The following is a 57,671-nucleotide window of genomic DNA, read 5'->3' as shown; positions in this document are numbered from 1 at the left end:
AGGCTGGAGTTCATTTGTTGCTCAATACCATGGCTGTTGATGTCACCATGGATGAGAACAAAGTGAAAAGCGTCACCTATTATGACCGAAAAGGGCAACATCAAATGGATGCCAAAGTCGTGATTGACACCTCAGGTGATGGCGACATTGCTTATAAAGCAGGAATTCCTTTTGAAATGGGTGACGAAAAAGGCGATATGATGGGTGCAACGCTCACCTTCCTCATGCAAAATGTAGATGTTGATCAAGCGTTTGATGGAGTGGAAGACCCATTCAGAAGAGAGTTAGTCAAAAAAGGGATTGAAGAAAAAAGGCTTAATGAGGACATGTACAACATCTATATGATGCCTGGTTTCCGTCCGGGGACAGTTTATTTTAATAGTGTTCACATCAAAGGAATCGATGGAACCAATCCGGATGAAGTACAAAAAGGGACCATTGAGGCGAGAAAGCAAGCGTATGAATTGATCAAGTTTGTGAAAGAAGAAGTTCCTGGCTTTGAAAAAGCGGAATTGGAGCAAATGGCGCCAACACTAGGGATCCGTGAAACACGGAGACTAGAAGGAATGTATACCTTGACAAAGGATGACATCTTAAGCGGTGCGAAATTTGAAGATGGAATCGCTTGTTGTGATTGTACGATTGATGATGTGGTTCGTGGTGAAGGAAAAGATAGTAAAGTGACCCACGTTTCCCTTATCGATAGAGGGGTTTACTACCACGTTCCTTATCGTTCTCTCTGTCCGCAGGAAGTAGAGAATGTCTTGTTTGCAGGTAGGTGCTTCTCTGCTGATACACAAGCTTTTGCTTCCGCACGTGGGATTTCAACCAGCATCATCATGGGACAAGCATGTGGTACCGCGGCTTATTTGGCCATTAAAGGCAACACCACAGTACAAGAGATTGATTTTAAAGAACTGACAAGTGATTTGACCGCTCAGGGAGTGAATGGCATTGGAGATCATGCTCTCTAATGCGTAAGGATGACTCTTTTTGGCTGGAGTCCCTGGCGAATCTGGATTCCAGCCACCTTGTAAAGGGTGGAACGAAACTCATGGAGGTGTTTTTTACTTGCTAGAATTCAATCAGGTAACGAAGGTGTACGGCGGGAACAAAAAAGCTGTCGATGGATTATCTTTAAAGATTGATAAAGGCGAGTTTGTTGTTTTTATTGGACCAAGTGGTTGTGGTAAAACCACTACGATGAAGATGGTGAATCGCTTAATCGAAACAAGTGAAGGCCGTATTACGATTGAAGGCGAAGATATCGTTCAGAAAGACATAGTCGAACTAAGGCGCTCGATCGGTTATGTGATTCAGCAAATCGGCTTGTTCCCACATATGACGATCTATGAGAATATTACGCTTGTACCGAAACTATTGAAATGGCCAGAAGAGAAGCGTAAAGAGAGAGCACAAGAATTGCTTGAGCTGGTTGAGATGGATGCCAGCTACATGGAGAAATACCCCCACGAATTAAGTGGTGGTCAGCAACAACGCATCGGGGTTTTACGGGCATTGGCGGCCAATCCTCCACTAATCTTGATGGATGAGCCTTTTGGCGCTTTGGATCCGATTACTAGGGATTCACTACAACAAGAGTTTAAGGCGCTACAAAAATCGCTCGGTAAGACCATAGTCTTTGTTACGCATGATATGGATGAAGCCATTAAGCTAGCAGATCGAATTGTTATCATGCGAGAGGGCCAAATTGTTCAAGTCGGAACGCCGAGTGAAATCTTAAGAAACCCAGCAGATGAATTTGTAAAAGAATTTGTCGGCAAAGAGCGGTTAATCGAAAGCGATCCGAGTGATCAGACGGTTGAACAGATCATGAGTACCGATGCGGTTACCGTTGCGGAAAACCAGCTACTGGCAGATGCAATCAAAGTAGTGAAGGAGCATCGTGTGGATACCGCGCTCGTCGTAGGCGCCGATCGCAAGCTCAAAGGATTTATTGATATTGATACCATTAATAAACATCATAAAGAGAATCCTGAAGTCGGCAATGTAGTAAAAGAGATTCCTTATGTAGCAGAAGAAGGGACTCCAATTGCAGAGGTTATTCGTAAATTGATCATTAGTGAAGTGAAGTATGTACCGGTTATTGATAAGGAGGAACACCTCTTAGGGATCATCACGGGTGCAAGCCTGGCTGATGTTGTTTATGAAAAGATTTGGGGAGAAGAGAATGGCCCTCAAGGCACTCTGAATGAAAAGGAGAAGATGGCCTAAATTACGCATTAGAGAGGAGGCAGATCATTGATCGAATTTATTCATGCCAATGGGAGCGAGTTGCTCCTCAAAACATGGGAACACTTTTATATTTCCTTATTGGCGATGCTCAGCGGGGTCATTGTGGCTGTGCCACTCGGCGTCGCTTTAACCCGCACACCCAAAATAGCTGGCTTTGTGATTGGGATTGCGGGTGTAGTCCAGACATTTCCCAGCCTTGCGATCCTTGCGTTCTTCATTCCGATTTTAGGAGTAGGTCAGGTGCCTGCTATTACCGCTTTGTTCTTTTACTCAGTGCTACCGATTTTAAGAAATACCTATACAGGAGTGAAAGATGTGAACAAGGACTTGCTGGAGGCAGGAAGAGGAATGGGCATGAGCAGTTGGGAGCGAATCATCGGTGTGGAAATCCCACTGGCAATGCCGATTATCATGGCAGGGATTCGTGTAGCAACCGTATACCTCATTGGTTGGGCAACACTTGCTTCCTTTATTGGTGCGGGTGGACTGGGAGATTACATTTTTCTCGGGTTAAACTTGTATCGCCCTGACTATATCATTGCGGGTGCGGTTCCAGTGACGATCCTCGCTTTAATCACCGATTTCTTGTTAGGGAAGCTAGAGTTTCGATTGATTCCAAAAGGCATCCGTCGTTCACAAAAAGCGACATCGTAAGGGGGGATAAAACGGTGCTAAAAAAGAGTATAACCAGTATCATTGCTTGTTTGATCGTCGTAACCATGCTGAGTGGCTGTTCGCTACCAGGACTTAGTGGACCAGCAGATAAAACCATCAAGGTAGGGACCTTTGACTTTGCGGAAGCCTCCATTATGGGGAGAATGGTAAAGCAGATGATCGAACATCATTCCGATCTGAGTGTGGAGATGGTGGATGGGCTAGGTTCCTCTATTGTCCAGCATAAAGCGATGGAGGGCGGAGATATTGATATTTCGGCTACTCGCTATACAGGCTCCGAGTTAGCGGGCACCCTCGGGATGGACTTAGTCAAAGATCCGGAGGAAGCGATGAACATTGTGCAGACGGAATTTGACAAGCAGTTTGACCAAGTATGGTTCGATTCCTTTGGTTTTGCCAATTCCTATGCATTTACTGTTACAGAGGAATTAGCAGAAAAAGAAAACCTAAAAACCGTATCCGATTTGGAGCCACTCGCTTCTTCCTTGAAGCTCGGAGTGGACAGTGACTGGATCAAACGGCCCGGTGTCGGTTATGAAGCATTTAAAGAAACCTATGGCTTTGAATATGAAAAGGCCTATCCGATGCAAATTGGTTTGGTCTATGAAGCGGTAGACAACGGCAAAATGGATGTTGTTCTCGCTTATACAACGGATGGCCGTCTAGAAGCGTTTGGTCTGACAGCATTAGAAGATGATAAACAACTGTTCCCACCCTACGATGCGTCTCCGGTCGTGCGGGGAGAGACATTAGAGGAACATCCAGAGATTCGTGATATCCTGGAGAAAATGAGTGGGCAGATCAGTACAGAAGAGATGCGGAAAATGAACTACGAGTCAGATGTGAAGATGAAAGAACCGGCTGTTGTAGCTAAAGAGTTCTTAGAGGAGAACAATTACTTCGAAGATCAGTAAATAGGAGGTGGTATTATTTTGGAGACAATCGAACAATTCGTTCACTATTACTCGCTTAACTGGGAATATGTTTTGGAGCAGTTTTTCCGTCACTTTCTCATGTCTTTCTATGGAGTTCTCTTTGCTGCATTGGTGGCAATTCCAATAGGAATCTACATTGCCAGGCATCGTAAATTGAGTCCATGGGTCTTCTCCCTTACCAACGTGATTCAGACCATTCCTGCGCTAGCGATGCTCGCGGTTCTGATGCTCGTGATGGGATTAGGCGCAAATACGGTTGTGTTCGCTTTATTTCTCTATTCCTTGCTACCCATCCTAAGAAATACCTACGCCGGTATTACCAATGTGGATCGTGCACTTATCGAGTCCGGCAGAGGAATGGGCATGACCAAAAATCAATTACTGCGGATGGTCGAATTGCCCCTAGCCATGTCTGTAATTCTAGCAGGTTTGCGGACGGCAGTTGTGATTGCGATTGGTATTACGACCATGGGTACCTTTATTGGTGCAGGTGGTCTGGGTGATGTTATCGTTAGAGGAACCAATGCTGCGAGCGGCATGCCCATTATTCTGGCGGGAGCGATACCGACAGCTATCATGGCGATTGGTGCCGATGTGATCCTGGGTGCGTTAGAGAAGTGGCTATCACCAAATAAAAGCCATTCTGACAATCAAGTGAAAACAACAGCTTAACTTTGGTTACAGTCGGAAAGAGGCAATGGGCATTGGGTCCGTTGTCTCTTTTTTGTTTTCATCCGACTCTTATAGAGGCATATGAGCCATTCTTAAAAGATCTACCATCTGAAACTGTCCATCTTTTGCTAAGGGAGGTACCCAATCGGGTTGTCTCTGTAAATAGGATAACGGATCTTCTTGTAGCAGTCCGATCAGTACCTCTGCTACGATGCGTCCTCCTACAGGGCCCAATATTCTTCCTTTTCGCAAAACGTGTGCTTCTCGTAAGATATAAAACCATAAGGGTGTACAACCGGCAAACCCTATCCGTGAGAGATCAGCTAAGTGATGTTTGGATAGAGGGCGAACAGACATCGCTTTGGCAACATTTTCGCCCGAAGGGGAGCCGAATACAAGACCTCGTAACAGGTTTCGCTGAGCAAGGGACTGGAAGGAGGGTAAGGGCAATTGGAAGAGGGGATGGGGGAGGGTTGTGTCGATTTTTTTTGCTGTTTGAGGAGGCGTGTCCATGAGCTTGAAAAGATGCCTCCACTCTACATAGCGCCGCGGGGCTCTTTTGCCACCAGATAAGTCAGGGGGATCAGGGTCATGAGGCGAAATATCTGGATCGAAAAGTGGAGCGGTAAATTCATCATTGACGGTGTAGCTGGAACGAAGTTGACTATGCCCAAAGCGATAAGCTGCTACGGAGAATTCTATGGGGATATAGGGTTTGTTCTGAGGCAAATAAAACTGACGACCATATTGAAGAATATCATCTACGATGCGTTTTCCAACAATGAGAGGCAAGAATTCGTGTAAGACGATCCATTGATAATGCCAACGCACCAGACGCTGTGCTTTGGAGAAGATTTGATGTGAGTCTGTCCCACCCTCTTCTATACGATCCACCATGGCATTATGGAACTTGAGGAAAGCCAGGTGAAGTTGAGAGATAATCAAATTCTCATCATTGCGTGGATCGCCAATCAAAGCTACATTTTTACTATTTCTGGGTAAATCACTCAATGGCCGTAAATCAGGTTGCAGGGACTCGATAAGAAATTTGCGATTATGCGTTGCAGGGTCATAAAGATGCGGAGAGATATGAGGTCCACCAGCATAAAGACTATCCAAATCCAAGGCGGGGGTACGGAAGTTGCGGATTTTTGGGAGAGAAACCGGTTGAGTGAGTGTAGATAGAGGGTCAAAGGTGATATCGTGATCAATAAATTGTCCCAGAAAAGTGATTCCAGCAGGAGTTTCTGGGTTATCTAGATCATATTCAGAGCGGTCCATCATTCCGCCTTTTTTTCCGATTGCGAGTAGTTTCTCGCGAACGATCGTTGTATCTTTTGCAAAAGGAGGGAGTTGGCAAAATATGCGACCAAAATCCCTTCTATTCATTCTTGAACAGGGAGGTTGATTGAACAGTGTAGATTCCTCCTTTCATATTTAATACTATTTTCTATATTCTATATATAAATGTTGCATATTGTTCTAGGGTAATGGTGGAAAGAAAGAGAGCCAGTCATATTTGATGAAAATCACTCGTACTAAGATCTCGAGATTGGCCGGCTGGGGAGGGGATTGGTTGTTAGTAGAGAGTGAATGAAGAATAAGGGTGAGGGATGAAAGAATCTTTGAGGTGAAGAAGTATGAGAACCACGTGATGTCATCGAAACTGATTTTACAAGGTATGTTCTTGTGGCTCTCTTTTCTATATGCCGCGGATAGTTGAGGTGGTCGAAGAATTACTTCTCCTGTTCACCTTCGGTATAGATTTGAAAAGTGACGCCAAACTTGTCCTTGACGAGGCCATAAGCTGGGCTAAAGCTAGTTTCCTGTAGAGGCATTTCTACACTACCTTCTTCTTGCAAGGTGGCGAAAATACGCTTAGATCTCTCTAAATCATCGGTTGAAATACAGATGGATACTTGGTTCCCTGATTGAAGGGGCTGACCAGGGAAGGTATCGGAAAACATGAGAGTGGCATCACCGATAGAGATCATAGCATGTGCGATAAGATCTTTGGTTTCCTCTGAAGTCGGACAGTTGGGGTCCTCTGGCATTTCTCCAAATGTGATGGAAGAGACAGTATCGGCATCGAAGGTCTTTTCATAAAACGAAATCGCTTCTTTTGCATTGCCGTCCATCGTGAGATAGGGAATCAAAGAAAAAGACATGGTGAACCCACCTTTTCGCTTGAATTGTCTGTCTCTATGAGTATATCACATTTGATTTAGAGTGAAAATTGCGATTCTGTTAGGTTGATGTGGACGTTGTGCAATTCTATAGACTAGCATGCAAGCTCTTAAAAAAATCTTGGGTATCATTCAAAAAAAGACCAATCTATTAAATATATGAATAGGACAGCAGAGGATTTTTGATGTCAAAAGGTTGTTTTCCTTATCGATTGAGAGTGATTTCTCATAGAATGGAATATCTAAGGTGGATGGAGGGTGTGTTGGGAATGAGCATGGACAGGAGAAGGGTAAGTGGAAGAGGGCGTTCTACTCCGCTTCCTATAGCAAAAAAAGAGGGGGAAGGATTCAATATTCGCTTAGAAGGAAAAGAAATACAGTTGAGATTTCATCCCCAAGGTGTTTGCTATAAATGGAGTCAGACGGAGTCACTGATGCTTTGTTTTAAAAACGGAAATACCGAGATCAATCCCGAATGGGTGGGGAGTATAGCAGGTTTGGCTTCGTATTCTCAAGCTTACCAATCTGTGGTTTACACAGAGGTGTGGCCGGGAATTGATGTTTTATTTTCGTCATCAGAGGGATATTTCAAATACGATATGCTCCTCAGACCTGGAGCGCAAGTAGAGGACATCCGATTATGCTATGAAGGGGCAAAGGGTATTAGATTAGGTGAAGAAGGCGATCTGCACGTTTACACCTCAAATGGTTTTTTGAGTGAAAAGAAGCCTATGAGCATGCAGGTCTTGAAAGATGAGCAGGTGGAGATTCCTACACGATTCATCTTGTATGAGGATCAGACGATTGGTTTCTCCTTAGAAGCGTCGCATGACCCTTCGCTTCCCTTAACGATCGATCCACTTCTTCTTTTCTCCACTTATTTAGGGGGGAGAGGAGATGATATGGGTCAAGCTGTCGCCGTCAGTACTGCGAACGAGGCCTACGTGACAGGAATTACCTTTTCGGATAATTTTCCTGTTACATCGGGCGTTTTTCAAAGTATGAAGAGAGGGATTAATAATGTCTTTGTGACGCGGTTTAATGCAACGGGGACTTCGCTGATTTACTCCACTTACTTGGGAGGAAGCATGGGGGACTTTGGCTGTGGAGTGGATGTTGATCAAGAAGGCAATGCGTATGTATCAGGGACAACCATATCTCAGGACTTTCCTGTCACGTCGGGAGCTGCGCAGACGGTGTTCTCAGGAACGGAAAGTGATATTTTTATAACCAAAATCGATGCGTCAGGCTCTTCATTAATTTACTCTACTTTGCTTGGTGGAAGACAAAATGATGAAGGAAATGCCTTAGCCATTGACAGCGAGGGGAGTGCTTATGTTACAGGGAGTACGTGTTCAAGAGGATTTCCAGTAACATCAAATGCTTTTCAACGCACCCTCATGGGAGAGCCTTCTGCCTTTGTAACAAAGGTGAGTCCAGATGGGTCGTCATTCGCCTATTCGACTTTCCTAGGAGGCGATCTGGAGGATGGAGGATTTGGGATAGCGGTGGACTCTGATGGCTGTGCTTTTGTAACCGGGTCGACCTTTTCCTTCAACTTTCCTGTCACCAGTGGAGCCTTTCAAACGCAGCTAGCCGGGCTTTCAGATGCGTTTTTGTCGAAATTTAATGCGGAAGGCTCTACCCTTATTTTTTCAACCTATCTCGGCGGTCGTGGTGGTGATGTGGCAAGGGGGGTTACGCTTGATCAAGATGATGACGCCTATATTGTAGGGAATACCGAATCAACGAATTTTCCTGTGACTGCTGGAGCCTTTCAGACGCAAGCACCGGGAGGGGCTCCGTTTGTTACCAAGATGAATGAAACAGGAACTGCACTCGTCTACTCCACCTTTCTGGGAAGTGGGCTGAGTTTCGGAATTGCGGTTGATCCATTTGGGAATGCGTGGGTGACAGGCGAAACAAGCTCCTTGCAATTTCCTGTAACCCCTAATGCGTTTTCCCCTCGATTTAATGGAGGATCAAGTGATGCCTTTCTTTCGCAATTAAGTTTAACGGGTGCCAATCTCCTCTTTTCTTCCTACCTAGGAGGCTCAGATCGAGATAGTGGTTGTGGTGTAGCGGTAGATCAAATGGGTAGTGCTTATGTTGCGGGGGAAACGGAATCCATTGATTTTCCAACAACCCCTGGCGCTTTTCAACGAGCTCTTGCGGGTGGATGTGATGTTTTCACGAGTAAAGTGGGTCAAGTTGGACAAAGAGGTGCGACTGGCCCAACCGGTGCAACGGGAGCCAGAGGTCCTCGTGGACCTCGTGGAGCTAGAGGTCCCCAAGGTGGCGGTGAGCTAAGAGGGAGTTAGAGCTTCTTATTTTGAGTAGACGAAAGAATCGGCTACGCCAGTTTGCTAGGGAGGGCTATCCGATGAGCGATTATTGGTACTCAAGGCGTTTCTTTATTCAGGATCGCGAGAATTTGGTGGTCTTCCCACTTCCCATTGATCTTCACATTTTCTTTTGCGATTCCTTCCTTATGAAAACCAGCTTTTTCTAACAGGCGTATAGAAGCCGGATTACGAGGCATAACTCCTGCTTCAACGCGATGCAACTCCAGATTATGAAAAGCATAGGAGACGGCTAACCGGACGGCTTCGGTCATGTATCCTTTTCCATTATGAGACTTGTCCAGAAAATACCCAATCCAGCAACTTTGCAGAGGGCCCCTTACGACTTCGGATAGAGTTACCGTTCCGATTAAAGTAGGGGTGTTTCTCATGTAGATACCCAATAAATAGTAGTGATCTTTTTGATTTTGTGAGATTCTTTGCTGTTGACCGAGAAGTGTAAAGAACTCCGTTGTCCGTAGGGGGGCATAGGTTTGAAAAAAGGTGCGGTTATGTTGCTCTAATTGCAGTAAGTCCACAGCATCGGCTTCTGTTAGCAGTTGGATGCTAATATGGTTTCCATGTAGGGTCATTATTCTCTCCTTCTATGTTTTGAATTACATATATAGAGCGATTATACCTCGATAGAGAGAAGAGTAGAAATATTTTCTGGGCACATGCCCTGAAGGAATAGGAAAGCAAGATCCATGATTGTCGATGTGTTTGTTATATGGTAGTTTTAGTAGATCGAAGAAGAAAGGGTTGAGGGCGGTGCCATTGGATAAACAGGGGACGCTATATACAGCGTTAGCATATACACTTTGGGGGCTCTTGCCTGCCTATTGGAAGTGGATCGACCATGTCTCCTCGATGGAGATTCTTGCTCATCGTTTTGTGTGGTCATTTGTATTTGTGCTGATCTTAATTGGAGTGACGAGTGGGAAGACGCAACTTTATCAAGTAGTGAAGCAGGTGATGAAAGAGCCACGAACCCTGTTTTATCTCTTCCTTGCCTCTGTATTTATTGGTGTGAACTGGTTTGTTTTTATTTGGGCAGTAACCCATGAAGCCATCTTGGAGACGAGTTTAGGGTATTATATGAATCCACTGATGAGCGTCCTTCTTGGCTTTCTCTTCTTTAAGGAGAGAATGACGATATTACAAACTGTGGCTACCGTGATTGCAGGGGTGGCTGTTCTCTATTCCACCTTTCAACATGGAGAAGTACCGTGGATAGCCCTGCTACTGGCTTTATCATTTGCTTTATATGGGCTAGCGAAAAAATTGCTCCAAGTGAGGCCCCTTCATGGGCTTATGCTTGAGACTTTATTCCTCTTACCGTTAGCCATTGCTTATCTCTTCTATCTTGCCTTTGTTGATCGTATCCAGTTTATAGATGGAAATGGGATGACCACCGTCCTATTGATTGGAGCGGGTGTGGTCACAGCGGTGCCTTTGCTGTTGTTTGCCAAAGGTGCACAGCGTATTCCGATGTATATGATAGGATTTCTGCAATATATTGCTCCATCACTCGCCTTTGTGCTAGGTGTGTTCGTCTACCATGAGCCTTTCACATCGATCCAGGTGGTCACCTTTAGTCTGATCTGGATGGCGGTTGCTCTCTTTACATTTAGTTATACGAAATGGGCGAGGAATAGGCGATGGCGGCAGATGCCGGTGAAATAATTTACGATGAAATAAATGATAGATGCAAAGTGTTTCGCCCGGTCTAATAGACAGGTATTCCTAACCTATTAGACCGGGTATTGCTTTTTTACGGGGTATTCGAAGCAGAGTGCTAACTAGCGTGAAGGGTTTCTTCGGTTGCAGACTTGCGCTGTGCCTGGTGGCCTAATAGAAAGAAGAGAATCCCCGATAAGGAGATCAGACCAATGCACCAAAAGAGAAAGCTCCCGCCGAGAAAGTGGAGCAGTGATCCACCTAGGGTAGGCCCCATGAAAAAACCGATGGAGCGAAAGGAACTGGCACCGAAGTAAGCACCGCGCAAATGGGAAGGTGCCAGCTGATCAATGAATGCACTGCTGGTAGGGAAAAGTAGAATTTCCCCCAGTGTAATCCAGAACATTCCCAGCCAAAAAAATGCCCAATGTCCGCCGATGGCAAAACAGCTAAAACCGACTGCAAAGAGAATGAGGCCGATATTCATATTGCGTAAAAGAGGTCTTTTTTCTGCCCAGCGCGTAACGGGGAGTTGTAAGCTGACGACCAGAAGTGCGTTACTTGTTAAGAGCACCGGATAGAGCCACTTTTCCGTGGGTAATAACTCACTCAGGTATAAAGGTAAGTTGGACTCGATTTGCGAATAGCCGATGTTGACAAGGATCATTCCTAGCAGGAAGTATAACAGAGCCTGATCGCGCCGTACGACGGCAAATGAGGAGCGCAAGGTGATCGGTTGCAGTGCTTCTTGCTCATCTACTTGGTAGCGGTTCATCATGATGAGCAAGACAAGGAGGTAGATGAGGTAGATCAGACCTGTTAGGAGAAAAGCGATCCCTCCAGATGTGAGGGCAAGATAAGCCCCAAGAATCGGTCCAGTGGATGCCCCCACATTGATAGCGAAGTAGCGATAACCAAATACGCGTACGCGTTTTTCTTTCGGAGTGATGTCGGCCATCAATGCTTGACTGGTTGGTTCAAAGAAAGAACGGCATAAACCGTTGAGTGCATTTAATAGGATAAATACGTAAATGTGTTGCGCGAGCGCAAATCCGATAAATACACCAGTCCACACCAAAAGAGTAGAAAGCATCACTTTTTTTCTGCCCCATCGGTCGGAGAGATGTCCTCCTAGAAAGCCCCCAAATGCACCTGTGAGCGGGCCAACTCCGATGGCGATTCCAATCCAAAGAGGAGAGAGGTTTGTCTGCTGTTGTAAATAGAGAGCTAAGAAGGGCAGGCTCATGAAGGCCGCAGCGCGGGCAAATGCCGTTCCTAGTAACAGCACCCACACGAGGGGATGATACTGCGAGATAGTCTGTTGGATTCTATTCATCTGGTTATCTCCTCTACTTTAAGCGAACGGGGGAACACAGGGTAATTATTTGCTTTTACATGTTTTTATACCAATATATCAAAAATGATTACTTCTCTTGATAGATATACTAACTATACGCGTTCATAACTATAATATCTTACATTAATTACATAAACGATGGCAAGAAGTAGTATTGTTCAATCATCCTTTAGTAGGAGTTTGCGAAAAAAGACCGATCAGTGAATCTTCACTGATCGGTCTTTTTACTATTTCACTCCAGTCCATGCCTATTACTTTAGCGGTTGCATCCCCTCTTTAATCCAATCTTCTCGCGTAGGACCATAGATACTAGGAACGTGTAACCCCGCTTGTCGCATAAGAACAGTCATCTGCCCGCGATGGTGAATTTCATGCTGAATGGTAATGCGAAGGGTAAGACCATTGGGCCATTCCTCACCATATAGGTTCACCATAGTGAATAAGTCCTTGTCAGACCATTGTGTTTGAACCGCTTCCAGCATCGCTTTGGATGTGCGTGTATAGGCTTCTTGTATTTGTTTCGCTGAAGATGGAGCTTCATCATAGGAACCAGGGGCTGGGAAGGTAAGTCCGGTTTTAGATAGCATCTCATAAAGCGTCGTTGGAAGATGCCAAGCTAGAAAGCCCAATGTTCGATGCTGAGGAGTGATTTCTTGTGCGAGTGAATCGTCTGTTAGTGCCTGGAGTACTTTCTCTGTGTTCTGCGATTCCTTCTGCCATTCCTTTGCAAAATCTTCGATTCTGGTAAACATCATACCGCCTCCATGTAAGTGAGATGAAAAAGGATGCTTTCTTCTATGACTATAAAGCAGTATTACTGACAACATAGTGTCAGTAATACTTGGATTGTTTGAATATGTGTTTTGGGGGCTATGAAAAACCTCTTTACTCAACATGTGCCGATTGAGAATGTTTCATACCCTAGAGGACCGCGTGGTGTAGGGGGAGGAGAGTGTAGCGGATAGAAAAAGCGTGGTATAGCAGGGTGTAGATGGGAAGAAAGAATGGAGCAACCGTCGAAGGTGGTTGCTCCATTCCAATATGGTTACTTCTCTTTTCTTTAAAAGCGGATTTAATTTATTGGTGAAGTGGGTATTCATATAGATTTATCCGCCGATTTCCCCGCCACTTCCTCCACGTGGCCCTCGAGCTCCACGTGGTCCACGGGGACCTTGCGCACCGGTAGGACCCGTAGGTCCTTGAGCCGTGAGTGACCCCAGTTTAAAGACATAAACTTGTTCGTTAAGAAGGTTGATGGGACCAAACTGTTTTTGAAAGGCGTTGAAACTTAAAGGGAAGTTGGCGGAAAACGTACGCCCTGTAATGTAAGCATTTTGTTGCGAATCCAAGGCGACTGCTCTTCCGTCGTCCGAACTATTCCCTCCTAGATACGATGAGAATACGAGACCACGTCCGGAATAGCTGACTTGTGTGATAAAGGCATCTGAGATGCCCCCCCCGGCGGGATTGCCTAATCGGGCTTGGAAAGCATCGGATGTAACCGGAAAATTGCTGGAGGGAGTGCAACCGGTCACCCAGGCGGAACCAAATTTGTCGACCGCAATTCCGAAACCCTCCGTCCCTGCTCCACTTAGAAAGGTGGAGTAGTTAAGACTGCTTCCCTCGGCATTCAGGTTGGTGATAAAGGCGGAGAGGTTTTGACCACCTATCATCGTTTGAAAGGCTCCGGAGGAAATTGGAAAGTCAGAGGATCTTGTAAATCCTGTTACATAAGCGTTGTTATTTCCATCAAGGGCAATGGCATTACTAGCATCATCGCTATTTCCGCCAAGGAAGGTAGAGTAAACAAGTGAAGTGCCGGTGGTGTTGAATTTGGTAATGAACGCGTCACTGAGTAGAATTACTGGACTCGTGGGGAGTATGGTTTGAAACGCGCCGGGTGTCGTAGGGAAATTGGTTGAAAAGGTTGTTCCTGTTACATAAGATTGGTTGCTTTCATCCAAGGCAATCCCATTTGCACAATCTGCCTGTACCCCACCTAAGTACGATGAGTAGATGAGCGCCGTTCCGGTCGCATTGAGTTTGGTCACAAACCCATCCGTAAGCCCGCCACCATATTGCGTCTGAAAAGCTCCTGATGTAACTGGAAAATCAGAGGAACAGGTGAATCCAGATATATACGCATTTTCACTCGAATCCAATACAATACCCGTACCTTGTGTTTCTAACCCTCCTGAACCACCTAAGTAGGTGGAGTAGAGAAGGGAGCTTCCTGTGGCATTTAATTTGGTTACAAATGCATTGCCATCTCCTCTGATCACGGGTTGAAAGGCTCCGGAAGTAACGGGATAGGTATCGGATGTGGTCGTTCCCGTAATATAGGCATTTTGCTCCGTGTCTAAGGTTATGGCGTTCCCTAAATCGACACCGTCGCCGACGATTAATGTCGAATAGATTAGTGCGCTACCCGAAGGGTTGAATTTGGTTACAAAGACACTTTCATTAAAATTAATCGTCTGAAAGGCACCGGTCGTCACAGGGAAATTGGTTGATCTGGTAAGTCCAGTCACATAGGAATTTCCAGCAGAATCTACAGCAATCCCGCATGGAATATCCCTACTAAATCCCCCGAGAAAAGTAGAGAAGAAGACAATGGGGTCGATGACCAGAAGCTTTTCCGGATCATACTCTTCCTCTATTTCGAACCCGATCGTGTGGTCGGGATAAAGGCGAAAGGAAGTAGGGATCTCTATTCGCTCCTGTTGCTTCCACTGAAAGCTGATCGGCTTTTTCTCGTATAGCACTCCAGATGATGTATGGAGAAGTAAACCTCCATTTTCACCAATAGTCAGTCCTTCTCCGCCTTCGTAAGTAAAGCGAATATTTTTAATTGAAGCCCCAGGATGAACCATAAGGTCATACTTTAATTGTTGTTGGTTTCCCGAGAAGACGAGGTCGATTCCTGGCCATACCTCTTGATAGACTACTTTATGATAACGGTGCTGATGCGGATTCTTTTGATCTTGAATCCAGCCTTCCTGTCCTTCTTCATCAGCGCTTAGGACCATCTTCTCACTGGTGTTTAGCAAACGGAGCAGGAGGGGTGAGACACTTTCATTTAAGGAGTCGAGCGTAAATAGGACTCCCTCTGGAAGGAAGGTAAAACGAATTCCCTGCCCCTCAGCAACATAACTTGCTTTGCTTCCCTTGCATGTCTCTACCTGTCTTCTCCTCACCTGCTCGAGAAAACATGGATTCAAATCTACTGACAAATTATCCGTTCTTCTCACTTAACAACCCCCTCAATCACAAGTATGGCAATTTGCTTTATTTTATGGTTTGTGTGATCTATGAGTTACACTTTTAGGTTTGAATGTACGATAGCCTGTGTGAGGGGGATAATGGTGAAGGAGATCGATCCCTCTATTCAATTGTATTAGGTGAGAAATGGAACATAGACTCTACGGTTAATGTCAGGTCATGTCCTCATATATCTCCGCTATTTTGAGCGCCTGGTGTCGTAGTCTCTGGGCGACCTCTTTGGGCTCCTCTACTACGACATCCGTTCCATAACTAAGAAGTTGGTTGTACAACCAGGGTTCATCGGGTTGATTTGCCGTGACAAGCAAGGTTCCGTCTTGCTCCAACTGGATCTGCTCTTCCCGATATTGATCCATCACTTTCCCCCTCGCTGCGGGCTGAAAACGAAGGATGAGGGAGATCATATGGGTGCCCTGCTTGGAAAACTGAGAATAAAGAAGGCGATCAATGGAGTGATCGCGCCGCTCGAATCGCGTATTTCTCACAGAAAAATTTCGCATTCGTGACAAGCGAAAGAGACGAAAGTCTTCTCGGAAGTGGCAATACCCATACATATACCATCTATATCCCTTGAGGATCACACTCATCGGTTCACATGAACGAGCCCATTCTTCTCCTTTCGAGTTGGTGTAGGTGAAGGTGACCAGATGAGAGTCACGAATAGCCTGGCGAATTTGAGTAAGCCGTTTTTTTGTCTCTTCATCTTCTACCCAAGGGTGGGTATCGATGATCAATTCCTGCCCATTGTTTGAGGGAGATTGCTCAGAACGAGTCATCAACGCTCCCACTTTTTCTAAAACACTGTCGATACTCTCATCTTCCAGCGATCCGTGAATCCCTCTGAGTGCAACCAGAATGGATTGCAATTCGTTTAGGGAGAGGTATTGTCGTTCCAAGCGGTAGTTTTCCATGATTTCGTACCCGCCCTCGGTGCCAGCATAGGAGATGATGGGAATGCCCGCTTCATTGATCGCTTCCATATCACGGTAAATGGTCCGTAGCGAGACCTCAAAGCGATTTGCCAGTTCCTGTGCCCCGACCCGCTTTCGGTTAAGAAGAATCATGGTGATCGCTAGTAATCTCACTAGTTTCATTGGATCTCCTCCGTGTGGGGTTCTTTTTTTCTAGTATAACGTATGTAAATGGAGAAGAAGGGATAAACAAAAGCGATTGTGAAGAAGAACAACTCTTTTACCACGGAAGAACGATCGGTGGTGGCAGGAACGAAATAACTATCTGAAGAATAAGGGAGAGAAAGTGTGATTAAGGGTCGCACAAAAGTATCTTCTTGAATGGATGTAGTTTTCAAAACTATAAGTGGGCTTTTCCAATATGGTGGAATCAAATCTGATACCTCGTCGTTTGGCATGGGTGAAGTAGAAAGCCTGAAGAGAGGTGTTTCTGTATGGCTGCGAGTAGGAGAAATCCGAAAGTAGACGGGTTTTTAAGGAAAGAGAAGAAGTGGAAGCTAGAATTTGAGAAGTTACGAGAGATCGTCCTTAACTTTGAATTGGACGAAGAATTTAAGTGGATGCACCCGTGCTATACTCTGGATAAGAAAAATATCGTATTGATGCATGGTTTTAAAGAATATTGTGCGCTCCTTTTTCACAAAGGTGCCTTACTACAGGATACGCAAGGGATTCTCGTTCAACAAACGAAGAATGTCCAAGTTGCGCGCCAGCTCCGCTTTACCAATGTGCAAGAGATTGTGAACAAAGAGAGCATGATAAAAGATTATGTTGAGGAAGCCATTCAGGTTGAAAAAAAAGGTTTTAAAGTAGAAAAAAGGTTAGAAATCGTAATTCCTGAAGAACTGACGAACAAATTTATGGAGAGTCCAGAGTTGAAGACGGCTTTTGAAGCATTGACACCAGGGAGACAAAGGGCATACAGTCTTTATTTCTCGAGTGCTAAGAGAGCAACGACGAGAGAATCAAGGGTGGAAAAATACATTCAGCACATTCTTGATGGCAAGGGATTGAATGACTAGCTTTGTTTCTTGATGTTGAAGGAAGAGGAATACGGATGAACAAACTTCACCCGTAGTAGTGAGATGAATACTTGCGAAAATTTAGGAGGGAAATAGATGATTCATAAGGTTGGCCAGATTATGTTGTATGTAAGTGATCAAGAAGAGGCAGTGAAATTTTGGACAGAAAAAGTAGGGTTTAGAGTGATTACTGAAGAAGGCGACGGCCAAGGGATGAAGTGGATTGAACTGGCGCCAACAATGGATGCCCAAACGAGTATCGTTCTTCATGATAAAGAAACGATTTCGCAATTGGAACCTGATTTGAATTTGGGGACACCATCCATCATGTTCTTCGCAGAAAACATCGAGAAGCTGTATCAGGATCTATCTGCGAAAAATGTTACAGTCGGTGACATTGTTCACCTGCCTTCAGGCAGCCTATTTAATTTTGCAGATAATGAAGACAACTACTTTGCTGTGATGGAAACGAATAGATAGACTAGATTAGGAAGCGAATTGCGTCATACTGTATTAAGTGCTATGCACACTTGTGAGCGCTAAGTATCGATAAACCGCAATAAAGGGAGAGGATAGAATGAGCCAATCTGTGTTGGATATGTACAACTATCATGTGTGGGCCAACGAAAAGATCTTTGAACGATTACATGAACTTCCCGGAGAGATCTATCAGCGAGAACTAGAATTTGGTGGATACTCTTCCGTCTCTCAAGTTTTGGATCATATTCAATCAGTGGATCGTGTTTGGTTGAATATTATGCAAGGAATAAGCATGAAGGAGGTATTGGAAGGGGCAGAGAAGCAACGTGAGCAGGAGAAAGAAACAAGCATGGAAGATATGGCTAAAAAGTTTTCTGCTCTGGCAGAAGAAATCCAAACCTTCCTGGTCAGTCAAAGCGACCTAAAAAAGCCCATAGAAATCGATAATCCTTATGCTGGTTTACTTGTTACGAATATTTCAGAAATCGTCATGCAAATGGTTACACACGGGTCGTATCATCGAGGCAATATCGCAACCATGTTACGGCAAATGGGTCAGACTTCTACTATGCAGGATTATATATTTTATCTCCATGTGAAGTGAACGGTCTACCTCCACACGCCTCGGATGAAAGTGGACTACCTGAGAGTGTCGGTTCTTTCAATGCCTGGTTGATGGGCGGCGGCATCTCCTATTGCTGCCTGATCCACGGCTCAGAGTCTCTCAAGGAGAAACCGCGCGCCCATCTTCCAACCACTCTTAGGGAGAGCTTTCACCTTTATCTTCAACATTAGTTCTTCTATATATTTACATAAATTTTTCTGAAGAGAACTTTCGCAGAAAAGAGAGGAAAAGAACGATGTCGCATCAGAAAAAATGTCCCATATGTGGTCAGGATAATGATTGTGGAATGATGAAAGGGGAGAGGTCTACCTGTTGGTGCTACGGTCTACAGTGGTCGGAAGAACTATTACGGTTGATTCCAAAAGAGCAAGTTGGACGCGCCTGTATTTGTCAGGAGTGTTGGGAGAAAGTTGCTTCCCAGATGAAATCTAGCGATATCAAAGAAAAAGATCAAAATGGATAGGGAGACAAAAGCCTAGAATCTATTAACGGTTACTATGTATCCGAGAAAGGAAAAAAGGAAGAAGAGGAAGGGTAGTGAAGAATGGGTGTTGATTCATGGTAGAAGATATTTTTATAGCAATGGTTGCCCCCTGATTATCTAAGCGACATCACTTGCGCATAGATGGTCAGGGGTTTTTGTTTAACGAAAGAGAGGAAGACTTTCAAGATTAAAACTACTTGTAAGGTGATTGACAAGAGAAAAGGAGAAGTCGTATACTACTGAAGTAATTAATACTGATAATCATTATCAATTAAATGTAGATTCCTATGACATGGGAGGCGAAAACATGGTACGCCTATATACGCAAGACTTGAGTGTTTATTATGGTGAGAAAGCGGTCCTAGAGAATCTTTCGATTGAGATACCTGATAAAAAAGTGACCACGATTATCGGTCCAAATGGTTGCGGGAAATCGACATTGCTCAAAACACTGACACGAATTATCGCCCATCAGAAGGGCACAGTTGTGTTGGATGGTAATCAAATTGCAAATGAGAAGACCAAAAAGCTAGCTAGGAAAATGGCCATCCTTCCACAGACGACGGAGAGTGCAAAAGGGCTGACGGTGAGTGAACTCGTATCCTATGGTCGTTTTCCTTATCAAAAGGGATTTGGTCATCTATCCAAAAAAGATCGGATAGTGATCGACTGGGCTCTTGAAGTGACAGGGACTTCCTCTTACTCGTATCAGTCGGTTGATTCCTTATCAGGTGGTCAACGGCAGAAGGTATGGATAGCCATGGCTTTGGCGCAAGAAACAGAAATGATTTTTCTTGATGAACCAACGACCTACCTTGATATGGCACATCAATTGGAGGTACTGGAGTTGTTGCAGAAGTTGAATCAAGCAGAAGAACGCACCATCGTTATGGTTCTGCATGATTTAAATCAAGCGGCTCGCTTTGCAGACTACTTGATAGCCATGAAGGACGGTCAAGTGATTCGATCTGGAACCAGTCAAGAAGTAATCAATCCGGATGTGTTAAAAAAAGTGTTTCATATTGATGCTGAGATTGGCCTGGACCCACGGACCAAGAAGCCGATGTGTGTTACATACAATCTACTAAAGGGAGCAGAAAATGATGCTAAAAATGAAAAAGTTTCTACCCATTCTCGTGTTCGTCGTATTGCTCGTTAGTGCATGTAGTTCTACACCAGAAAGCGAAGAGAAAAACGCTGAAAAACAAGAGACGAAGACCAGGACCTACCAATCTGAGGATGGTCCGATCGAAGTACCAGCTAATCCGCAACGTGTGGTTACGGTTAGCAGTTATGCAGGGAATGTCATGGCGCTAGATGTTAATCTGGTTGGAGTCGATTCATGGAGCAAGATGAATCCACGTTTTGCTAATCATTTAGAAAATGTAGAAGAGATTTCTGAAGAAAATCTGGAAAAAATTATTGAGCTGGAACCCGACTTAATTATTGGACTGTCAACAGCGAAGAATGTTGATAAGTTAAAAGAAATTGCTCCTACTGTCACCTATACATACGACAAGCTGGACTTTTTGGAGCAACATATTGAAATTGGTAAATTATTAAACAAAGAAGAAGAAGCCACCCAATGGGTTGAAGATTTTAAGCATCGCTCGCAAGAATTAGGCAAAGAGATTAAAGCTGAGATTGGGGAAGAGGCGACGGTCTCCGTTTTTGAAAGCTTTGAGAAGCAGCTATACGTCTTCGGAGATAATTGGGGAAGAGGAACAGAAATTTTGTATCAACAGATGGACCTGAAGATGCCGGAGGCCGTAAAAGAGGCGGCGCTGGAACCCGGTTATTATGCTCTCTCTCCAGAGGCTCTTCCTGAGTATGCGGGAGATTACATCATCCTTAGTAAGCAGGATGGTGCCGATCTGACCTTCCAAGAAACAGAAACGTACAAAAATGTTCCTGCAGTAAAAAATGATCGTGTATTCGAAGCAAATGCTCAAGAGTTCTACTTTAACGATCCGATAACATTGGACTACCAATTGGCTTTCTTTGAAGAATCATTTCTAGGTAAGGAATAGATAGAGGAGGAGAGGAGAGAGATACTTGCGGGATCATTTCTCTCCTCTTATTTTTTTGATGATGGAAGAGATGAGGAGAGTATATGGAGAAAACAAGAAAATCACTATCCCAACTCCTACTATTTTTATGCGGTCTTTGTGTTTGCGTCGTCTCATTTCTCTTCTCAATAAGGGTGGGAGTGGCAGAGACTACTTTCGTGGAGGTTTGGCATGCGATTGCTCATACATCAAACAGTGACTCGGTGTTACTTATTCGTGAATTGCGCCTGCCTCGAGAAGTAGGTGCACTTATTGTCGGGGCTGCCTTAGCGGTGTCTGGTGCAGTCATGCAAGGAATCACCCGCAATCCGTTGGCTGACCCTGGATTGCTTGGACTAACAGCTGGAGCCAATGCTGCACTCGCGTTGATCATCGCACTTGTTCCTTCCGCTCATTATACTCTCATTATGATCGCTTGCTTTATTGGTGCGGGAGTAGGGGCGTTACTGGTTTTTGGAGTGGCTTCCCTTCGTCGTGGAGGATTTTCTCCTCTCCGCTTGGTTCTGGCAGGTGCTGCGATATCGGCTTTTTTATTCGCAGTAGCAGATGGGACAGGTCTACTATTCAAAGTATCAAAAGATGTGTCGATGTGGACAGCAGGAGGACTGGTGGGGGTGACGTGGGAACAATTAAGAATGATCACCCCGTTTATCGTGGTTGGGATACTCCTCTCTTTGATCTTATCAAGGCATTTGACGATCATCAGTTTAGATGAAGATGTAGCAATCGGATTAGGACAGCGCGTGGCTTTCATTAAAGGGATGTTACTACTCGTTGTCATCCTACTGGCAGGAGCTTCAGTCGCCTTAATAGGGAACATGGTCTTCATTGGTCTTATGATTCCCCATATTGTGCGAGCGGTGGTTGGGACCGATTATCGTGTGATTTTGCCCATGTCAGCAGTGGTCGGTGCAACCTTTATGGTGTTAGCGGATACAGCTGGACGGACCATGTTTGCCCCTTTTGAAATACCGGTGGCGGCAATTGTAGCTGTCATTGGACTTCCATTCTTTCTATTCATTGTTCGGAAGGGAGGGCATGCGTTCACATGATCCATCCGGATGTTATTAGAAAGCAACGACAAGTACTTCTAGGTACCGGTGTCTTCTTATGCCTTACGATCGTATTGGGATTAGGTTTTGGATATGCTTCACTCTCTTTTGATCGTCTATTGCCGACGATACTTGGTCAAGGAACGTTTAAAGAGGAGTATGTCTTTTATTCAATCAGGTTGCCTCGGATAGTGATCACACTGTTAGCGGGAATGGCGCTAGCGGTTTCTGGAGCCATTCTCCAAGGGGTGACTCGCAATGATCTTGCTGATCCTGGGATCATCGGAATTAATGCAGGTGCTGGTGTAGCGATTACGCTATTCTTTCTCTATTTTCCTCTAGAGGGAGGAAGGTTTTCTTACCTCATTCCTGTTATTGGGTTTTTAGGGTCGCTAGTTACAGCCTCTTTGATTTATATTTTTTCGTATCAGAAGGGAAAAGGAATTCAGCCCGTGCGGCTTGTTCTAGTGGGTATCGGGTTTTCCATGGCCTTATCGGGAGCGATGATTATTCTTATTTCCTCTGCTCCGCGCATGAAGGTTGAGTTTATTGCGAAATGGTTGGCGGGGAATATCTGGGGAGCGGACTGGCCTTTTGTATGGGCACTGCTTCCTTGGCTTCTCATTTTGCTACCGTTAGTCGTTTACAAAGCATATCGTTTGGATCTCTTGTCCTTAAATGAGCCCGTTGCCATCGGGTTGGGTATCTCGCTTGAAAGGGAAAGGTTGTTTTTGCTGTTTATCGCAGTGGCACTAGCGGCATCAGCCGTGTCGGTTACGGGAGGGATTGCCTTTGTCGGGCTCATGGCTCCTCACATTGCTAAAGCCCTTGTAGGTCCACGACATCAGCTTTTTCTTCCCGTCGCTATGTTAATGGGGGGATGGCTTCTCTTATTGGCGGATACGATTGGCAGAAATTTAGTAGAGCCAGATGGGATCGCTGCCGGGATTATGATTGCTTTTATTGGAGCACCCTATTTCATTTACCTTTTGGTCAGGAAGACAGATTAGAAGATTGGTAAAAAGCATCGTACATCGCGATGCTTTTTCGTCGTGTAGTGTCTAATTTGATTCTCTATCCGGAAATAGAGAAAGGTTGAAAATTATATAGAAGCGTGATCATCCGAAGATTTGTGGAATGTCTGATCAATTTTTTCTCGATCATAGTCTAAAATCCAGTCATTGTAGTCCTGATACAGGGACTGCAAAGAATCTTTGGAAGAGGAAATGACATCGCAACCACGATCGTCATAAATGTGGAAGATGGTATGTCGTGTTCGATTAATAAAAAATACTCTTTGGAAAGTATATGGCTTAAGACTAGGAAAGTCTTTGTTACAGATCGATTGGATCAACGAAGGGTAGCGGATATCTTGTACTTTACAAGGAAGGAAATACCGATGGGTCACTACATCGTCTCCGTCGTAGTAATCAGCGAATACATAGGGAACGACCTGGTAACGCAATCGATAAAGAACCTCTTTCGAATAAATATTTTCACTGAATATCTTTAACCGCCTGCGCTTTAATATATTTTCTTCTCCTGCATGATGGGCGTGAACGAGGAGAACGAGCTCATCTTCGTTCGAGTGAAGATGTTTAAATAAGGCAATTGCCCGTTGATAAGTACCTTCTAGGTATTGGTCAATACGATCTTCATCCGGATCACCTAATTCAAAACGGATGCCAATATCCGATTGATAGAAGAGTGCGGGCCCCAGAAGAACATTTGGAAAGTGTAGTTGCAAGTAAGGTGCTATATTCATGGGAAGACTCCAATCTGTTGTGTTTCATTAATGATAGGTTTCATACTTTTCAAGAATAAGAAAAGTGAACAACAGAGGTGTCGACAGATGCTTCTGTTCTTAACCTTCTCAACATCTCTGATGGAGAAAGCACCCGTTTAATTATTGGGATAAGAAATCTCAATATTTCCGGAAGAGTCTTTATCTTTCGACATTCCTGCATCGATCAGTAAGAGCAGCGCGGTAGATAAATGAAGGACCCATCCTAGAATGGGTATCCATCCTAATATAGCAGTAACCAAGCCGAGTATACTCCCATGTACTCCTGAATTTTTTTGTATGGCTAAGATCAAGGTCACAAGATGAAGAATGAACATGATACCTAGGGGTGCATAACCGAACCCTATAACAATAAGACCACCGAAAACAGGGATAGCGAGTACGGCTTCTAATCCACCGGTAACCCACTTTAATATACGAGCCGTTGACAAGTTGACCTCCACCTTTCTATATCAGTAAGGAAACGTATATAAAAGTCGAAATATAATTAACATCTCCATATTATCTTGTAACATTATGATAATCAAGGTAGAATTTTTACATGTGGTGATGTGGATGAGGTATTACTGGTAGAAAGCAACGGTTGTCGCGCAATTGAAATAACGTTAAAATGATCACAATTGAAGAGACTAGGGAGTAATAAAGTGAGAAGGAAGGGATTCTACATATGGATCAACAACGGAAACAGCCCTCTGATGAGTGGGTGGCAGATATTGAGCAATTACTAAGAGAAATTAGTGTAGTAGTAAAAAGGAAAGGAAGGGAAATCCTTAATCACTTTCCTATTACGCCACCTCAGTTTACGGCTCTGCTATGGTTGGATGAAAAAGGAGACATGACCATTGGCGAGCTGAGTCAGAAGATGTTCTTAGCTTGTAGCACCATGACAGACCTGATTGACCGCATGGAAAAAAACGAGGTGGTCGAACGTGTGCGAGACGAGCGTGACCGGAGGGTTGTCCGCATTCATCTCTTAGAGAAAGGAGCGAAGATCATTAAAGAGGTGATGGCGGCTCGTCAAAAATATCTAGCTGAAATCCTTTCTCATCTTTCTCCTACAGAAATTGAAGATATTCAAAAAAGCTTAACCATCCTTAATGTAGAGATGAAGAAGTAATGTTAAGCAGGGAAGTGGAGAGGGAACAGTCTCCTGTGTAAGGATCATATCACATCTCCCTTCATCTGGGTATAATATACAACTATGACGAAAAAAGAACGCCTCTTTGCCCAGCACACGTTCTTTGGTACAATAGCAACAAAATTCATTTTGGGTAATACCAAAGGATTGTTGGCTTCATATGATATTGAAACGAGCGTATCTCTGAGCCAAAGACGGTAAGTACAAAGCTTACCGCAAGAAAAAGCGATCATTATAAGGTATATTTTTTATTTAATAGTGATTTTTAAGAAAAATAACAGGTGCTTCACAAAATAGTTTTATAGTTAGGGATAATCCGTCCCGTGGACACAACGAGAAATGAATAAAGGACTGGGTACGAAGTGATAATGAATCGGGAGAGTCGTCAAGCGATTGGAATTTTAGATTCCGGTGTCGGTGGATTAACTGTAGCCAAAGAAGTGATTCGCCAATTGCCACGGGAGCATATCTTGTATTTTGGTGATACCAGCCGTTGCCCCTATGGACCACGAAAGCCACGTGAAGTGGTTAAATTTACGCAGGAAATCGTTCATTTTTTATCGCAGTTTCCTTTGAAGGCATTGGTGATTGCATGTAATACGGCGACGGCGGTCGCGTTGGATTTGGTTAAGGAAGAATTAGATATTCCTGTTTTGGGTGTGGTTGACCCAGGTGCTCGGGCAGCGATTAAAATGTCTCCTTCCGGACGCATCGGGGTTATTGGAACACAAGGAACCGTCAAAAGCGCGGCTTATGAACGAGCGTTAAAAGTGATTCATCCTGGAGTAACGGTATATTCTCACGCGTGTCCGACCTTGGTGCCTCTAGTGGAAGGTGGCTTTAAGGATTCAGCAGAAGCTCGTCGCATTGTACACTCTGCTCTGACCCCTATGCATCAGCATGAACTTGATTCGTTGATCTTGGGATGTACACATTACCCTCTCTTATCTGATTATATTGGAGAAGTGATGGGAGATGATGTTACCTTAATCAGTTCTGCGGAAGAAACGGCACGCGAGCTGAGCACCGTCCTTCATCACAAAGGACTATTGGATCGTGATCCCGGAAGCTTGCACATTATTCGTCATCGGTTTTTTACGAGTGGAGATCCTCGTGTGTTTCACGAAATAGCCGAAGAGTGGCTCGATCACCCATTAGAAGTGGAGCAAGTCAATTTAGAAAAAGCATTAGTCAGAGTATCAGGCTAAAACGAAAAGCACAGATTTCACCCGCTAGTTTCGGGGAAATCTGTGCTTTTTATTTTTAAATGCGAGTGATAATTCCTTGGAGGGCTCGTATACATATAGAGAAAAGTTGTCCAAGGAGGGAAAAAGGATGGGTGTACGTGTTTATGCGATGCGAATCGTAGGAATGGTTCTGATGCTGGCGCTTATCATTAGTGGTTGTTCATTGGGAGCAAAAGATAATGGAGAAGTGAAGTCGATCGATCCTCCGCCGGGGGTTTCGGAACCACAAGAAAAAGAGGATGCTGAGGAACAGTCATCGGATCCGGAAGCGAAAGAGACGAGTGGGATTGAACTCTACTTCCTCGATGAGTATGGATATGTCGTTCCTTATGCACTGGGTGTTCCCAAAGTAGAAGGGATTGCGAAAGAAGCTCTTCAGTATATGGTGGCAGGTGGACCTGGAGAGAAAGAAGTGCCTGCCGGCTTTCGTCCGATCTTGCCTAAAGGGACGCAAGTAAAAGGATTAAACATTGATGAGCATGTGGCAACAGTGGACCTTTCGAAAGAGTTCTTAACCTATCAACCAGAGATGGAAGAGAAAATCCTGAGTGCGCTCACCTGGACGCTTACAGGGTTTGAGTCAGTCACAGAGGTGAATATTTGGGTAGAAGGGAAGCCACTGGCGGAAATGCCACAGAAAAAATCACCCGCACAAAAACTAGCGCGCTCAAGTGGCATCAACGTGGAAGTGAATAAAGGAATTGATGTGACACAAAGCATGCCAGTCACGCTTTACTTCCTTGGTCAAACGAATGAGAACCAGCTTTATTATGTTCCTGTGACGCGTATGGTGGATCGTGAAGAGAATCCGGTAGCCAAAACCTTAGAAGAATTAATTCAAGGCCCTACTTATGACTCTGCATTGACGAGTGCATTATCTACTTCGACGAAGGTGAATCAAGTGGATGTGACGGATGAATTAATCACAGCAGACTTCGGCGAAGAGTTGCTTGATTATGCTAACAGTGAATCTGCATCGAAGGAAGCCATCCAATCCATTGTTCTTTCATTAACTGAAAATGCGAGTGCGCAAAAAGTAAAGATCACCGTCAATGGTGAAACGGAAGTGAAGGCCGACAGTGAAGTGTTAGGAAAACCTGTTTCTCGCCCGAAACAAGTTAATCCGCATGCGCTTTAATCCCATAGGCCCGCTACACCCCTCCTGCCGAATCGGAAGGAGGAATTTTTTCTTTTTCGCTTCTGTGTTATGATGAGAAAATGAAAGAAAGTTGGAGGGAAGCCATGTGCGAGTAGATGGACGAGCGCAGGATGAATTGCGACCTGTAGAGATAATCAGGCATTATACCAAACATGCAGAAGGATCCGTGTACATAAAAGTTGGAGATACCCATGTCTTATGTAATGCTTCTGTGGAAGAACGTGTTCCTCCGTTTTTGCGCGGAAGTGGGAAAGGTTGGATCACAGCAGAGTATGCGATGCTACCTCGCGCGACTCAATCACGAACCATTCGTGAGGCAAGTAAAGGAAAAATTAGTGGGCGGACAATGGAAATTCAACGTTTGATTGGACGTTCCTTACGTTCGGTTGTTGATCTGAACAAGCTAGGAGAGCGTACGTTGTGGGTGGATTGTGATGTGATTCAAGCGGATGGCGGTACGCGCACAGCTTCCATTACAGGGGCATTTGTGGCGGTTGTCGATGCTCTTCATGGTTTGGTTCAGAAGAAAGTGTTATCCAATATACCGATCCGTGACTACTTAGCTGCTACGAGTGTGGGTATCTTACATCAAAAACCACTCTTGGATCTCTGTTATAAGGAAGATTCGAGTGCGCAAGTGGATATGAATCTCATTATGACTGGACAGGGGAAGTTTGTGGAGCTACAAGGAACAGGAGAAGAGTCGCCTTTTTCTCCACAAGAGTTAACGCAGTTACTGGAGTTAGGTGAGAAGGGGATTTCACAGTTAATTTCCTATCAGCGGGAAGCGTTACAAGAGGTTGGCGCTCGTATTGGAGGCGACAGAGATGGTGACCAAGCAGCATCCGAGGAAATGGAATCGCCTCATTCTCGCGACACGGAATCCCAATAAAGTTCGCGAACTGAATGCGATCATGCAACGTGAGCTAGGAATTTCGGTAGTGGGGCTGGAAGAGTTTGTAGGATTACCGGAAGTAGTAGAAGATGGTGATACTTTTCAAGCCAATGCGGAGAAAAAAGCGGAAACGATAGCAGGTATCCTGCAACAGCCGGTACTGGCGGATGATTCGGGATTGGTTGTGGATGCTTTGGAGGGTGCTCCAGGAGTTTATTCGGCTCGCTACGCCGGTGAAAATGCGAGTGATCAGGAAAACGTAGAGAAGCTTATTCAAGACTTACGCGGGGTGCCTTCAGAAAAACGCACCGCTCGTTTTGTGTGCGTCCTCTCTTTCGCTGGTCCTGGTCTAACCACGATTTCTGTAGAAGGAAGTTGCGAAGGAGCGATTACGAAGCAACCAACGGGTGAAGGTGGATTTGGTTATGACCCGGTCTTCTATCTTCCTTCTCATTTGAAAACGATGGCTGAAGTGGGCACCGAAGTGAAGAACCAAGTGAGTCATCGGGCTGTTGCTTCGCGTAAAATGGTGTCTCAATTAAGAACTTCATTTACCTTTTCATGAGGAAGTGGGGACGAGAATGCGAATTTTGGTTGTCAGTGACTCTCATGGCGACAGTGAGCGTTTAAACAACGTCATGCGGCAAGTGCCATGTGACCATGTGATTCACTGTGGGGACTTCTGTACCGATGAAGAAGCCTTACCTCAAACTTCTCTCACCGTCGTTCGTGGCAATTGTGATTGGGAAAAGCCGCCGGAGGAACGCTTGTTGGTGATGAGTAACTTTCGCATTCTGGTCACGCATGGGCATCGCTACCAGGTGAACCGCTCTCTTTTAATGCTTACTTATCACGCACAGGAAGTGGGAGCGGATATTGTCTGCTTCGGACATACCCACTTCCCGCTGTGTGAACAGACGGAGACTCTCCTGCTTCTTAACCCCGGTAGCTTAAGCAAACCGAGAGGAGTCCCTTTGCCTAGCTTTGCAGTAATAACCCTCAGGGGAGAGCGAAGTGTCAGTGTGAACTATTACGATCCACAGGGAGAACCCTTCCCCGATTGGGGAGGAAAGTTTGTACTGTAGAGGATTGTCGATCCGACTTCTAGCAGGTCGATTGTCTTTTAAGATGCGAGGAGCGAACCAAAATCTACTTATTCTACCTACTTAGTAGGAAGGGGTAGCTAGATCGTCATTTGGCCGGAAAGAGGCTAGGATAATTCCGCATATCCCTTGACAGTTCATCGAAGTTTAGCATATAATATCCTAAGTGTTTTGCCTCGTATGTCCCAGTAGCACAGGGGATAGTGCAACGGTCTTCTAAACCGTAGGTCGGGGGTTCGAATCCCTCCTGGGACGCCATGATTGTCTTTATATGGACATGAAAAGTTACAGTGACCATCCAGAGAAAGGATGGTCCCATTTATGTAAATAGAGCTTGGAGGGAACGTTTGATGAGCGCCAAATGGGAAAAAACAGAAACAAATAAAGGGATCTTAACCGTTGAGGTCGAAGCAGAAAAAGTAAACGAAGCACTGGATCAAGCATTTACGAAAGTGGTTAAAAAAGTGAATGTACCTGGTTTCCGTAAAGGAAAGGTGCCACGTCCAGTTTTTGAAAAGCGCTTTGGTGTTGAATCGCTTTATCAAGATGCTTTGGATATTATTTTGCCAACTGCCTATGGCTCCGCGATTGATGAAACAGGAATTGAGCCTGTGGATCAGCCAGAAATCGATCTCGACCAAATGGAAAAAGGCGTGCCACTGATCTTTAAAGCGACTGTGACCGTTAAGCCAGAAGTAAAATTGGGCGAATACAAAGGACTTGAGGTCGAAGAGAAAGACTTCAGCATCTCTGATGAAGATGTGGATGCCGAGTTAAAGAAAATGCAAGAACAACAAGGACAATTGGATGCCGTTGAAGAAGGAACGGTTGAAGAGGGTGACCGTGTCATTCTTGATTTCGACGGCAAAGTGGATGGAGAACAATTTGAAGGTGGTCAAGCAGAACAGTACAACCTTGAAATTGGATCGGGTCAGTTCATCCCTGGCTTTGAAGAGCAGATGATCGGCATGAAAGTAGAAGAAGAAAAAGACGTTGTGGTTACTTTCCCTGAAGAGTACCACGCTGAAAATTTAGCGGGTAAAGAAGCTACCTTCCACGTGAAGTTGCATGAAATCAAGCGCTTGACTTTGCCTGAGTTAGATGATGAGTTTGTACAAGATGTGAGCGAATTTGATACATTAGACGAACTAAAAGAAGATATCCGTAATAACCTGGTAGAGAAGGCAAAGCGTGAACAAGAAGAGTATGTGCGTAATACGCTAGTAGAAAAAGCAGCGGAAAATGCGGAAATTGAACTACCTGAAGTGATGACGGAACAACAGATCAACCAGATGGTAGAACAGTTTGACCAACAACTGCGTTACCAAGGAATTACCTTAGACCAGTATAAGCAACTGGTAGGGCAAGACGATGACGCCATTCGTGAACAGTTCCGTGAAGATGCGGAGAAGAAAGTTCGCACGGACCTCGTGCTTGAACAGATTGGTAAAGAAGAAGCAGTGGAAGTAACAGACGAAGATGTGGAAGAGGAATTGAAAGTATTGGCAAGTGACATGGATCGCGAACTCGAAGAGATTCGTCAAATCCTACAAATGCAAGGGAATATTGATGCATTTAAAGAGCAAGTTAAGACCAAGAAAACAATTGACCTACTTGTATCCAACAGTAAAAATGCGGCATAATGGAACTAAGGAATGAAATCAGGGCACGTGTATCTGCGCGTGCCTTCTTTGTCAAAGTTAGCGGGAGGTGATTCCCTTCTTCATAGGTTGCTTTGAAGGCATGTTAGAATGAAGAAATCTTCACCGATCTGTACATAATTACCTTTGCCACAAAATTATTCGCGCCAAGGTGGTTGGGCTGCGGGTATGGGATCACCTGCTTGCGGCTGATGCTCTCATTCACGATGGGGAGTAGCTTGTCATATGGGCAACGACAGGCCAACCGCTAGCGTCAAACTCTAGCGCGGCGATGCGCGCAATCCTTAAGGGTGCACCAAAAACCAAAGCGTATGGCTTGGTCGATGTAGTGATCACCCGGCCAGACCTTCATAAGGGGTGATTCGCATGTTTAAGTTTAACGAAGAAAAAGGACAGCTGAAGTGTTCTTTCTGTGGAAAATCGCAGGATCAGGTGAGAAAGTTGGTCGCAGGTCCTGGCGTTTACATTTGTGATGAATGTATTGAACTCTGCAATGAGATTGTAGAAGAGGAGCTTGGTGGCGACGAAGAGATGGATTTGCAGAATCTGCCTAAGCCCCAAGAGATTATGTCCGTTCTCAACGACTATGTCATTGGACAGGATGCAGCGAAAAAAGCTCTCGCTGTTGCTGTCTATAACCACTACAAGCGTGTTAATTCGACGGTCAAAGGGGAAGATGTGGAACTCTCTAAGAGTAACATTATCATGATCGGACCGACGGGAAGCGGGAAAACGTTGCTCGCGCAAACGATGGCACGTATTCTCAATGTACCGTTTGCGATTGCGGACGCAACCTCTCTTACTGAAGCGGGGTACGTCGGGGAAGATGTGGAGAACATCTTACTCAAGTTGATCCAAGCGGCAGATTATGATGTGGAGAAGGCCGAGCGTGGCATTATATACATCGATGAAATCGACAAAGTGGCTCGTAAATCGGAAAATCCTTCGATCACACGAGATGTTTCGGGTGAGGGAGTACAGCAAGCGCTTCTTAAAATTCTTGAAGGAAGTGTAGCAAGTGTGCCTCCGCAAGGGGGAAGAAAGCATCCGCATCAAGAGTTCATCCAAATTGATACAAGCAATATCTTGTTTGTCTGTGGCGGTGCTTTCGATGGTTTGGAGCAGATCATCAAACGCCGTATTGGCAAAAAAGTGATTGGCTTTGGTACGGATAGTGAAAGTGCAGATCTGAAGCATGGGGAATACCTGAAAATGGCCTTGCCAGAAGACTTGCTTCGTTTCGGACTTATTCCGGAATTTGTTGGTCGTCTACCCGTATTGTCTACTCTGGAGCCATTGGATGAAGAAGCACTGGTTCGCATTCTAACGGAACCGAAAAATGCCCTTTCAAAACAGTACCAGAAACTGTTTGAGATGGACGATGTGGAACTTGCTTTTGAAGATGAAGCACTAAAAGCGATTGCCAATGAGGCCATTCGCCGTAAAACAGGAGCACGTGGTCTACGGGCGATTATCGAATCGATTATGCTGGATGTCATGTACGAATTACCATCAAGAGATGATGTGACCAAGTGTATCGTGACGAAAGACACCGTTCTCAATGAAGTGGCTCCTCGTTTGAATACCACCAAGCGAAACCGTGATAAAAAAGAAGAGAGCGCATAACGAGCGCTACTATCTAACAGGATGATCCTAGCGCACTTGCTTAAATTAGCAAGTGTCTTTTTTTATTGAGTTGAGAGACGTGATGCTTCCACGTTGGCTGCTTTCCTCCGAGGCGTGAGGTAGAGGCCATGCAGGTTTTCTATGTTCACACAAGAAAGTTATGTTAAAATAGAGACGTTGACTCGCACAATCATTCCTCTGTTTTACACGAATATTTATTTAAATCTAGGAGAAAGTGGAGTGTACGAAAGATATGTTGAAGATATCTCAAGTGGATTCATCCATCTATCAAACATTTATTAGCGATCATTCTGCAAATTTCATGCAAAATCCCGTTTGGGCACAAGTGAAATCCGAATGGACCCATGATTGCATCGGGTGGAGAACAGAAGAAGACAAATTGGTTGGTGTCGCATTGATTTTATACCGGAAGATGCCCGGTTTTAAGAAACATTTAGCTTACATACCGCGTGGCCCTGTGATTGATTGGAAGTCAAGGAATTTAGAAGACTGGTTTCAACCCTTGTTTTCTTATCTAAAAGAACAAAATGTATTTACAGTAAAGATGGACCCTCCGGTGGTGCGTTCCAAGTGGCGTACCCATACGATTGAAGCTTATCTGGATCATATTAAGGAATATGGTTTAAAAGAAAAAAGACTTCGGGAGGTTTCTGTGGATGAATTGGATCCACAGTCGGAATTTATTCAACAATCACTGAAAGAGATGGGTTGGACACGGAAAAATGAAGGGGAAGGCGTCTCCACGGTCCAGCCGATCCACACCTTTCGACTTCCGCTTCAAGGACGAACGTTGGACCAAGTGTATGAAGGGTTAGACGAGAATTGGAAGCAGATGATTACGCAGGCGAAGGAAGAGGGAATCCAGATTGCTGTTGGTAAGCAAGACGACCTTCCTTCTTTTTATGGCCTTCTGAAACAACAAGCAGAGCGCGAACAAGTGGGAGTGCGGGAATACCCCTACTTCGAACGTCTGTACAAAAAACTAGCTGCTTATGATGGAGATTCTATTCGACTCTACTTAGCGAAGAATAAGAACGGAGAAATACAGGCGGCCACGCTGATGGTCATGACAGAGGAACAAGCGTGGAGCTTATATGCGGCTGATGGTGAGAGTCGATTCGCACGGTACGCCATCCATTGGCAGATGATGAAAGATGCTCATGCCCTAGGGAAGAGCACATTTGGTTTCCGCGGAGTAGATCCTTCCCTTGATCTAGAGCATCCGAAGTTTTCTCACCTCGCCTTTCAATTGGGTGTTGGGGGAGAAGCGGTTGAGTTTATCGGTGAGTGGGATTATCCGATTCACCCCATGTTGCATTGGGCTTTTGAAATGTATATGAAGAAGAGATAATTGTTGCGTCAGCGAAAGGGGCAGTAGCAGAATAGGAAAGGCGTTCCTGTCTGTGTTTTAATTGCATGAGCAAGTGAAGAGTAGGTCCAGCGATCTCCGGTCATACTTTGAGTAAAAGGTGTCAGGGTAAAACGGAGGGCGAAACGGATGAATATCACAGGACTATTACTTCTCTTGCAGATTTTTTTCTCGATCGTTATTGGTTTGTATTTTTGGAACTTATTCCGAAATCAGCAGTCCAGCCGGCACGCGGTTGATCGGGAATCGAAAAAAGAGTTAGAAAAGCTGAATCAGTTGCGTATGATTTCACTGACGGAACCCTTAGCAGAAAAAACGCGCCCCGCTTCTTTTGATGACATTGTCGGACAGGAAGAGGGTTTGAAAGCCTTGAAGGCGGCGTTGTGTAGCCCTAACCCGCAACACGTGATTATTTATGGGCCTCCAGGTGTGGGGAAGACAGCTGCAGCACGTGTCGTATTGGAGGAGGCAAAGAAAAATCCCGACTCCCCTTTTAATGCGTCTTCTCGCTTTGTGGAATTGGACGCCACCACCGCTCGTTTTGATGAACGGGGCATTGCCGATCCGCTCATTGGCTCTGTGCACGATCCGATCTACCAGGGAGCCGGAGCGATGGGGGTTGCTGGTATCCCACAGCCAAAGCAGGGTGCAGTAACAAAAGCTCATGGAGGCATCCTTTTCATCGATGAAATTGGGGAATTGCATCCTGTGCAGATGAACAAGCTGTTAAAAGTATTGGAAGATCGGAAGGTTTTCTTGGAGAGTGCTTATTACAGCGCCGAAGATCCGCAGACACCGAAACACATCCATGATATTTTTCAAAATGGGCTTCCAGCAGACTTTCGTTTGGTGGGAGCGACGACGCGAACGGCAGACGAGATTCCACCTGCCATTCGGTCACGTTGCATGGAAATTTTCTTCCGACCCTTAATGCCCCGGGAAATTGGGCTGGTCGCTAAAAAATCGTTGGCACGTGTTGGTTTTGTGTTTGCTGAGGAAGCGGTCGAGGTGATGAAGAGATATGCCACCAATGGACGGGAAGTAATCAATATCGTACAAACCGCTGTGGGCATTGCGATGATGGAGAAACGAAAGAAGCTGGAAGTGGCGGACGTCGAGTGGGTCATTCACAGTAGTCAACTAACCCCCCGACCGGACAAGCAAATCCCTGCCTGTCCGCAAGTGGGGCTTGTAAATGGACTGGCCGTGTACGGTCCCAATATCGGAGCTCTCTTAGAAATTGAAGTGACAGCCTTTCCGGCAACAGAAAAAGGGCGAGGTAAGTTAAACATCACAGGCTTAGTGGAAGAGGAAGAATTGGGCACCTCATCCCGTAAGTTGCGTAGAAAGAGTATGGCGCGCGGATCGGTGGAAAACGTACTTACGGTATTAGCACGTATGGATGTGAATCCTTATCATTATGATCTGCATGTTAATTTCCCCGGAGGGATTCCTTTGGATGGACCATCCGCAGGCATTACCATGGCGACGGCTGTCTACTCTGCGATAAAAGGGGAGCCCATAGATAATCGTTTGGCAATGACAGGAGAAGTAAGCATTCATGGGTTGGTGAAGCCTGTTGGAGGTGTGGTAGCGAAGGTGAAAGCAGCCAAACAGGCGGGTGCCACGCGGGTGATGATTCCCAATGACAATATGCAGAAAGTCCTACATGAAATCGAGGGAATCGAAGTGATCCCTGTTTCTCGAGTAGAAGAAGTGCTTAAAAGAGCCCTAATTCATGAAGAAGATAATCAAGAACAACGGGTACCGGCCACGGTGGAGATCCTCACAGCCTCTTCAGCCCCCGTTTAACGCTTGAAAGGATAATTTGACCGGTACCAAAAATGGTACCGGTCTACGATCATGGACAAAAGGATGCGAATAAGATAAAATCGTACAAAGCTAAACGAAACCCAAGTAGTAAGTATTGGAGGTGGATTCATGGCAGATAAAGAAGAGAAGCGTTCGTTGCCTCTTCTTCCGCTCCGGGGTATTTTGGTTTTCCCTAGTATGGTGATCCATCTTGATGTGGGGCGGGAACGTTCGATCAAAGCACTGGATCAGGCGATGGTGGACGACAATCTGATCATGCTCTCGACACAAAAAGAAGTTGACATAGAAGAACCGACGGAAGATGAGATCTACCAGATGGGTACGGTAGCAAAAGTAAGGCAGATGCTGAAACTGCCGAATGGCACGATTCGTGTATTAGTGGAAGGCCTTCATCGTGCGGAAATTTTAGATTATCAAGAAGAAGAGCCTCACTATACAGTAGAAGTAAATGAAATGGTCCATGGGGAAGAAGAGGTTCCCTTGGATGAAGAAGCTCTCATGCGCACGGTACTGGATCATTTTGAAGAGTACCTACGCTTATCGAAAAAAGTTTCTCCCGAAACCCATTCCGCTGTGGCGGATATTGATGAACCCGGGCGTTTAGCCGATGTGATCGCAGCCCATTTGCCACTTAAAATCCCAGAAAAACAAAAAATCTTAGAGACCTTACCGGTACAAGAGCGCTTGGAACTGCTCTTGGACATCTTAAATGATGAACGAGAAGTATTGGAACTTGAGAAAAAAATCAGCCAACGTGTGAAGAAGCAGATGGAGAAGACACAGAAAGAATACTATCTGCGCGAACAGATGAAAGCGATTCAGCGCGAGCTGGGAGAGAAAGAGGGACGAAGTGGCGAAGTAGAGGAATTACGCGAGCAACTAGAAGAACTAAAAGCTCCCGAAGAAGTGAAAGAAAAGGTAGAGAAGGAGATTGTACGCCTCGAAAAAACACCGACCAGCTCGGCAGAGGGCGGTGTGATACGAAGTTATGTAGAGTGGCTCCTCAGTCTGCCTTGGAGTGAAGAGACCAAAGATGATCTTGATTTAAACAAAGCGGAAACCATTTTAAATGAAGATCACTATGGCCTAGAAAAAGCGAAAGAACGTGTGTTGGAATATTTAGCAGTACAAAGCATGGTGGCAGAACAAAAAGGTCCCATTCTTTGTTTGACAGGCCCTCCCGGCGTGGGGAAAACCTCATTGGCACGCTCAGTCGCGCGGTCATTGGGTCGTGAATTTGTCCGAATTTCGTTGGGTGGAGTAAGAGACGAAGCAGAAATCAGAGGCCATCGACGCACGTATGTGGGAGCGATGCCTGGTCGGATTATTCAGGGAATGAAGACAGCAGGTAAGGCTAACCCTGTCTTTTTATTGGATGAGATCGATAAAATGGCGATGGATTTCCGAGGCGATCCTGCCTCTGCTTTATTAGAGGTATTGGATCCGGAACAAAACAAATCATTTAGCGATCACTATGTGGAGCTTCCATTCGATCTATCCAAAGTGATGTTTATTACAACGGCTAATGTCGTGCACAATATTCCTCGCCCCCTACTTGACCGTATGGAAGTCTTGTCGATCTCGGGATATACCGAGTTAGAGAAAGAGAAGATCGCGAAGGAATACTTATTACCGAAACAATTAAAAGAGCATGGCCTATCGAAAGAGAAATTCCAACTGCAAGGAGAAGCCATCCTCAAGATAATCCGGCGCTACACTCGAGAAGCGGGCGTACGTAACTTGGAGCGGACGATTGGCAAGCTGTGCCGTAAGGGAGTCAAGTTGTTGGTTGCTGGCGAAAAGAAACGGGTTGTCGTTACTGCCAAAAATCTAGCTCACTTCTTGGGACCCGAGAAGTATCGCTATGGTATAGCTGAGAAGACGAATCAGGTCGGAGTAGCGACAGGACTGGCATGGACGGAAGTAGGAGGAGATACTCTTAGCATTGAAGTCACTCTCCTTCCCGGAAAAGGTAAGCTCACCTTAACGGGGAAATTGGGCGATGTCATGAAAGAGTCGGCCCAAGCTGCCTTTAGCTATATTCGTTCCCGCTCGGACAAACTTAAACTGGATGAAGATTTTCATGAGAAACAAGATATTCATATCCATGTTCCCGAAGGAGCTATTCCCAAAGATGGTCCTTCAGCGGGGATTACGATGGCAACGTCTCTCTTATCGGCACTGACAGGAATCCCTGTAAGTAAAGATGTGGCGATGACCGGAGAGATTACGCTTAGAGGGCGTGTATTACCGATTGGTGGACTGAAAGAGAAAGCACTCAGTGCACACCGAGCAGGTATTTTACGTGTTGTTATTCCGAAAGATAATGAAAAAGACTTAGTCGATATTCCAGAAAGTGTACGGCAAGATCTAACCTTCATTCCCGTAAGTCATATGGATGAAGTGCTTGAGATTGCCTTAGTGGAGGATCCTTATGAGCAAAGTAACAGCTGAGTTTATCATCAGTGCGGTGAGCCCACAGCAGTACCCAGAAGATGCCCTGCCAGAAGTTGCTCTGGCCGGGCGTTCCAATGTAGGGAAGTCATCGCTCATCAATAAATTGATTCATCGTAAAAATTTAGCACGAACCAGTTCCAAGCCAGGAAAAACCCAGACGATTAACTTTTATTTAATCCAAGACCAATTTTACTTTGCCGATATGCCAGGATACGGATTTGCGAAAGTGTCCAAATCGATTCGCGCCGAATGGGGAAAGATGGTGGAGCGCTATCTTCGCGAGCGCAACGATTGCCGTGGTGTCATCCAATTGGTAGATGTTCGTCATCCGCCGACGCGGGATGATAAACAAATGTATGAGTGGCTTAAATATTATGAGAAACCAACGATTGTTGTTGCAACCAAGGTCGATAAAATATCGCGCAATCACCGACAGAAACATTTGAAAGTGGTTCGTGAAGAGCTATCACTGGACCCGCGGGATGAATTGATTCTGTTCTCAGCGGAAACAGGTGAGGGAAAAGACCAACTTTGGAACGCAATCCATCAGATGGTTGTAAAATAACAGTAACGGCTTTGCGATAAAGGTGGGAGAGATAGTGGACAAGAAAATTCGGGTAGCGGTATTGTTTGGTGGAAAGTCTGGTGAACACGAGGTTTCTTTGCATTCGGCAGCTTCGGTGATGAAGGCAATGGATCCTGATCGCTATGAGGTGACACCCATTGCCATCACGAAAGCAGGGGAATGGCGAATGGGAAAAGATGCGATATCGGTGTTAGAAGGAACCATGAAAGTGCAAGAACTAAGTACACTCAAAGAAAGTTTAGCTGAGGAAGAGCACAAGGTTCTTGCCTCTTCGCTCTCCAGCGATATCTTATCGTTTGTAAGAGACGAAGTAGATGTGGTCTTCCCTGTATTGCACGGCACGTATGGTGAAGATGGAACCATGCAAGGACTGTTAGAGATTACGGATATTCCTTACGTGGGAGCGGGTGTGCTGGCATCGGCTGTTGGGATGGATAAGGTATTGATGAAAAAGATCTTTGCCCAAGAAGGACTACCGCAAGGGGAATTCACTTTCTTTCTACGTCATCAAATTGAGAAAGAGATGGACGTGGTCATGGATCAAGTGGAGAAGCAGTTTTCCTATCCTTGTTTTATAAAACCAGCCAACCTAGGTTCAAGTGTAGGGATTTCCAAAGCGGTCGATCGGAGCTCGCTACAAGAAGGGCTGAGAGAAGCCATTCGCTTTGATCGCAAGGTAGTGGTCGAGGAGTTTATCGATGCGAGTGAAGTAGAAGTGGCGGTTATGGGAAATGATGAACCGCAGGCGTCTGTACCGGGGGAAATCGTTTCTTCCAATGACTTTTACGATTATCGTGCCAAATATATCGATGGCAAGTCTGAGATGCAAATTCCGGCCAATCTACCGAAGGAGACATTAGAAGAAATCCGACAATATGCGATTCAATGTTATCAATCGATCGATTGTACGGGGTTAGCGCGCGTCGATTTCTTTGTGCGTAACGGAAATCAACAAGTGCTCGTCAACGAAATTAATACCATGCCTGGCTTTACACCTTATAGCATGTATGCGAACTTGTGGAAGCATTCAGGGATTAGCTATCCGGAAGTCGTAAATAAGTTGATTGAATTGGCCTTAGAGCGATATGAAGAGAAGAAAAAGACAGTGACGACCTTTGACATGAATTAATTACGAAGACGAAAAGAAGCGAAGCCTTACCTTTTATGGAGAGGCTTCGCTTTCTTTTGTTCTGCTTTTTATATACAACTGCTTTGCACCTACTTTTTCTCTGCCACGGAGTGATGAAGATAGGCGGTGCTCCCATCCGTTAGCTGTACTTGGTACCATCTTTGACCGGACCCTAAAAGAGTGAGACGTTCTCCCTTTTCTTGCGAGCCACTAACGGCAGCTGATAAAGAAGGAGAAGTGCGTAAGTTTGCCTGATTGGCTGTGATGGATACCTCTCCTCCTTCTTTATGGATGGTTTCTCCGCTGTGGATTGTGACCGATGTTCCATGGGGGACTTGCTGAAACAGTTCGATGACATCGCTATTCAACATGCGAATGCATCCACCAGAAGCATAAGTTCCAATAGAAGAGGGTTGATTGGTCCCATGTATGCCGTACGTACGACCCTGATCTCCGTCTACTTGGAGTCCGAGCCAACGTTCACCCAATGGATTTTCGGGTATGCCTCCTGGGGTATCCTTCCACATGGGTTGGACAAACTTTGTGGTAATGATATAGGTGCCTTCTGGAGTCAAGTCCGAAGTGCGTCCGGTGGCAATAGGATAATGATGGATTACGGTACCTTCTTTGAGCAAGGTAAGTTGATTGCTTGACTTGTCAATGGAGATATAATAAGGACTCGTAGCGGCTGTTGTCTCAGGAATAAAGAAGAAAGAGAGTAAGCCAATCATGACGAAACTGAGAATGACACGCCAATGAGACATTTTTTCGCCCCTTTCATAAAGGAAGCTTGTTAGCGAGGGAATCTCGTCTAACAAGCTTTTTTCGTGTTTTTATATCAAAGAACGCTACGAACGATCAATTTACAAAAAATGATTCAATCTACTATCTATTAATCTATTATACTATCCCTAGGCTAAAAAGAAAAGAGACTCACTGCTGTGAATCCCCTAGTTGCGTCAGCAGTTGTGGTCCTTTTTTGGTAATGGCAATGGTGTGTTCATACTGAGCAGCTAAACTGCCATCACTGGTGCGAGCCGTCCAGCCATCGCGTACGTCTACTTCGACTTCCTCGCTTCCTATGGTGAGCATAGGCTCAATCGTGATAACCATACCGGGCTGTAGACGTGGACCTTTCCCTGGCCCACCAAAGTGAGGGACGGGTGGCTCTTCATGAATACGCTGACCAATTCCGTGACCGACAAACTGCCGTACGACACCGTATCCTTTTCCTTCGGCAAATGTTTGAATCGCATGAGAGATATCTCCAATGCGGTTACCCACTACGGCCTGCTCAATACCGACGAATAAGGCTTTTTTGGTTGTCTTTAAGAGTGATTCCGCTTGGTCCGAGATGGGACCGATGGCATAGGACCAAGCGGAATCAGCTAGCCAACCATTCAGATTGACAACCATATCGATTGTTACGATATCTCCTTTTTTTAAAGGAGTAGGGCTAGGAAATCCATGGCAAACACATTCGTTAACGGAAGCACAGGTGGCATAGGGATAGCCCATATATCCTTTTTGTTCTGGGGTGGCTTTATGCTTTGCTAAAAAGTTCTCTACGAACTGATCGATGTTCTTTGTGGAGATACCAGGGCGAATACGGCGTTTGATTTCTTGATGGCAACGGGCCAATAATTGCCCCGCTTCTTTCATCGCGGCGATTTCATCTGTGGATTTCAACCTAATCATGTATGGATCACTCTTTCTAATTTTTTCGCCATATAAGAAAGATTCCAAAACCGATGAGGGCTAGAGACCAATACTGAACAAGAAATTGCCGGATATCTGAGATAAAAGGAAACTGGCTGGCTTGTGGCCACCAGATGAAGGCAAACAGAATCATGATTAATCCAGCTCGGCTATAAGGTTTAATCTTTTGAATCAGACCAACGGCCAATAGGGCGATCCCTATCAAAAGTAGATAGGCGCTCCAATGATCCGGCCAGCTAGAAACATGTTCTTTCCCCAAAAAATGAAGACCAAACAGCGATAGGAGGGCTCCATAGATCATGGTTTTCTTATAAGGGGGGCGAATGGAGAGAAGCCAGATCGTAACCCCGACGATGAGTAAAATAAGTGGCCAAGTAAGCCAATCTTGTAAAAATGCCCATTGTTGCTGTTGCATAAAAAAGAGAGTTCCTGCGATGATAAGAGCGATACCGACAACTTTTCCGCGCATATTTACCTCCTTCATTGTTTGCAATGGTGGGTAGAATGACTGATTCTGACTAACTACCCTCTAATGGTATCACAAACCGGAAGGAGAGAAATCTTTACCTGCGGAGATGTTGCTGAAGTCTATTTTCCAACCAGGCAATCGCCTGATACATGACCGTGGCTAAGATTGCAACCAGAATGAGGCTGAGCATGACCAGACTCAAGTTAAATACCTGAAAACCATAAATCATGAGGTGACCCAAGCCTGATTCCGAGACAAGAAACTCTCCGACGATGACCCCTACCCAAGCGAGGCCCACATTTACTTTTAAGGCTGAGATCATATCTGGAATCGCATGGGGGAAGATAATAAGACGAAAAATCGTGAATCGCGAAGCCCCTAAGCTACGAGCAAGTCGAATGGGTTCAGGAGGGACACTCTGAAAGCTGGTGTAGATCACAAGAATCGTAATAATGATTGTAATCGCGACGGCCATCGCTACGATCGAGCCAAATCCGGCTCCCATGGTGACAATAAAAAGAGGACCGAGAGCCACTTTGGGCATACTATTGCCGATGACAAGATAAGGGTCCAGTACACGTGCGAGCAGAGGAGAGGCCCAGATCAAGATGGCGAACAAAATTCCGCCCCCTGTTCCAAGAACAAAGCCCGTGATGGTTTCGAAAGAGGTTACTCCTATGTGGTAGAAGAGGTCACCGCTTTTCATCATCTGGAGGAAATTAACCCATATTCGGCTGGGGCTACTGAAGAGAAATGGATCGATCCAGCGAAAGCGTGCCCCGAGCTCCCATAATCCGAGGAAGAAGAGCAGGATGGTTACTTGTAAAGCCAGAACCGTAAGGGTTTGCAAACGCTTGCGACGTAGGAAAAGGGCATGTTCTCCCGATTGTGCTCCACGTTCCAACCAATGCTTCATGATGCTTCCCCCTTGAGTTCTTGCCAGAGGCTTTCAAAGAGAAGGCGAAAGTGCGGATGTCCTCGTGCTTTGAGGGGAGGAGAAGCGCGTAAATCGTCAGGGAGGATGAGCTCACGCTGAATTTTACTCGGCTTCCCGCCCATAACGAGTATACGATCTGAAAGAGCGAGTGCTTCTTCCAGGTCGTGTGTCACCAGGAGCGCTGTTTGTCCCTGTTGTTGCAAGATAGTCGTTAAGAGCGCCTCCAATTCACATTTCGTTTGAAAGTCAACGGAGGAGAACGGTTCATCGAGTAAAAGGATCGCTGGAGAGAGTGCTAGAGTACGGACGAGCGCAATGCGTTGACGCATACCACCGGATAGTTGAGCCGGATAGTATGTGGCTACTTGTTCCATTCCAAGATCGCTAAGAATAGCTTGTGCGTGGGAGATGGATTGAGAAGAGAGTTGTTTGCGAATTTGCAGACCAAGTAGGATATTTTCTTCCACCGTACGCTAGGGTAAAAGGCAATCTTGTTGCATCATGTATCCAATCGTGCGGGGAGGAGAGCGAACTTCTTTCCCTTGTACGTACAATTGGCCAGAGCTTTTCTGTTCCAGGCCAGCAATCATGGAGAGAACGGTACTTTTTCCACAGCCACTGGGACCTACCAGACTGACAAATTCCCCTGGTGTAACGGAAAAGGTGACGGAGGAGACAGCAGTATAAATTTCCTTTTGGCTTAGGTAGGTTTTAGAAACATTTTCTAATGAAATGGCGGGCTGAGTCTGTTTCATGAAGGGGTTCCTCCTCGCTCTCATGATGTTTAATCGAGTTAAAAGTGATCGTTCATCCTTCTACTATGGGAAGAGAGGGTCCGTTCTCTCGTCCGTGATGGAATACCCAGATGCATTTTCCTTAGCGGTTGTGCGAGAATCGTTGACAAGGTCGTCTCCCCAAGAGATTCCCCTCTATCTGAAGGAGTAACTTTCCACTTATAGGGAAGGATTCCATCGAACACGGGAGGGGGCATTCTTCTAAAGGACTAGGGATTTTCTTGCATAACTTCTTCGGCCAACTTCATGTCGGTGACGGTTTCGTAAGGGACGTCTTGTGGTAGTTCGCCTGCTTCTTCAAGGATTTGAAGCAAACGCTGGTATTCGCTTTTCTCGATGAGGGGGTCCGAAGACCAGGAGGATTGTGCTTGATAACGTTCCAATACTTTCTGGAGGATGGCTTCATCCGTATCAGGGAAATGAGGGGACATAACCGAGACGAGTTGTTCGGGAGATTGTTGCTCGGTCCACTGCTGTGCTTTGTACAGTGCACGGACAAATCTTTTGGCGAGTTCAGGGTTTTCTTCTAGCCACGTTTGCTTGGTGAGATAGACAGTGTAGGGTAGATCGCCACTTTCTTCACCAAAAGAGGCGACGACATATCCCTTGCCTTCGGCCTCTATCTGGGAGGCGACTGGCTCAAAGAGTTGTGCGTAGTCTCCAGTGCCTGAGGCAAAGGCGGTACCTAGATTTTGAAAGTCGACATTTTGAATGATGGATACCTCTTCATGAGGAATCAAGCCGTTGTTTCTTTGTACATACTCACTCACCATTTGAGGCATCCCTCCCTTGCGCTGTCCAAGGAGTGTTTGCCCTTGAAGGTCATTCCAAGTAAAATCGGGTTGTGGCTGGCGCGAGACGAGAAAGCTACCATCTCGCTGGGTTAGCTGGGCAAAGGCGACGACGGGTTGGTTAGCTTCACGGGCAGTGACATAGATCGCTCCTTCCTGCCCCATGAGGATCATGTCGGCTTCGCCGGCCAATAAAGTGGTCATGGTCTTATCTCCACCCGCACCATTGATCAGTTCGATTTCAATGCCCTCTTCAGCAAAAAAACCGTTCTCCATCGCCACATATTGTGGCGCATAGAAGAGGGAGTGTGTAACCTCCACTAAGCGAATGGTGTCCTTTGCTTCCTCTGAAGTTTCTTTCCCGCATGCTGTGACAGAAAAGATAAGTAAGAATGTGATTATCACGGTGAATACGAGTCGGATGTTTGGCATCATAAGAGAAAATTCCCCTCCTGCATAAAATGAATGATAGGCTCAATTATCCTATGCGGGAGCTTCAAAATCTGTTCACATGAGTATGGATCGTAGGAAATGGTGCTTATGTTATAATGGACAAGATGATAGTAGCGAGACGTGCTAGTGTTCTTGATGGTTATTTACTAAAAAGTTCACTAGATAGATTGAGGTGAATAATGATGTATATCATGGTGGCAGGAATCAATCATCAAACGGCGCCGGTGGAACTCCGCGAGCGGATGTCTTTTTCTGCGGACGAAATCGGAGAAGCTGTTACGCGCTTACAAGAACAGAAAGGCATCCTGGAATGTGTTGTGCTCAGCACATGCAACCGTATGGAATTGTATGCGGTTTGTGATCAGCTGCACACGGGTGCTTATTATTTACGTTCTTTTTTAGCAGATTGGTTCGGATTACGCACACAAGATTTTGATGATCATCTCTATCTGAAGCACCAACAAGACGCTGTTTCCCATCTTCTGCACGTGGTTTGTGGTCTCGATTCCCTGATTCCTGGGGAGACACAAATTTTGGGACAGGTTAAAACCGCGTTTTTTACTGCGCAGGAGCAAGGAACGACCGGCAGTTTATTTAATCGCTTGTTTCAACAAGCAGTCACTTTTGGGAAACGGGTGCACGCAGAGACAGAGATCGGACAGAACGCGGTTTCAGTTAGTTATGCCGCTGTGGAGTTAGGGAAGAAAATGTTCACCTCCTTTAGCGATAAAACCGTCCTGTTGGTCGGCGCGGGGGAAACAGGCGAACTGACGGCTCAACATTTGCAAAGCAATGGGGCGAAGCAGATTGTGGTTCTGAATCGCACGGTGGAGAAAGCGGAGAAAGTAGCGGCGCGCTTTCAAGGACAAGCTGCTTCCTTAACCGAATTACCCATATGGCTGGCCGAGGCGGATATTGTGATCAGTTCGACGGGGGCGAGTGACACGGTGATCACACGGGAAATGGTGGAGCCGGTCATCCGTACCAAGCCGATGCCACTCTTCTTTATTGATATTGCGATGCCACGGGATGTGGATCCCGGTGTCCATCAATTAGACAACGCGTATTTATACGATATCGATGACCTGCAAGGAATCGTCGAAAGCAATGTTAGCCTACGTAAACAAGAAGCGAAGAAAATTACTCTGTGGATTAGTGATGAAGTGGTGCAATTTGAAGAATGGATGGCTACACTCGGTGTGGTTCCACTTATTAACGCCCTGCGTGAGAAAGCGATCACGATTCAAGAAGAGGCGATGGATCGAATTGAACGTAAGTTGCCTGATTTAACGGAACGAGAGAAGCGCATGATTCGCAAACAGACGAAAAGCATTATTAATCAGATGGTGCGCGATCCAATTGTTCGTATAAAAGAGAATTCAAGTGGATCGGATCGGGAACAATGGTTGGATATGTTTGTTCATCTGTTTGCGTTAGAAGATCAAGTGAAAGAGCTAGAGAAAGAACAGCCAATGAAGAAAGAAGCGCGATGTCCGACGGCGATGTCCTTTCAAACGAAGTGGGCGTCGAAAGACATATCGATTCGATCCTAGTGTGAGGGGGCAATAGGTAATGGCAACGCATTGGGTGTCTGACTTTATTATTTATTCCTATGCACTTAGTCTTTTGTTCGCCTTTTCAAACCTTATGCACAAAAACCCCCTTTCCAAACGGATGGCGCAAGGGTTGTTGCTGTTGGTGTGGCTTTTGCAATCGGTATTTTTAACGATGCGTGTTTTTGCACTTTCACCGATCTTAACCCCATTTGACTCTCTCTTCTTTTATTCTTGGGTATTGGTTACGTTTACGTTGATAATCAATGCCCTTTATAAAATGGATATTCTTGTGTTCTTGGCTAATGTTGTAGCCTTTACCGTAGCGGCTTCGAGCCTCTTTTTTGTGAGTGACGATACAGGTTTGTCAGGTCCGCTACTTAATGAACTGGTGTTTGTCCATGTAACGATGGCGTTGACGGCATACGCTTCCTTCTCGCTTTCCGCGATTGCGTCTGCGCTGTACTTATTGGTTAATTTCTTATTAAAGAAAAAGAAATGGGAATTACTGCGCCGTCTGCCCAGCTTGGATCAACTTTATGGTTTTTCCCATCGCTTGGTGGTCATCGGTGTTCCTTTTTTATTAACAGCACTTATTCTGGGAACGATGTGGGCGTATCAGAGCATGGGTGCGCTTTTCTGGTATGATCCGAAAATAGGAGGATCGTTGTTGGTACTGGTGGTGTATGGATTTCATCTGTATCAACGGATGTCGAAGCGTTGGCCTGCTCGGCAATTAGCGTGGTGGAATCTAGGGGCTTTTCTCACCATCTGGTTAAACTATTGGATTTCCAATACCGGATATTCATTTCATCAGTGGTTGTAATAGAACATGAGGTTAAAGGAGTTTTGACGGTGCGGACAGTGATTGCAGGGACAAGAAAAAGTGCATTAGCGCTAACTCAGACGGAGTGGGTAATGGAGCAATTAAAACCGGTTACCCCTTCATGGCAGGTAGAGACAGAGAAGATTGTGACCAAAGGAGATAAAATCCTGGATGTTACGTTGTCTAAAGTGGGCGGTAAGGGATTGTTTGTGAAAGAAATTGAACAAGCGCTCCTTGATGAGCGAGTTGATTTTGCGGTGCATAGCATGAAAGATTTGCCTGGTGTCATGCCTGAAGGGTTGACGATCGCAGCGGTTACCAAACGTGAAGATCCGCATGATGTGCTTGTATCGCAGAAGTATGCTTCACTGAAGGAACTTCCCGAGGGAGCTCGCCTTGGTACCAGTAGTTTGCGCAGGCAGGCCCAAGTTTTGGTGGCTCGCCCTGACCTGGTAGTGGAGCCGGTACGAGGCAATATTAATACACGGCTTCGCAAGTTGGAGGAAGGTCAGTTTGACGCCATTGTGTTAGCGGCGGCTGGGTTGAAGCGCATGGGATGGGAAGAGCGCATTACCGAAGCCATCTCGGCTGACGTGATGCTACCCGCAGTGGGGCAAGGAGCATTGGCGATTCAATGCCGTTCTACCGATGATGAAATGATTGCAGCGCTGAATCACTTAAATGATCGGGCCACGGAGCGATGTGTACGGGCAGAGCGCGCTTTCTTGCATGCATTTGAGGGAGGCTGTCACCTGCCTATTGCTGGCTATGCCACGATTTCGGAAGAAGATCAAGTAATCCTTGCCGGATTGGTCGCGTCACCTGATGGAGAAAAAGTGTTTAAAGGTCGCGTGGTAGGAACGGATGAAGAATCTTTAGGGAAACAGTTGGCAGAGCAGTTACGTGCAGAAGGTGCAGGGAAGCTGTTGGAGGAAGTGCGTGAGGAGCTTCGGTCGTGAGTTCTCTCCCGCTCTCCGGACTACGAATCCTGGTAACCCAACCGCGAGAGAAAAACCGAGGATTGATTGAGCAAATTGAGACGCAAGGGGGAGAGGCGGTCGCTTTTCCGGCGATCCGCATCCAACCTGCTTCTGATCCTGATCCCTTGGACGATGCATTGCAGCAGCTGTCCTCGTATGATTGGCTTCTATTCACAAGTGCCAATGGTGTTCATTTTTTTCAGCAACGTCTTCAAGATTTGAAATTGGACCATGGCATCATGGAGCGAATTCAGATTGCTGTTGTCGGTAAGAAAACGAAGGTAGCTGTTGAAGAAGCGGGATGGGCGGTCTCTCTGTGTCCGCAGGAAAAATTCCGTCAAGAGGGACTGTTACATGCACTTGCTCCCCAATTGAAGCCGGAACAGCGAGTGCTTTTTCCGCGAGCTGCGCTTGCCCGAACCTGGATTGTAGATGAATTGAGGAGTTTGGGCCATCACGTGAGCGATGTGATCACTTATGAGACGGTGCCTGGAGATGGCGATGTGGAGCAAGTGGTGCGTCTCTTGCGTGCACAGGAGTTACATATTCTTACTTTTACGAGTCCATCAACGGTACGCAATGTGCTCAAAGCGATTACCGAGCATACTTCAGGGGAGAATTCGCTATTTCAAACAGCGAAGGTAGCTTGCATTGGTCCACTGACAGCAAAATATGCCAAGCAACGTGGGCTTGCCGTGGAGATCGTGGCGAAGGAGTCTACATTAGAAGGTTTGATAGAGGCCATAATCGAGCGTGAGGGATCATCCAGTGAAATTCGAGTCGAACGGACAGACTCAAAGAGGTTGTGTAGTGAATCGAGTAACGATGACGAAAGGAGCAAGAATGATGGAGAAATTTAAACGTCACCGCCGGCTACGCGCAAGTGATTCGATTCGTGGCATGGTGCGTGAACATACCTTGCAGTTGCCGGATTTGATTTATCCACTTTTTGTTGTAGAAGGGGAAAATGTAAAGGAAGAGATTCCTTCGATGCCAGGAGTCTACCATTTCTCATTGGACCGGTTGGATCAAGAGGTGGACGAAGTGGTTCAACTTGGTCTTCGCTCGGTTCTCCTCTTCGGCGTTCCGCAAGAGAAAGACCCCTTTGGTAGTGCAGCCGATGATGAGCTGGGTATTGTGCAACGGGCGACGCAGCGTATCAAAAAACGTCACCCATCCTTGTACGTGATTGCAGATACCTGTTTGTGTCAGTATACAGACCATGGTCATTGTGGATTAGTGGAAAATGGAGTCGTGCTAAATGATGCTTCGCTGGAACGATTGGCACAGACGGCTGTGGCACAAGCGAGGGCAGGAGCAGATATGATCGCACCGTCCAATATGATGGATGGGTTTGTAACGGCAATACGTGAGGGATTGGATCAAGAAGGTTACTCCCACATCCCGATCATGTCGTACGCGGTTAAATACGCTTCTAGCTTCTATGGTCCGTTCCGCGATGCGGCGCACTCGACTCCCCAGTTTGGCGATCGGCGGACATACCAGATGGATCCGGCTAATGCCCGTGAGGCCTTACGTGAAGCGGCTTCTGACGTGGAAGAGGGAGCAGACCTCTTGATGGTGAAGCCGGGGCTCGCTTATATGGATATCGTGTTGCGTCTCAAAGAGCGATTTGATTTACCGATAGCGGTTTATAATGTGAGTGGAGAGTACTCCATGATTAAAGCAGCAGCTCAAAATGGTTGGATCGATGAGCAAAAAGTGGTTATGGAGATGCTGACAGGCATGAAACGAGCAGGAGCAGACATCATTCTTACCTACCATGCGAAAGATGTTGCGATGTGGTTGAAAAGATAGAGAGGGCAACTAGAAAGAAGCGCATTATGAGGAAGAGGGAAGTTCGGGCTTGGACTAGTAGAAGCTATCTGAGGAAATGATAGGCGCTAGCAGAAAACATTGATCGCTGGTGAAAAGCTCTTATGGGTAGAAGGGGTCATCCCCTCTATCTATAAGAGCTTCTTTCATTAGAGTAGCAAAATGAAGTGCGAAGGAATGTGGATTTTTTCCCCTTATCTGTCGCATGAAAGAAAAGATTGAGGATACTCTAACGAGAAGAAAAACAGGATGACCGTCACGGAAACTTAGCGAAATTGAGATTGATCATGTGCTCATTGGTTCTTGTTCTATGGTAGAATCCATGATTTACAGATTTCCGCGGAAATCATCAAAGGCAAGAGAATCTCAGATAGGGTAAGTATGGATATTAATCCAGGTAGTCAGAACATTTATAGACAGGCTGAATCGCAACCTCTTGGGTGCTTTTTCAAAAGTGAACAAAGAAATTTATCTATCTAGTCCCGCAGTGGCTGCTGCATCCGCATTGACGGGTCGAATGACAGATCCAAGGAAATTTTAGGTGAAAGGAGAATAAAGGCACATGCTGGTGAAAGGAAATGCGTTTACATACGGCGATTACATTGATACGGGACATATCGTTCCAGCTAAATTCCTAAACACAGCATCCCTCAGGAACTGGCGAAACACTGTATGGAAGGGATCGACAAAACCCTTGTCTCTTTTGTAAAACCAAATGATTTCATCGTTGCGGGACGAAACTTTGGGATGGGCTCATCACGAGAGCATGCCTCCCTTTCTCTCAAAACGGTGGGAATTGCCTGTATCATTGCCTTTTCTCACAAGCGAAGAGGCATCTGTCGATGTTGAGCGAGGCAACCAGATAGAGATAGATACGGAGACAGGAATGATCATGAATCTGACCAAAAACAAAGTTTACTCTTCGGAGCCCATTCCTTTAGAAATAAAAGAGTTATCACGAAACGGCCTGATTCCCTACTCCCTGCAAAGTTTTTGAAGTCGCAACTACTTAAAATATCGATCCCATCCCCTTTGTATGATCACAAGGGCGATGGGTTCTTCACTATTTACTCATAAACCTGCCACTAATCTGCGCGCGCGTTCCCCGGCTTCTTTTAATAGTGCCTCTTCATCTATGGTGGTTAGATTCCGATTTTGCATAAGTACTTGTCCATTGACAATGGTGGTATCTACATCGGCTCCTGTGGCTGCATAAGCAAGGAGGGAGTAGAGGTCATGCCTTGGGGTGAGGTGAGGCTGATTCAAGTCTACTAAGATGAGATCCGCTTTCTTTCCTACCTCTAGGGTTCCAACCTGCTGATCAATTGCCAGCAATTTAGCACCTTCCGACGTTGCCATACGAAGAGTCGCACGGGCATCGATGGTTACTGGATCGAAAGTGAGTGCTTTTTGTAGACCGGAAGCCAGCTTCATTTCTTTAAAGAGGTCAAGAGACGATGCACTTCCCGCACCATCCGTCCCGAGACCGACAGGAATGCCGCGACGGTGGTAGGCTGTTAACGGCGCAATCCCGCACCCCAACTTCAGATTACTCATGGGATTGTGAGCAATCCCTCCCCTCATGTTTGCTAGCAAAGAAATCTCCTCCTCACTCACATGAATGGCGTGGGCTAGTAAAACATGAAACTCCTCACTTAACATTCCGAGCTCATATAAGTAACGAGTGGGGGTAAGCTGATACTTTCTTTTCATTCGATCGATCTCTTCCTTGGTTTCTGCTAAGTGAATATGAATCGGAACGTTCATCTCTTGCGCTAGTTGCATCACCCGTTGGAGTGATTGTGGATCACAAGTGTAGGGGGCATGTGGACCCAACATGGTGGTAATGCGACCTTGTGCTTGTCCGGACCACTGCTGGATAAGATGGATTCCTTCTTGCAGACGTTCTTCGGCACGAGCATCTCCATTAAAGATCAGTCCGCGGGTAAGCGAGGCGCGAATGCCTGTTGTTGCGACAGCTTTAGCAACCTGATCCATATGCATGTACATATCGGCAAACGTGGTTGTTCCCGATTTAATCATCTCGGCTATGCCCAGGAGAGCACCGCAATAGACATCTGTGGGAGTCAAACGGGCTTCAGCGGGAAGAATTTTTCGATCCAGCCAATCCATTAACCGCAGGTCGTCACTAAAAGAACGAAAGAGTGACATGGGTGAATGTTGGTGGGCATTGATGAGACCGGGGAGTGCAACCATTCCTTCGGCATGAATGATGGACAGGTCTGAGGAGTGTTCATGTGAAGAGACATCCCCTATGGATACGATGGTGTCCTCTTCGATATAAATATCCCCTGGTGAAAGTGGCTCCTCTCCTGATAGAGTCAAGAGATGAGCATTTTGAATGAGTAGACTCATATACAATCGGCTCCTTTGATTGAATTTTCCATTTCTAATCGAGGATGAACTATTTGTACGAAAGCTCCCATCACATGAGGAGCTTCTATTAAAGGGTAGTGCTTGACGCGACGGAAAGGTCAAGCAGGCAATTGAAAAGGAAGAATCCTTCTATTGTAGGGGATCGGCTTTCCTTTAATTTGTAGATGCATACTCTCTTTTTCCTTTATTAGTAACATTATTCTATTAAAAGAATATAATAGATTAAATAAATGAAAAAGAAGAGGAGAGGAGAAAATGGTGTATGCACTGCGGGACAAATCGGTCCAAGCCAAAGCGTTACAACGTGACGCGCTTACTAGAAAGCACTTTCCTAAAACGATGAGGCTGAGCACCAAAAATCTACGAAAAATGTGGAAGAAATATCAGACGGTTTATATTAAATCGACAGGGGGGTATGGAGGAAAAAATATTTTTGTTGTTCGACGTGGATTAAAAAGGGCTGCTTTGATGACCCCAAATAGTAAGCGAGCAATTTCTTTTCATAGTGAGAAAGAACTCTATCTTGCTTTAAAGCCTCTTTTGAAAGGGGCATATGTTATCCAAGAGGGAATAAAGAGTCGAACCAGGCAAGGCTATCCGTGTGATATTCGTGTACACACGGTTCGCTATAAAAATAGATGGCGCTTAGGGGGAATGGCGGGGAGAGTGATATTTGCTCGTTCGGAAATCATTAATCCTACCACGGTGGGAAGCGTTTTTGAGATTAACGAATTCTTATCTAACTACCTAGGAATGAATAAACAAGAGAGATCAAAGATGATTGGGAAGTTACTGGACTTGTCACTGCATGCTTCACACGTGATGAGTAAATGGTACCCGACGCGCGACCAACATGGTGTGGATATAGGAGTGGATAAAAACGGGAAGCTATGGATCTTTGAAGTAAATGTGGCTCGTCCCAATTATTATCCTTTTAAAGTAATTGATCCACAAGCATATAAACGGATTACCTATTACGGTGCCATGGCGAAAAAAGAACGTATGAAGCTGGTACGATAACCTTTTTGAATGGTTCGTTCTCATTATTAAATGTGGGACGATCCTATTAGATGGAATTTAGTTTTTACCTGATTCCCCACCAGTCCAGCGTGCGAAAGCTACGTTTGTTTCCTGTCTGCACAGGTATGGTTTTAACAGCATAGCATAATTTATACCATACTTATGCGGACTAAAGGGAGTAGGTTGATCGTGCAAAATAAAATGGGTAGTCTCAAAAGCGTGAAGGGTCTCCTTCCCCAAAGAGACTCTTTTCACTTAACTTATCAGAAAGACGGGTTGCTTTTTGAGAAACAGCCTCACGGTGAAGACACTGGTAGCGTGAAGTTGTCTTTTTGTCGTGCGCTTCCAGATGTTCAAATTCAAATGGTCCAAGAGAGAGGACATGCTCACTATCTAGGTGTATGGCCGGGTATCGATGCTGTTTTTTATCAACATAAAGAGGGATTGAAGTACGAATTTGTCGTACATCCTGGTGCTGATCCGAAAGAGATTCGGCTCACTTATGAAGGCAACAACAAGCTGAATATTCGAGAATCAGGAGAGTTGTGGGTGCATATGCTCTCTTTCCTCCTCGTGGAGAAACAGCCGGTCAGCTTTCAAGGCGATCGAGAAATTCCCACCCGATTTGAGCTAAGAGATGATGGTACGTTTGGTTATCAACTTTTAGAGGAGTACGATTCGAGCTTGCCTCTGATTATTGACCCACTGGTCGTCCTTTATTCCTCCTATTTGGGTGGGAATGATGAGGATTTTGGTATAGGCATCACCGTGGATGCGAAGCAACAAGCCTATGTAGTGGGGGCGACTCAATCGACCAACTTCCCTATTACTACAGGATCTTTCCAGACCCAATCTGGTCGACAGATTGATGTTTTTGTGACGAAGTTGAGTTCGGATGGATCTTCACTCGTCTACTCTACTTTCCTTGGGGGATCAGATGTGGATGAGGGAGCGAGTGTGGCGATTGATACAGATGGGAATGCCTATCTAACAGGTATCACGAGCTCGACCAATTTCCCCATAAAAAATGCGTTTCAATCTATCTTTGCTGGCGGGGTGGTAGATATCTTTGTGACGAAGTTGAGTCCGGATGGTTCGTCTCTCGTCTACTCTACCTATTTTGGTGGCAATAGAGATGATATGGGACTTAGCATTGCTCTCGATGACACGACATCTGCCTATCTCACTGGAAATACCTCTTCGACTGATTTTCCTGTTACCTCTGGTTCGTTTCAGACCATCCCACCAGTAGATATAAATGCCTTTGTAACGAAATTTAGCCCGACGGGTACCTCGCTTGTTTACTCCACTTATCTTGGTGGGAAATCTCGAGATCTTGGGAGAGGAATTGCGGTTGATTCTGCCAATCAAGCATTTGTGGTGGGAGATACAGAATCAAGCAATTTTCCTGTTACGATCGGTGCTTTTCAAACGGTTTATAGTGGATTAGGAAAAGCCTTTGTGACGAAATTGAATGATGCAGGCTCCGCACTTATTTATTCTACCTACCTGGGCGGGAAGAGTAGCTCTAGCCTGGAACAAGGAGCGGCTATAACGATCGACTCCTTTGGTTCTGCTTATGTGACGGGCCAGACGGGCTCGACTGACTTCCCTGTTTCGAATGGTGCTTTCCAAACGCAGCTGGCTCCCGCGCTTAACAAGGCATATGTGACAAAGTTCACCCCACAAGGAAATGGTCTTGTTTTTTCTACTTACCTAGGTGGGAATATACGGGACTTTGGAAATGCCATCGCATTGGATTCTTTCTTTAATCCTTGGGTAGTGGGTACGACAACTTCGATGGACTTTCCCGTTACGTCAGATGCCTTTCAGCGAAATCTGAGAGGACTGTCTGACGCGTTTTTGACACAAGTCAGTTTTGCTGGGACGGGGCTTTTATACTCTACCTATTTTGGTGGGAGCTTAGCAGATACGGGACGGGGAGTAGCGGTCGGATTTCAAAATCGACTGTTTGCGACAGGGTTTACCTTTTCAAGTGATCTTCCGACAACTCCAGGTGCTTTCCAATCCGTATTTGGGGGTGAAATTGATGCATATCTCCTCAGTATTGGAAAGTTAAGCGTGACAGGAGCAACCGGCCCTACGGGTGCGACAGGATCTCGTGGACCTCGTGGTCCTCGGGGAGCGAGAGGACCACGCGGGTTCGGAGAGGGTGAATCAGGTTAATGATGGACAAAGAGGGGGGTGGTGTATCCACCTCTTTGTATTTTAGATAAGAAAGGAAATGGGTAGATAAATGGTAATGAAAGATGTCACTTGTTTTTCGGTGTACGATTTCCGTTTGTTTGCGGTACAATACCGAGAGAAGGGGTGAAGAATCATGCATAAGGGATATAAACAATCCGCGCTGAATTATGAAAAAGCGTGTCAAGTGATTCCAGGGGGAGTCAATAGTCCCGTTCGGGCTTTTAAGTCGGTGGGAATGACCCCAGTATACATAGAACGAGGCGAAGGTTCGCGTGTCTTTGATGTGGACGGCAACGAATACATTGATTATGTTTGCTCCTGGGGACCGCTTATCTTGGGGCATGCTCATCCGAAAGTGGTGAATGCGGTGCAGACGATGGCAGCCAAAGGGACAAGCTTTGGTGCACCAACGGAGATCGAGACGGAGATTGCCCATCAAGTAAGTGAACGGGTAGCCTCGGTGGATGTTGTACGGATGGTTAACTCGGGAACCGAGGCCACGATGAGTGCCTTACGACTAGCACGCGCGTACACCAAGCGGAATAAAATCTTGAAATTTGAAGGCTGTTACCATGGTCATTCCGATAGCCTTCTTATTAAAGCGGGCTCTGGTGTGGCCACGTTGGGACTACCGGATAGTCCTGGTGTACCAGAAAATACGGGACAGCATACCTTAACCGTACCGTATAATGACTTGGAAAGCTTGAAGCTGGCCTTCCAAAAGTACGGTCATGATATAGCTGCTGTCATTATCGAGCCGGTTGCTGGAAATATGGGTGTTGTGCCACCACAGCCTGGTTTCTTAGAAGGTGTAAGAACGATTTGCTCGCGTTACGATTCCCTCCTCATCTTTGATGAAGTGATGACAGGTTTCCGTGTCGATAAGCACTGTGCGCAAGGGCTGTATGGGGTTACTCCTGATTTAACTACATTTGGTAAAGTGATTGGCGGAGGACTTCCTGTTGGCGCTTATGGAGGCAAACAGGAAATTATGGCGATGATGGCACCAGTAGGACCGGTTTACCAAGCAGGAACCTTGTCTGGTAATCCGTTAGCGATGGCAGCAGGTCATGCCACCTTGGAAGAGCTAGACCGTCCTGGTGTTTATGAACAGCTAGAAGAAAAGGCGGAGCGTCTTGAAAAAGGACTACGAAAGAATGCGCTAGAAGTAGGTATTCCGCATCATATCAACCGGGTAGGATCGATGGTCTGTCTCTTCTTTACAGATGAAGAGGTACACTCTTATGAGCAGGCGAAGAACGCAGATACGAAGAAGTTTGCTACCTACTTTAAGCATATGATGGAACAGGGGATCTCCATTGCCCCCTCTCAATATGAGGGCATGTTCGTCTCGACGGCTCATACAGACGAAGATATTGATCGGACGATCGAAGCAAGTCGTCAGGCGATGGCCAAGTTATAAACGGCAAGAGGAAAAGCGAATAGGGAAAGAAAAAGACCTTCTCAGGAAAGAGAGGGTCTTTTTGTGAGGCAGGATCGGTCCTCCTAATTATTTTTGTACGATTGAAGGATTCTTTTCGAGCAAGAGAGACATAAGATCGTCTTCATTTT

Annotated in this window: 52 protein-coding genes, 1 tRNA gene and 1 pseudogene (1 of these 54 running past the window's edge); 38 read left to right on the top strand and 16 right to left on the bottom strand. The window is 45.6% G+C overall.

The window, feature by feature from the left end:
• The 5 genes from AC6RGY_RS07585 to AC6RGY_RS07565 all read left to right on the top strand — a co-directional run.
• Positions 1-974: the 3' portion of an FAD-dependent oxidoreductase gene (locus AC6RGY_RS07585; RefSeq protein ID WP_499861348.1), read on the top strand. The gene continues 352 nt to the left of window position 1, outside the view; only the last 974 of its 1,326 coding nucleotides appear in the window; its start codon lies beyond the left edge, outside the window; its stop codon occupies positions 972-974.
• A 97-nt stretch (positions 975-1,071) separates the two neighbouring features.
• Entirely contained in the window at positions 1,072-2,235 is a 1,164-nt protein-coding gene (locus AC6RGY_RS07580) for an ABC transporter ATP-binding protein (RefSeq protein ID WP_499861346.1), read from the top strand.
• Between the two features lie 27 nt (positions 2,236-2,262).
• A complete protein-coding gene (locus tag AC6RGY_RS07575) occupies positions 2,263-2,910 on the top strand; it encodes an ABC transporter permease (protein WP_499861343.1) in 648 nt (215 codons plus the stop codon).
• A gap of 65 nt (positions 2,911-2,975) precedes the next feature.
• Positions 2,976-3,845 carry an osmoprotectant ABC transporter substrate-binding protein gene (locus tag AC6RGY_RS07570; protein ID WP_499861486.1) on the top strand — a complete coding sequence of 290 codons (870 nt, stop codon included), beginning with the start codon at positions 2,976-2,978 and terminating at the stop codon, positions 3,843-3,845.
• Positions 3,846-3,863: 18 nt separating this feature from the next.
• Entirely contained in the window at positions 3,864-4,538 is a 675-nt protein-coding gene (locus tag AC6RGY_RS07565) for an ABC transporter permease (RefSeq protein WP_499861341.1), read from the top strand.
• Positions 4,539-4,607: 69 nt separating this feature from the next.
• Here AC6RGY_RS07565 and AC6RGY_RS07560 read toward each other — a convergent pair whose 3' ends face one another.
• Positions 4,608-5,819: a peroxidase family protein gene (locus AC6RGY_RS07560; protein WP_499861339.1), complete on the bottom strand. Its 1,212-nt coding sequence runs from the start codon at positions 5,817-5,819 to the stop codon at positions 4,608-4,610.
• Between the two features lie 455 nt (positions 5,820-6,274).
• On the bottom strand, positions 6,275-6,706 hold the full coding sequence (locus AC6RGY_RS07555) for a VOC family protein (protein ID WP_499861336.1): 432 nt from the start codon (positions 6,704-6,706) through the stop codon (positions 6,275-6,277).
• A 287-nt stretch (positions 6,707-6,993) separates the two neighbouring features.
• Here AC6RGY_RS07555 and AC6RGY_RS07550 point away from each other — a divergent pair, with 287 nt between their 5' ends.
• Complete coding sequence (locus AC6RGY_RS07550) at positions 6,994-9,045, top strand: SBBP repeat-containing protein (protein ID WP_499861485.1); 2,052 nt, start codon at positions 6,994-6,996, stop codon at positions 9,043-9,045.
• 80 nt (positions 9,046-9,125) lie between these two features.
• Here the strand turns inward: AC6RGY_RS07550 and AC6RGY_RS07545 are convergent, their stop codons facing one another.
• Positions 9,126-9,659: a GNAT family N-acetyltransferase gene (locus AC6RGY_RS07545; protein ID WP_499861334.1), complete on the bottom strand. Its 534-nt coding sequence runs from the start codon at positions 9,657-9,659 to the stop codon at positions 9,126-9,128.
• A 178-nt stretch (positions 9,660-9,837) separates the two neighbouring features.
• On the opposite strand from AC6RGY_RS07545, the gene rarD reads away from it, so the two are divergent.
• On the top strand, positions 9,838-10,752 hold the full coding sequence (rarD, locus tag AC6RGY_RS07540) for an EamA family transporter RarD (RefSeq protein ID WP_499861332.1): 915 nt from the start codon (positions 9,838-9,840) through the stop codon (positions 10,750-10,752).
• 112 nt (positions 10,753-10,864) lie between these two features.
• Here rarD and AC6RGY_RS07535 read toward each other — a convergent pair whose 3' ends face one another.
• From AC6RGY_RS07535 to AC6RGY_RS07520, 4 genes are all read right to left on the bottom strand, one after another.
• Positions 10,865-12,082, bottom strand: coding sequence for an MDR family MFS transporter (locus tag AC6RGY_RS07535; RefSeq protein WP_499861331.1), 1,218 nt, complete (start codon positions 12,080-12,082; stop codon positions 10,865-10,867).
• Positions 12,083-12,354: 272 nt separating this feature from the next.
• Complete coding sequence (locus tag AC6RGY_RS07530) at positions 12,355-12,855, bottom strand: DinB family protein (protein ID WP_499861330.1); 501 nt, start codon at positions 12,853-12,855, stop codon at positions 12,355-12,357.
• 354 nt (positions 12,856-13,209) lie between these two features.
• Complete coding sequence (locus tag AC6RGY_RS07525) at positions 13,210-15,354, bottom strand: DUF7948 domain-containing protein (protein WP_499861327.1); 2,145 nt, start codon at positions 15,352-15,354, stop codon at positions 13,210-13,212.
• A gap of 183 nt (positions 15,355-15,537) precedes the next feature.
• On the bottom strand, positions 15,538-16,479 hold the full coding sequence (locus tag AC6RGY_RS07520; protein ID WP_499861324.1) for a helix-turn-helix transcriptional regulator: 942 nt from the start codon (positions 16,477-16,479) through the stop codon (positions 15,538-15,540).
• Between the two features lie 311 nt (positions 16,480-16,790).
• Here AC6RGY_RS07520 and AC6RGY_RS07515 point away from each other — a divergent pair, with 311 nt between their 5' ends.
• From AC6RGY_RS07515 to AC6RGY_RS07480, 8 genes are all read left to right on the top strand, one after another.
• A complete protein-coding gene (locus AC6RGY_RS07515; RefSeq protein ID WP_499861322.1) occupies positions 16,791-17,378 on the top strand; it encodes a YdeI/OmpD-associated family protein in 588 nt (195 codons plus the stop codon).
• A 96-nt stretch (positions 17,379-17,474) separates the two neighbouring features.
• On the top strand, positions 17,475-17,858 hold the full coding sequence (locus AC6RGY_RS07510) for a VOC family protein (protein ID WP_499861320.1): 384 nt from the start codon (positions 17,475-17,477) through the stop codon (positions 17,856-17,858).
• A gap of 97 nt (positions 17,859-17,955) precedes the next feature.
• Positions 17,956-18,462, top strand: a complete 507-nt coding sequence (locus AC6RGY_RS07505) for a DinB family protein (protein WP_499861317.1) — start codon at positions 17,956-17,958, stop codon at positions 18,460-18,462.
• Between the two features lie 256 nt (positions 18,463-18,718).
• A complete protein-coding gene (locus tag AC6RGY_RS07500) occupies positions 18,719-18,946 on the top strand; it encodes a cysteine-rich CWC family protein (protein WP_499861312.1) in 228 nt (75 codons plus the stop codon).
• Between the two features lie 328 nt (positions 18,947-19,274).
• Entirely contained in the window at positions 19,275-20,126 is an 852-nt protein-coding gene (locus tag AC6RGY_RS07495; protein WP_499861309.1) for an ABC transporter ATP-binding protein, read from the top strand.
• Positions 20,080-20,997 carry an iron-hydroxamate ABC transporter substrate-binding protein gene (locus AC6RGY_RS07490; protein ID WP_499861484.1) on the top strand — a complete coding sequence of 306 codons (918 nt, stop codon included), beginning with the start codon at positions 20,080-20,082 and terminating at the stop codon, positions 20,995-20,997. Before AC6RGY_RS07495 ends, AC6RGY_RS07490 begins: the two co-directional genes overlap by 47 nt.
• A gap of 83 nt (positions 20,998-21,080) precedes the next feature.
• Positions 21,081-22,088, top strand: coding sequence for a FecCD family ABC transporter permease (locus AC6RGY_RS07485; protein WP_499861307.1), 1,008 nt, complete (start codon positions 21,081-21,083; stop codon positions 22,086-22,088).
• Positions 22,085-23,098, top strand: coding sequence for a FecCD family ABC transporter permease (locus AC6RGY_RS07480; RefSeq protein WP_499861304.1), 1,014 nt, complete (start codon positions 22,085-22,087; stop codon positions 23,096-23,098). The genes AC6RGY_RS07485 and AC6RGY_RS07480 overlap by 4 nt, the downstream gene beginning before the upstream one ends.
• Positions 23,099-23,190: 92 nt before the next feature.
• On the opposite strand, the gene AC6RGY_RS07475 is transcribed toward AC6RGY_RS07480, so the two are convergent.
• Together AC6RGY_RS07475 and AC6RGY_RS07470 are read right to left on the bottom strand one after the other, a co-directional pair.
• A complete protein-coding gene (locus AC6RGY_RS07475; RefSeq protein WP_499861301.1) occupies positions 23,191-23,853 on the bottom strand; it encodes a DUF3885 domain-containing protein in 663 nt (220 codons plus the stop codon).
• Positions 23,854-23,990: 137 nt separating this feature from the next.
• Positions 23,991-24,323, bottom strand: coding sequence for a hypothetical protein (locus tag AC6RGY_RS07470; RefSeq protein WP_499861299.1), 333 nt, complete (start codon positions 24,321-24,323; stop codon positions 23,991-23,993).
• Positions 24,324-24,559: 236 nt separating this feature from the next.
• Here AC6RGY_RS07470 and AC6RGY_RS07465 point away from each other — a divergent pair, with 236 nt between their 5' ends.
• The 14 genes from AC6RGY_RS07465 (at position 24,560) to AC6RGY_RS07400 (ending at position 40,116) form a co-directional block, all read left to right on the top strand.
• Positions 24,560-25,009, top strand: a complete 450-nt coding sequence (locus AC6RGY_RS07465; protein ID WP_499861296.1) for a MarR family winged helix-turn-helix transcriptional regulator — start codon at positions 24,560-24,562, stop codon at positions 25,007-25,009.
• A 389-nt stretch (positions 25,010-25,398) separates the two neighbouring features.
• On the top strand, positions 25,399-26,238 hold the full coding sequence (racE, locus tag AC6RGY_RS07460) for a glutamate racemase (protein ID WP_499861483.1): 840 nt from the start codon (positions 25,399-25,401) through the stop codon (positions 26,236-26,238).
• 127 nt (positions 26,239-26,365) lie between these two features.
• Entirely contained in the window at positions 26,366-27,415 is a 1,050-nt protein-coding gene (locus AC6RGY_RS07455) for a GerMN domain-containing protein (protein ID WP_499861294.1), read from the top strand.
• A 106-nt stretch (positions 27,416-27,521) separates the two neighbouring features.
• The gene (rph, locus tag AC6RGY_RS07450; RefSeq protein ID WP_499861292.1) at positions 27,522-28,328 is read left to right on the top strand and encodes a ribonuclease PH; all 807 of its coding nucleotides are present in this window, start codon (positions 27,522-27,524) and stop codon (positions 28,326-28,328) included.
• Positions 28,264-28,896: an XTP/dITP diphosphatase gene (locus AC6RGY_RS07445; protein ID WP_499861290.1), complete on the top strand. Its 633-nt coding sequence runs from the start codon at positions 28,264-28,266 to the stop codon at positions 28,894-28,896. Before rph ends, AC6RGY_RS07445 begins: the two co-directional genes overlap by 65 nt.
• 16 nt (positions 28,897-28,912) lie before the next feature.
• Positions 28,913-29,416: a metallophosphoesterase family protein gene (locus AC6RGY_RS07440; protein WP_499861287.1), complete on the top strand. Its 504-nt coding sequence runs from the start codon at positions 28,913-28,915 to the stop codon at positions 29,414-29,416.
• Positions 29,417-29,616: 200 nt separating this feature from the next.
• Positions 29,617-29,692, top strand: a tRNA-Arg gene (locus tag AC6RGY_RS07435).
• A gap of 92 nt (positions 29,693-29,784) precedes the next feature.
• Positions 29,785-31,077 (top strand): trigger factor, encoded by a 1,293-nt coding sequence (gene tig / locus AC6RGY_RS07430; RefSeq protein ID WP_499861285.1) that lies wholly within the window; start codon positions 29,785-29,787, stop codon positions 31,075-31,077.
• Between the two features lie 384 nt (positions 31,078-31,461).
• Positions 31,462-32,721 carry an ATP-dependent protease ATP-binding subunit ClpX gene (clpX, locus tag AC6RGY_RS07425; RefSeq protein WP_499861282.1) on the top strand — a complete coding sequence of 420 codons (1,260 nt, stop codon included), beginning with the start codon at positions 31,462-31,464 and terminating at the stop codon, positions 32,719-32,721.
• Positions 32,722-32,974: 253 nt separating this feature from the next.
• Positions 32,975-34,093 (top strand): lipid II:glycine glycyltransferase FemX, encoded by a 1,119-nt coding sequence (locus AC6RGY_RS07420; RefSeq protein WP_499861279.1) that lies wholly within the window; start codon positions 32,975-32,977, stop codon positions 34,091-34,093.
• A gap of 147 nt (positions 34,094-34,240) precedes the next feature.
• Positions 34,241-35,923: an ATP-dependent protease LonB gene (gene lonB, locus AC6RGY_RS07415; protein ID WP_499861276.1), complete on the top strand. Its 1,683-nt coding sequence runs from the start codon at positions 34,241-34,243 to the stop codon at positions 35,921-35,923.
• A gap of 129 nt (positions 35,924-36,052) precedes the next feature.
• Positions 36,053-38,398, top strand: coding sequence for an endopeptidase La (gene lon / locus AC6RGY_RS07410; protein ID WP_499861272.1), 2,346 nt, complete (start codon positions 36,053-36,055; stop codon positions 38,396-38,398).
• A complete protein-coding gene (gene yihA / locus AC6RGY_RS07405; RefSeq protein ID WP_499861270.1) occupies positions 38,379-38,966 on the top strand; it encodes a ribosome biogenesis GTP-binding protein YihA/YsxC in 588 nt (195 codons plus the stop codon). Before lon ends, yihA begins: the two co-directional genes overlap by 20 nt.
• A 34-nt stretch (positions 38,967-39,000) precedes the next feature.
• Positions 39,001-40,116: a D-alanine--D-alanine ligase gene (locus tag AC6RGY_RS07400; RefSeq protein WP_499861267.1), complete on the top strand. Its 1,116-nt coding sequence runs from the start codon at positions 39,001-39,003 to the stop codon at positions 40,114-40,116.
• Positions 40,117-40,205: 89 nt separating this feature from the next.
• On the opposite strand, the gene AC6RGY_RS07395 is transcribed toward AC6RGY_RS07400, so the two are convergent.
• From AC6RGY_RS07395 to AC6RGY_RS07370, 6 genes and pseudogenes are all read right to left on the bottom strand, one after another.
• The gene (locus tag AC6RGY_RS07395) at positions 40,206-40,880 is read right to left on the bottom strand and encodes a L,D-transpeptidase family protein (protein WP_499861263.1); all 675 of its coding nucleotides are present in this window, start codon (positions 40,878-40,880) and stop codon (positions 40,206-40,208) included.
• A 169-nt stretch (positions 40,881-41,049) separates the two neighbouring features.
• The gene (gene map, locus AC6RGY_RS07390) at positions 41,050-41,814 is read right to left on the bottom strand and encodes a type I methionyl aminopeptidase (protein ID WP_499861261.1); all 765 of its coding nucleotides are present in this window, start codon (positions 41,812-41,814) and stop codon (positions 41,050-41,052) included.
• 16 nt (positions 41,815-41,830) lie between these two features.
• The gene (locus AC6RGY_RS07385) at positions 41,831-42,304 is read right to left on the bottom strand and encodes a LiaF transmembrane domain-containing protein (protein ID WP_499861259.1); all 474 of its coding nucleotides are present in this window, start codon (positions 42,302-42,304) and stop codon (positions 41,831-41,833) included.
• Positions 42,305-42,398: 94 nt separating this feature from the next.
• Positions 42,399-43,220: an ABC transporter permease gene (locus AC6RGY_RS07380; RefSeq protein ID WP_499861258.1), complete on the bottom strand. Its 822-nt coding sequence runs from the start codon at positions 43,218-43,220 to the stop codon at positions 42,399-42,401.
• Positions 43,217-43,996 (bottom strand): annotated as a pseudogene (locus tag AC6RGY_RS07375) (ABC transporter ATP-binding protein). Before AC6RGY_RS07375 ends, AC6RGY_RS07380 begins: the two are co-directional and overlap by 4 nt.
• A gap of 248 nt (positions 43,997-44,244) precedes the next feature.
• Entirely contained in the window at positions 44,245-45,261 is a 1,017-nt protein-coding gene (locus tag AC6RGY_RS07370; protein ID WP_499861255.1) for an ABC transporter substrate-binding protein, read from the bottom strand.
• Between the two features lie 200 nt (positions 45,262-45,461).
• Here AC6RGY_RS07370 and hemA point away from each other — a divergent pair, with 200 nt between their 5' ends.
• From hemA to AC6RGY_RS07340, 6 genes are all read left to right on the top strand, one after another.
• Positions 45,462-46,832, top strand: coding sequence for a glutamyl-tRNA reductase (hemA, locus tag AC6RGY_RS07365; RefSeq protein ID WP_499861253.1), 1,371 nt, complete (start codon positions 45,462-45,464; stop codon positions 46,830-46,832).
• Positions 46,833-46,851: 19 nt separating this feature from the next.
• Complete coding sequence (locus AC6RGY_RS07360; RefSeq protein ID WP_499861251.1) at positions 46,852-47,658, top strand: cytochrome C assembly family protein; 807 nt, start codon at positions 46,852-46,854, stop codon at positions 47,656-47,658.
• Between the two features lie 29 nt (positions 47,659-47,687).
• A complete protein-coding gene (gene hemC, locus AC6RGY_RS07355) occupies positions 47,688-48,617 on the top strand; it encodes a hydroxymethylbilane synthase (RefSeq protein WP_499861249.1) in 930 nt (309 codons plus the stop codon).
• Entirely contained in the window at positions 48,614-49,498 is an 885-nt protein-coding gene (locus AC6RGY_RS07350; RefSeq protein WP_499861247.1) for a uroporphyrinogen-III synthase, read from the top strand. The genes hemC and AC6RGY_RS07350 overlap by 4 nt, the downstream gene beginning before the upstream one ends.
• Positions 49,482-50,456 (top strand): porphobilinogen synthase, encoded by a 975-nt coding sequence (gene hemB, locus AC6RGY_RS07345; protein ID WP_499861482.1) that lies wholly within the window; start codon positions 49,482-49,484, stop codon positions 50,454-50,456. The genes AC6RGY_RS07350 and hemB overlap by 17 nt, the downstream gene beginning before the upstream one ends.
• 690 nt (positions 50,457-51,146) lie before the next feature.
• Positions 51,147-51,323: a hypothetical protein gene (locus AC6RGY_RS07340; protein ID WP_499861242.1), complete on the top strand. Its 177-nt coding sequence runs from the start codon at positions 51,147-51,149 to the stop codon at positions 51,321-51,323.
• A gap of 222 nt (positions 51,324-51,545) precedes the next feature.
• Here AC6RGY_RS07340 and AC6RGY_RS07335 read toward each other — a convergent pair whose 3' ends face one another.
• Positions 51,546-52,850, bottom strand: a complete 1,305-nt coding sequence (locus AC6RGY_RS07335; RefSeq protein WP_499861240.1) for an amidohydrolase — start codon at positions 52,848-52,850, stop codon at positions 51,546-51,548.
• A 276-nt stretch (positions 52,851-53,126) separates the two neighbouring features.
• On the opposite strand from AC6RGY_RS07335, the gene AC6RGY_RS07330 reads away from it, so the two are divergent.
• The 3 genes from AC6RGY_RS07330 to hemL all read left to right on the top strand — a co-directional run bounded on the left by AC6RGY_RS07330 (position 53,127) and on the right by hemL (position 57,522).
• Entirely contained in the window at positions 53,127-53,891 is a 765-nt protein-coding gene (locus AC6RGY_RS07330) for a YheC/YheD family protein (protein ID WP_499861237.1), read from the top strand.
• A gap of 189 nt (positions 53,892-54,080) precedes the next feature.
• Positions 54,081-56,078 carry an SBBP repeat-containing protein gene (locus AC6RGY_RS07325; RefSeq protein WP_499861235.1) on the top strand — a complete coding sequence of 666 codons (1,998 nt, stop codon included), beginning with the start codon at positions 54,081-54,083 and terminating at the stop codon, positions 56,076-56,078.
• A gap of 154 nt (positions 56,079-56,232) precedes the next feature.
• Positions 56,233-57,522: a glutamate-1-semialdehyde 2,1-aminomutase gene (hemL, locus tag AC6RGY_RS07320; protein WP_499861233.1), complete on the top strand. Its 1,290-nt coding sequence runs from the start codon at positions 56,233-56,235 to the stop codon at positions 57,520-57,522.
• The last annotated feature ends 149 nt before the right edge of the window (positions 57,523-57,671 follow it).

This window comes from Mechercharimyces mesophilus, assembly GCF_059818345.1.
Note: the sequence above shows the minus strand (reverse complement) of the source record. Positions and strands in the feature narration are given on the sequence as shown.

Excerpts from the sequence above, each read along its gene's own strand:
- AC6RGY_RS07570 (WP_499861486.1), top strand. The coding sequence starts at position 2,976 with ATGCTGAGTGGCTGTTCGCTACCAGGACTTAGTGGACCAGCAGATAAA.
- AC6RGY_RS07560 (WP_499861339.1), bottom strand. The coding sequence starts at position 5,819 with ATGGACCGCTCTGAATATGATCTAGATAACCCAGAAACTCCTGCTGGA.
- AC6RGY_RS07555 (WP_499861336.1), bottom strand. The coding sequence starts at position 6,706 with ATGTCTTTTTCTTTGATTCCCTATCTCACGATGGACGGCAATGCAAAA.
- AC6RGY_RS07550 (WP_499861485.1), top strand. The coding sequence starts at position 6,994 with ATGAGCATGGACAGGAGAAGGGTAAGTGGAAGAGGGCGTTCTACTCCG.
- AC6RGY_RS07545 (WP_499861334.1), bottom strand. The coding sequence starts at position 9,659 with ATGACCCTACATGGAAACCATATTAGCATCCAACTGCTAACAGAAGCC.
- AC6RGY_RS07535 (WP_499861331.1), bottom strand. The coding sequence starts at position 12,082 with ATGAATAGAATCCAACAGACTATCTCGCAGTATCATCCCCTCGTGTGG.
- AC6RGY_RS07530 (WP_499861330.1), bottom strand. The coding sequence starts at position 12,855 with ATGTTTACCAGAATCGAAGATTTTGCAAAGGAATGGCAGAAGGAATCG.
- AC6RGY_RS07520 (WP_499861324.1), bottom strand. The coding sequence starts at position 16,479 with ATGAAACTAGTGAGATTACTAGCGATCACCATGATTCTTCTTAACCGA.
- AC6RGY_RS07515 (WP_499861322.1), top strand. The coding sequence starts at position 16,791 with ATGGCTGCGAGTAGGAGAAATCCGAAAGTAGACGGGTTTTTAAGGAAA.
- AC6RGY_RS07510 (WP_499861320.1), top strand. The coding sequence starts at position 17,475 with ATGATTCATAAGGTTGGCCAGATTATGTTGTATGTAAGTGATCAAGAA.
- AC6RGY_RS07505 (WP_499861317.1), top strand. The coding sequence starts at position 17,956 with ATGAGCCAATCTGTGTTGGATATGTACAACTATCATGTGTGGGCCAAC.
- AC6RGY_RS07500 (WP_499861312.1), top strand. The coding sequence starts at position 18,719 with ATGTCGCATCAGAAAAAATGTCCCATATGTGGTCAGGATAATGATTGT.
- AC6RGY_RS07495 (WP_499861309.1), top strand. The coding sequence starts at position 19,275 with ATGGTACGCCTATATACGCAAGACTTGAGTGTTTATTATGGTGAGAAA.
- AC6RGY_RS07490 (WP_499861484.1), top strand. The coding sequence starts at position 20,080 with ATGAAAAAGTTTCTACCCATTCTCGTGTTCGTCGTATTGCTCGTTAGT.
- AC6RGY_RS07485 (WP_499861307.1), top strand. The coding sequence starts at position 21,081 with ATGGAGAAAACAAGAAAATCACTATCCCAACTCCTACTATTTTTATGC.
- AC6RGY_RS07480 (WP_499861304.1), top strand. The coding sequence starts at position 22,085 with ATGATCCATCCGGATGTTATTAGAAAGCAACGACAAGTACTTCTAGGT.
- AC6RGY_RS07475 (WP_499861301.1), bottom strand. The coding sequence starts at position 23,853 with ATGAATATAGCACCTTACTTGCAACTACACTTTCCAAATGTTCTTCTG.
- AC6RGY_RS07465 (WP_499861296.1), top strand. The coding sequence starts at position 24,560 with ATGGATCAACAACGGAAACAGCCCTCTGATGAGTGGGTGGCAGATATT.
- racE (WP_499861483.1), top strand. The coding sequence starts at position 25,399 with ATGAATCGGGAGAGTCGTCAAGCGATTGGAATTTTAGATTCCGGTGTC.
- AC6RGY_RS07455 (WP_499861294.1), top strand. The coding sequence starts at position 26,366 with ATGGGTGTACGTGTTTATGCGATGCGAATCGTAGGAATGGTTCTGATG.
- AC6RGY_RS07445 (WP_499861290.1), top strand. The coding sequence starts at position 28,264 with ATGGTGACCAAGCAGCATCCGAGGAAATGGAATCGCCTCATTCTCGCG.
- AC6RGY_RS07440 (WP_499861287.1), top strand. The coding sequence starts at position 28,913 with ATGCGAATTTTGGTTGTCAGTGACTCTCATGGCGACAGTGAGCGTTTA.
- tig (WP_499861285.1), top strand. The coding sequence starts at position 29,785 with ATGAGCGCCAAATGGGAAAAAACAGAAACAAATAAAGGGATCTTAACC.
- clpX (WP_499861282.1), top strand. The coding sequence starts at position 31,462 with ATGTTTAAGTTTAACGAAGAAAAAGGACAGCTGAAGTGTTCTTTCTGT.
- AC6RGY_RS07420 (WP_499861279.1), top strand. The coding sequence starts at position 32,975 with ATGTTGAAGATATCTCAAGTGGATTCATCCATCTATCAAACATTTATT.
- lonB (WP_499861276.1), top strand. The coding sequence starts at position 34,241 with ATGAATATCACAGGACTATTACTTCTCTTGCAGATTTTTTTCTCGATC.
- lon (WP_499861272.1), top strand. The coding sequence starts at position 36,053 with ATGGCAGATAAAGAAGAGAAGCGTTCGTTGCCTCTTCTTCCGCTCCGG.
- yihA (WP_499861270.1), top strand. The coding sequence starts at position 38,379 with ATGAGCAAAGTAACAGCTGAGTTTATCATCAGTGCGGTGAGCCCACAG.
- AC6RGY_RS07395 (WP_499861263.1), bottom strand. The coding sequence starts at position 40,880 with ATGTCTCATTGGCGTGTCATTCTCAGTTTCGTCATGATTGGCTTACTC.
- map (WP_499861261.1), bottom strand. The coding sequence starts at position 41,814 with ATGATTAGGTTGAAATCCACAGATGAAATCGCCGCGATGAAAGAAGCG.
- AC6RGY_RS07385 (WP_499861259.1), bottom strand. The coding sequence starts at position 42,304 with ATGCGCGGAAAAGTTGTCGGTATCGCTCTTATCATCGCAGGAACTCTC.
- AC6RGY_RS07380 (WP_499861258.1), bottom strand. The coding sequence starts at position 43,220 with ATGAAGCATTGGTTGGAACGTGGAGCACAATCGGGAGAACATGCCCTT.
- AC6RGY_RS07370 (WP_499861255.1), bottom strand. The coding sequence starts at position 45,261 with ATGATGCCAAACATCCGACTCGTATTCACCGTGATAATCACATTCTTA.
- hemA (WP_499861253.1), top strand. The coding sequence starts at position 45,462 with ATGTATATCATGGTGGCAGGAATCAATCATCAAACGGCGCCGGTGGAA.
- AC6RGY_RS07360 (WP_499861251.1), top strand. The coding sequence starts at position 46,852 with ATGGCAACGCATTGGGTGTCTGACTTTATTATTTATTCCTATGCACTT.
- hemB (WP_499861482.1), top strand. The coding sequence starts at position 49,482 with ATGATGGAGAAATTTAAACGTCACCGCCGGCTACGCGCAAGTGATTCG.
- AC6RGY_RS07340 (WP_499861242.1), top strand. The coding sequence starts at position 51,147 with ATGGAAGGGATCGACAAAACCCTTGTCTCTTTTGTAAAACCAAATGAT.
- AC6RGY_RS07335 (WP_499861240.1), bottom strand. The coding sequence starts at position 52,850 with ATGAGTCTACTCATTCAAAATGCTCATCTCTTGACTCTATCAGGAGAG.
- AC6RGY_RS07330 (WP_499861237.1), top strand. The coding sequence starts at position 53,127 with ATGGTGTATGCACTGCGGGACAAATCGGTCCAAGCCAAAGCGTTACAA.
- hemL (WP_499861233.1), top strand. The coding sequence starts at position 56,233 with ATGCATAAGGGATATAAACAATCCGCGCTGAATTATGAAAAAGCGTGT.